Annotated in this window: 45 protein-coding genes, 3 tRNA genes, 2 rRNA genes and 1 pseudogene (2 of these 51 cut by a window edge); 27 read left to right on the top strand and 24 right to left on the bottom strand. The window is 57.1% G+C overall.

Annotation, left to right across the window (positions count from 1 at the left end):
* The 8 genes and pseudogenes from EHN06_RS07885 to EHN06_RS07850 form a co-directional block, all read right to left on the bottom strand.
* A 23S ribosomal RNA gene (locus EHN06_RS07885) occupies positions 1–1,796 on the bottom strand; it reaches 1,097 nt to the left of the window's first position.
* A 317-nt stretch (positions 1,797–2,113) separates the two neighbouring features.
* A tRNA-Ala gene (locus EHN06_RS07880) sits at positions 2,114–2,189 on the bottom strand.
* Between the two features lie 272 nt (positions 2,190–2,461).
* Positions 2,462–2,538 (bottom strand) — tRNA-Ile (locus tag EHN06_RS07875).
* 89 nt (positions 2,539–2,627) lie between these two features.
* Positions 2,628–4,167, bottom strand: a 16S ribosomal RNA gene (locus tag EHN06_RS07870).
* Together the 16S and 23S rRNA genes with 2 tRNA genes alongside form the textbook arrangement of a ribosomal RNA operon.
* 473 nt (positions 4,168–4,640) lie before the next feature.
* Complete coding sequence (purT, locus tag EHN06_RS07865) at positions 4,641–5,831, bottom strand: formate-dependent phosphoribosylglycinamide formyltransferase (RefSeq protein WP_127331756.1); 1,191 nt, start codon at positions 5,829–5,831, stop codon at positions 4,641–4,643.
* A gap of 27 nt (positions 5,832–5,858) precedes the next feature.
* Positions 5,859–6,041: a DUF1289 domain-containing protein gene (locus EHN06_RS07860; protein ID WP_127331754.1), complete on the bottom strand. Its 183-nt coding sequence runs from the start codon at positions 6,039–6,041 to the stop codon at positions 5,859–5,861.
* Positions 6,038–6,570, bottom strand: a pseudogene (locus tag EHN06_RS07855) (gamma carbonic anhydrase family protein). The gene EHN06_RS07860 and the pseudogene EHN06_RS07855 overlap by 4 nt, the downstream one beginning before the upstream one ends.
* A gap of 1 nt (position 6,571) precedes the next feature.
* Positions 6,572–7,177: an NUDIX hydrolase gene (locus EHN06_RS07850; protein WP_127331752.1), complete on the bottom strand. Its 606-nt coding sequence runs from the start codon at positions 7,175–7,177 to the stop codon at positions 6,572–6,574.
* Positions 7,178–7,276: 99 nt separating this feature from the next.
* Between EHN06_RS07850 and EHN06_RS07845 the strand changes: the two genes are divergently transcribed.
* Positions 7,277–7,825 (top strand): NUDIX hydrolase, encoded by a 549-nt coding sequence (locus tag EHN06_RS07845; protein WP_127331750.1) that lies wholly within the window; start codon positions 7,277–7,279, stop codon positions 7,823–7,825.
* 6 nt (positions 7,826–7,831) lie between these two features.
* Here EHN06_RS07845 and EHN06_RS07840 read toward each other — a convergent pair whose 3' ends face one another.
* Positions 7,832–8,143 carry a YqfO family protein gene (locus EHN06_RS07840; RefSeq protein ID WP_127331748.1) on the bottom strand — a complete coding sequence of 104 codons (312 nt, stop codon included), beginning with the start codon at positions 8,141–8,143 and terminating at the stop codon, positions 7,832–7,834.
* 437 nt (positions 8,144–8,580) lie between these two features.
* On the bottom strand, positions 8,581–12,486 hold the full coding sequence (purL, locus tag EHN06_RS07835) for a phosphoribosylformylglycinamidine synthase (protein ID WP_127331746.1): 3,906 nt from the start codon (positions 12,484–12,486) through the stop codon (positions 8,581–8,583).
* 351 nt (positions 12,487–12,837) lie between these two features.
* Here purL and mltF point away from each other — a divergent pair, with 351 nt between their 5' ends.
* Positions 12,838–14,337 carry a membrane-bound lytic murein transglycosylase MltF gene (mltF, locus tag EHN06_RS07830; protein WP_416332552.1) on the top strand — a complete coding sequence of 500 codons (1,500 nt, stop codon included), beginning with the start codon at positions 12,838–12,840 and terminating at the stop codon, positions 14,335–14,337.
* A gap of 15 nt (positions 14,338–14,352) precedes the next feature.
* On the opposite strand, the gene EHN06_RS07825 is transcribed toward mltF, so the two are convergent.
* Complete coding sequence (locus tag EHN06_RS07825) at positions 14,353–14,832, bottom strand: regulatory protein RecX (protein WP_127331742.1); 480 nt, start codon at positions 14,830–14,832, stop codon at positions 14,353–14,355.
* Between the two features lie 205 nt (positions 14,833–15,037).
* Between EHN06_RS07825 and EHN06_RS07820 the strand changes: the two genes are divergently transcribed.
* On the top strand, positions 15,038–17,509 hold the full coding sequence (locus EHN06_RS07820; protein WP_127331740.1) for a DUF349 domain-containing protein: 2,472 nt from the start codon (positions 15,038–15,040) through the stop codon (positions 17,507–17,509).
* A 39-nt stretch (positions 17,510–17,548) separates the two neighbouring features.
* Here the strand turns inward: EHN06_RS07820 and EHN06_RS07815 are convergent, their stop codons facing one another.
* Entirely contained in the window at positions 17,549–17,812 is a 264-nt protein-coding gene (locus tag EHN06_RS07815; protein WP_127331738.1) for a late competence development ComFB family protein, read from the bottom strand.
* A 187-nt stretch (positions 17,813–17,999) separates the two neighbouring features.
* On the opposite strand from EHN06_RS07815, the gene EHN06_RS07810 reads away from it, so the two are divergent.
* The 4 genes from EHN06_RS07810 (at position 18,000) to EHN06_RS07795 (ending at position 24,557) form a co-directional block, all read left to right on the top strand.
* Positions 18,000–19,208 carry an acetyl-CoA C-acetyltransferase gene (locus EHN06_RS07810; protein WP_127331736.1) on the top strand — a complete coding sequence of 403 codons (1,209 nt, stop codon included), beginning with the start codon at positions 18,000–18,002 and terminating at the stop codon, positions 19,206–19,208.
* 33 nt (positions 19,209–19,241) lie between these two features.
* Positions 19,242–21,392: a 3-hydroxyacyl-CoA dehydrogenase NAD-binding domain-containing protein gene (locus EHN06_RS07805; RefSeq protein ID WP_127331734.1), complete on the top strand. Its 2,151-nt coding sequence runs from the start codon at positions 19,242–19,244 to the stop codon at positions 21,390–21,392.
* Positions 21,393–21,651: 259 nt separating this feature from the next.
* Positions 21,652–23,808, top strand: coding sequence for a carboxy terminal-processing peptidase (locus EHN06_RS07800; RefSeq protein ID WP_127331732.1), 2,157 nt, complete (start codon positions 21,652–21,654; stop codon positions 23,806–23,808).
* 35 nt (positions 23,809–23,843) lie between these two features.
* Positions 23,844–24,557, top strand: a complete 714-nt coding sequence (locus EHN06_RS07795; protein ID WP_127331730.1) for a helix-turn-helix domain-containing protein — start codon at positions 23,844–23,846, stop codon at positions 24,555–24,557.
* Here EHN06_RS07795 and mtnA read toward each other — a convergent pair.
* Positions 24,546–25,610 (bottom strand): S-methyl-5-thioribose-1-phosphate isomerase, encoded by a 1,065-nt coding sequence (mtnA, locus tag EHN06_RS07790; protein ID WP_127331728.1) that lies wholly within the window; start codon positions 25,608–25,610, stop codon positions 24,546–24,548. The genes EHN06_RS07795 and mtnA overlap by 12 nt on opposite strands.
* Positions 25,611–25,793: 183 nt before the next feature.
* Between mtnA and EHN06_RS07785 the strand changes: the two genes are divergently transcribed.
* The 8 genes from EHN06_RS07785 to rdgC all read left to right on the top strand — a co-directional run bounded on the left by EHN06_RS07785 (position 25,794) and on the right by rdgC (position 31,623).
* Positions 25,794–27,125, top strand: coding sequence for a TRZ/ATZ family hydrolase (locus EHN06_RS07785; RefSeq protein WP_127331726.1), 1,332 nt, complete (start codon positions 25,794–25,796; stop codon positions 27,123–27,125).
* 53 nt (positions 27,126–27,178) lie between these two features.
* Complete coding sequence (ubiG, locus tag EHN06_RS07780) at positions 27,179–27,907, top strand: bifunctional 2-polyprenyl-6-hydroxyphenol methylase/3-demethylubiquinol 3-O-methyltransferase UbiG (RefSeq protein WP_127331724.1); 729 nt, start codon at positions 27,179–27,181, stop codon at positions 27,905–27,907.
* Complete coding sequence (locus tag EHN06_RS07775; RefSeq protein WP_127331722.1) at positions 27,904–28,563, top strand: HAD family hydrolase; 660 nt, start codon at positions 27,904–27,906, stop codon at positions 28,561–28,563. The genes ubiG and EHN06_RS07775 overlap by 4 nt, the downstream gene beginning before the upstream one ends.
* Before the next feature lie 48 nt (positions 28,564–28,611).
* A complete protein-coding gene (locus EHN06_RS07770; protein WP_127331720.1) occupies positions 28,612–29,361 on the top strand; it encodes a YciK family oxidoreductase in 750 nt (249 codons plus the stop codon).
* The gene (locus EHN06_RS07765) at positions 29,361–29,594 is read left to right on the top strand and encodes a glutaredoxin family protein (protein WP_127331718.1); all 234 of its coding nucleotides are present in this window, start codon (positions 29,361–29,363) and stop codon (positions 29,592–29,594) included. The genes EHN06_RS07770 and EHN06_RS07765 overlap by 1 nt, the downstream gene beginning before the upstream one ends.
* A gap of 12 nt (positions 29,595–29,606) precedes the next feature.
* Positions 29,607–30,377, top strand: a complete 771-nt coding sequence (gene yaaA, locus EHN06_RS07760; RefSeq protein WP_127331716.1) for a peroxide stress protein YaaA — start codon at positions 29,607–29,609, stop codon at positions 30,375–30,377.
* Between the two features lie 26 nt (positions 30,378–30,403).
* The gene (locus tag EHN06_RS07755) at positions 30,404–30,604 is read left to right on the top strand and encodes a DUF2788 domain-containing protein (RefSeq protein ID WP_127331714.1); all 201 of its coding nucleotides are present in this window, start codon (positions 30,404–30,406) and stop codon (positions 30,602–30,604) included.
* Between the two features lie 89 nt (positions 30,605–30,693).
* Positions 30,694–31,623, top strand: coding sequence for a recombination-associated protein RdgC (gene rdgC / locus EHN06_RS07750; protein ID WP_127331712.1), 930 nt, complete (start codon positions 30,694–30,696; stop codon positions 31,621–31,623).
* Between the two features lie 22 nt (positions 31,624–31,645).
* Here rdgC and EHN06_RS07745 read toward each other — a convergent pair whose 3' ends face one another.
* The gene (locus tag EHN06_RS07745; protein ID WP_127331710.1) at positions 31,646–34,390 is read right to left on the bottom strand and encodes a GNAT family N-acetyltransferase; all 2,745 of its coding nucleotides are present in this window, start codon (positions 34,388–34,390) and stop codon (positions 31,646–31,648) included.
* A 203-nt stretch (positions 34,391–34,593) separates the two neighbouring features.
* Here EHN06_RS07745 and EHN06_RS07740 point away from each other — a divergent pair, with 203 nt between their 5' ends.
* Complete coding sequence (locus tag EHN06_RS07740; protein ID WP_127331708.1) at positions 34,594–35,520, top strand: histone deacetylase family protein; 927 nt, start codon at positions 34,594–34,596, stop codon at positions 35,518–35,520.
* Here the strand turns inward: EHN06_RS07740 and EHN06_RS07735 are convergent.
* Positions 35,517–36,434, bottom strand: a complete 918-nt coding sequence (locus tag EHN06_RS07735) for a flagellar protein MotY (RefSeq protein WP_127331706.1) — start codon at positions 36,432–36,434, stop codon at positions 35,517–35,519. The genes EHN06_RS07740 and EHN06_RS07735 overlap by 4 nt on opposite strands.
* Before the next feature lie 159 nt (positions 36,435–36,593).
* On the opposite strand from EHN06_RS07735, the gene pyrC reads away from it, so the two are divergent.
* Together pyrC and rnt are read left to right on the top strand one after the other, a co-directional pair.
* Entirely contained in the window at positions 36,594–37,631 is a 1,038-nt protein-coding gene (pyrC, locus tag EHN06_RS07730) for a dihydroorotase (RefSeq protein ID WP_127331704.1), read from the top strand.
* A gap of 61 nt (positions 37,632–37,692) precedes the next feature.
* Entirely contained in the window at positions 37,693–38,349 is a 657-nt protein-coding gene (gene rnt, locus EHN06_RS07725) for a ribonuclease T (RefSeq protein ID WP_127331702.1), read from the top strand.
* 125 nt (positions 38,350–38,474) lie between these two features.
* Here rnt and EHN06_RS07720 read toward each other — a convergent pair whose 3' ends face one another.
* The gene (locus EHN06_RS07720; protein ID WP_127331700.1) at positions 38,475–40,460 is read right to left on the bottom strand and encodes an SDR family oxidoreductase; all 1,986 of its coding nucleotides are present in this window, start codon (positions 40,458–40,460) and stop codon (positions 38,475–38,477) included.
* Between the two features lie 314 nt (positions 40,461–40,774).
* On the opposite strand from EHN06_RS07720, the gene EHN06_RS07715 reads away from it, so the two are divergent.
* From EHN06_RS07715 to EHN06_RS07705, 3 genes are all read left to right on the top strand, one after another.
* Positions 40,775–42,100, top strand: a complete 1,326-nt coding sequence (locus EHN06_RS07715; RefSeq protein WP_127331698.1) for an IS1182 family transposase — start codon at positions 40,775–40,777, stop codon at positions 42,098–42,100.
* Between the two features lie 326 nt (positions 42,101–42,426).
* On the top strand, positions 42,427–42,726 hold the full coding sequence (locus EHN06_RS07710) for a hypothetical protein (RefSeq protein WP_127331696.1): 300 nt from the start codon (positions 42,427–42,429) through the stop codon (positions 42,724–42,726).
* Positions 42,727–42,746: 20 nt separating this feature from the next.
* A complete protein-coding gene (locus tag EHN06_RS07705; RefSeq protein ID WP_127331694.1) occupies positions 42,747–45,599 on the top strand; it encodes an insulinase family protein in 2,853 nt (950 codons plus the stop codon).
* Positions 45,600–45,611: 12 nt separating this feature from the next.
* Here EHN06_RS07705 and EHN06_RS07700 read toward each other — a convergent pair whose 3' ends face one another.
* Positions 45,612–46,250, bottom strand: a complete 639-nt coding sequence (locus EHN06_RS07700; RefSeq protein WP_127331683.1) for a TIGR04282 family arsenosugar biosynthesis glycosyltransferase — start codon at positions 46,248–46,250, stop codon at positions 45,612–45,614.
* The gene (locus EHN06_RS07695; protein WP_127331681.1) at positions 46,234–46,977 is read right to left on the bottom strand and encodes a TIGR04283 family arsenosugar biosynthesis glycosyltransferase; all 744 of its coding nucleotides are present in this window, start codon (positions 46,975–46,977) and stop codon (positions 46,234–46,236) included. Before EHN06_RS07695 ends, EHN06_RS07700 begins: the two co-directional genes overlap by 17 nt.
* Before the next feature lie 96 nt (positions 46,978–47,073).
* On the opposite strand from EHN06_RS07695, the gene EHN06_RS07690 reads away from it, so the two are divergent.
* The 4 genes from EHN06_RS07690 to EHN06_RS07675 all read left to right on the top strand — a co-directional run bounded on the left by EHN06_RS07690 (position 47,074) and on the right by EHN06_RS07675 (position 49,237).
* Positions 47,074–47,721, top strand: coding sequence for an MBL fold metallo-hydrolase (locus tag EHN06_RS07690; protein WP_127331679.1), 648 nt, complete (start codon positions 47,074–47,076; stop codon positions 47,719–47,721).
* A 62-nt stretch (positions 47,722–47,783) separates the two neighbouring features.
* Positions 47,784–47,860, top strand: a tRNA-Arg gene (locus EHN06_RS07685).
* 200 nt (positions 47,861–48,060) lie between these two features.
* The gene (locus tag EHN06_RS07680) at positions 48,061–48,495 is read left to right on the top strand and encodes a DoxX family protein (RefSeq protein WP_323053022.1); all 435 of its coding nucleotides are present in this window, start codon (positions 48,061–48,063) and stop codon (positions 48,493–48,495) included.
* 157 nt (positions 48,496–48,652) lie between these two features.
* The gene (locus tag EHN06_RS07675; RefSeq protein WP_127331677.1) at positions 48,653–49,237 is read left to right on the top strand and encodes an antibiotic biosynthesis monooxygenase; all 585 of its coding nucleotides are present in this window, start codon (positions 48,653–48,655) and stop codon (positions 49,235–49,237) included.
* A 66-nt stretch (positions 49,238–49,303) separates the two neighbouring features.
* Here the strand turns inward: EHN06_RS07675 and EHN06_RS07670 are convergent, their stop codons facing one another.
* The 3 genes from EHN06_RS07670 to EHN06_RS07660 are packed head-to-tail and all read right to left on the bottom strand — an operon-like array spanning position 49,304 to position 51,964.
* Entirely contained in the window at positions 49,304–50,572 is a 1,269-nt protein-coding gene (locus EHN06_RS07670; RefSeq protein ID WP_127331675.1) for an MFS transporter, read from the bottom strand.
* A gap of 54 nt (positions 50,573–50,626) precedes the next feature.
* On the bottom strand, positions 50,627–51,217 hold the full coding sequence (locus EHN06_RS07665) for a 2-hydroxychromene-2-carboxylate isomerase (protein WP_127331673.1): 591 nt from the start codon (positions 51,215–51,217) through the stop codon (positions 50,627–50,629).
* A 12-nt stretch (positions 51,218–51,229) separates the two neighbouring features.
* On the bottom strand, positions 51,230–51,964 hold the full coding sequence (locus EHN06_RS07660; RefSeq protein ID WP_127331671.1) for an SDR family oxidoreductase: 735 nt from the start codon (positions 51,962–51,964) through the stop codon (positions 51,230–51,232).
* Positions 51,965–52,067: 103 nt separating this feature from the next.
* On the opposite strand from EHN06_RS07660, the gene EHN06_RS07655 reads away from it, so the two are divergent.
* A complete protein-coding gene (locus EHN06_RS07655) occupies positions 52,068–52,571 on the top strand; it encodes a winged helix-turn-helix transcriptional regulator (RefSeq protein ID WP_127331669.1) in 504 nt (167 codons plus the stop codon).
* 36 nt (positions 52,572–52,607) lie between these two features.
* On the opposite strand, the gene EHN06_RS07650 is transcribed toward EHN06_RS07655, so the two are convergent.
* The 3 genes from EHN06_RS07650 to EHN06_RS07640 all read right to left on the bottom strand — a co-directional run bounded on the left by EHN06_RS07650 (position 52,608) and on the right by EHN06_RS07640 (position 56,840).
* Positions 52,608–53,762, bottom strand: a complete 1,155-nt coding sequence (locus EHN06_RS07650) for a TAXI family TRAP transporter solute-binding subunit (protein ID WP_127331667.1) — start codon at positions 53,760–53,762, stop codon at positions 52,608–52,610.
* A 118-nt stretch (positions 53,763–53,880) separates the two neighbouring features.
* Complete coding sequence (locus EHN06_RS07645; RefSeq protein ID WP_127331665.1) at positions 53,881–55,074, bottom strand: CaiB/BaiF CoA transferase family protein; 1,194 nt, start codon at positions 55,072–55,074, stop codon at positions 53,881–53,883.
* Positions 55,071–56,840, bottom strand: a complete 1,770-nt coding sequence (locus EHN06_RS07640) for an acyl-CoA dehydrogenase family protein (RefSeq protein ID WP_127331663.1) — start codon at positions 56,838–56,840, stop codon at positions 55,071–55,073. The genes EHN06_RS07645 and EHN06_RS07640 overlap by 4 nt, the downstream gene beginning before the upstream one ends.
* Before the next feature lie 130 nt (positions 56,841–56,970).
* Here EHN06_RS07640 and EHN06_RS07635 point away from each other — a divergent pair, with 130 nt between their 5' ends.
* Positions 56,971–57,671: the 5' portion of a LysR family transcriptional regulator gene (locus EHN06_RS07635; protein ID WP_127331661.1), read on the top strand. 187 nt of this gene lie beyond the right edge of the window; 701 of the gene's 888 nt are visible here — the first part of the coding sequence; the start codon lies at positions 56,971–56,973; its stop codon lies beyond the right edge, outside the window.

Raw genomic sequence — 57,671 nt, 5'->3', positions numbered from 1 at the left:
TTCGTGTTAGCACAGTGCTGTGTTTTTAATAAACAGTCGCAGGGGCCTGGTATCTTCGACCGGCTTCCGCTCCACCCGCAGGGGCTTCACGTACACACCGGCGTGCCTTCTCCCGAAGTTACGGCACCATTTTGCCTAGTTCCTTTACCCGAGTTCTCTCAAGCGCCTTGGTATTCTCTACCTGACCACCTGTGTCGGTTTGGGGTACGGTCTCGAATCACCTGAAGCTTAGAAGATTTTCCTGGAAGCAGGGCATCAATGACTTCCCGCCCAATGGGCAGTCGTCGTCGCGTCTCAGGATTGAGGACCCGGATTTGCCTAAGTCCTCTCCCTACTCGCTTAAACCGGGACAACCGTCGCCCGGCTCACCTAGCCTTCTCCGTCTCTCCATCGCAGTGATCCAAGGTACGGGAATATTAACCCGTTTCCCATCGACTACACCTTTCGGTCTCGCCTTAGGGGCCGACTCACCCTGCGCCGATTAGCGTTGCGCAGGAACCCTTGGTCTTCCGGCGTGGGGGTTTTTCACCCCCATTGTCGTTACTCATGTCAGCATTCGCACTTCTGATACCTCCAGCATGCTTCTCAACACACCTTCGCAGGCTTACAGAACGCTCCCCTACCCCGCATACAAAGTATGCAGCCGCAGCTTCGGTGACCAGTTTGAGCCCCGTTACATCTTCCGCGCAGGCCGACTCGACTAGTGAGCTATTACGCTTTCTTTAAAGGATGGCTGCTTCTAAGCCAACCTCCTAGCTGTCTGAGCCTTCCCACATCGTTTCCCACTTAACTGGTACTTGGGGACCTTAGCTGGCGGTCTGGGTTGTTTCCCTCTTCACGACGGACGTTAGCACCCGCCGTGTGTCTCCCGGATAGTACTCACAGGTATTCGGAGTTTGCATCGGGTTGGTAAGTCGGGATGACCCCCTAGCCGAAACAGTGCTCTACCCCCTGTGGTATTCGTCCGAGGCGCTACCTAAATAGCTTTCGGGGAGAACCAGCTATCTCCGGGCTTGATTAGCCTTTCACTCCGATCCACAAGTCATCCCCTGGCTTTTCAACGACAGTGGGTTCGGTCCTCCAGTTGATGTTACTCAACCTTCAACCTGCTCATGGATAGATCGCCCGGTTTCGGGTCTATGCCCAGCGACTAAATCGCCCTATTCAGACTCGGTTTCCCTACGGCTCCCCTATACGGTTAACCTCGCCACTGAACATAAGTCGCTGACCCATTATACAAAAGGTACGCCGTCACGGAACAAGTCCGCTCCGACTGCTTGTACGCATACGGTTTCAGGATCTATTTCACTCCCCTCACAGGGGTTCTTTTCGCCTTTCCCTCACGGTACTGGTTCACTATCGGTCAGTCAGGAGTATTTAGCCTTGGAGGATGGTCCCCCCATGTTCAGACAGGATATCACGTGTCCCGTCCTACTCGATTTCACTGGACTCAGGTTTCGGATACGGGGCTATCACCCACTATGGCGGCACTTTCCAGAGCCTTCTCCTACCAGTTGTCCAGCTTAAGGGCTGGTCCCCGTTCGCTCGCCGCTACTGAGGGAATCTCGGTTGATTTCTTTTCCTTCGGGTACTTAGATGTTTCAGTTCCCCGAGTTCGCCCCTTACACCTATGGATTCAGTGCAAGGTACCGACCCGAAAGTCGGTGGGTTTCCCCATTCAGAGATGTCCGGATCACAGCTCGTTTGCCAGCTCCCCGAACCTTATCGCAGGCTTCCACGTCTTTCATCGCCTCTGACTGCCAAGGCATCCACCGTATGCGCTTAGTTGCTTGACTATATAACCCCAAGACAACTGATCACGAATCCACACCCTTCACCAGGTAACCCTGATGCGGACGCTTATTCGAGACAGCCGACTGAAGTCATACAACAACCACTTCAACGACAACACCGGATAACGCTTGAAATCGCTATCACATTGAACATTGTTCCTCGGAGATAATGAGAAACAATATTCGTGTTCTATCTCGTCCAATTTGTTAAAGAGCAAATCTGACCCAGTGATCAGAAAGAAGAACTTCGCTTAACAACCTCTGTCATTAAAACGAAACGCTTGTTTCTGCACACTGCTAACCGGAGTTAGTCAGTAATATGGTGGAGCTATGCGGGATCGAACCGCAGACCTCCTGCGTGCAAGGCAGGCGCTCTCCCAGCTGAGCTATAGCCCCGTCTGCTTGTCCAGCTTTCGTCACTCGTCGTTGCAGCATTCGTTCGCTTCAGTCATGACCCATCGAGGGTCACTCCTTCTCTCACTCACGCTGCGCCTAGATTGACAAAACCTGTCCGGCGCATCCGCGTCCGTCACCACCTTTGCGGTTTACCCACTCGGCGCACCTCTTTACAGCGAGGCATGCTCCGAAAATTGGGTTAGCCTAGGCATCGAAAGGTGTAGCGTGCGACCAGCACGTGAGCCTTTCGATAACGACGGATAACGCAATTTTGGTGGGTCTGGGTGGACTTGAACCACCGACCTCACCCTTATCAGGGGTGCGCTCTAACCACCTGAGCTACAGACCCAAAGGTACGGGCCTGCAAGACCCTTTTGCTCTCTTTATTAGCCAACCAAGTAATTCGTGTGGACTCTGACCGAAGCGTTCGGCTTCGTTTAAGGAGGTGATCCAGCCGCAGGTTCCCCTACGGCTACCTTGTTACGACTTCACCCCAGTCATGAACCACACCGTGGTGATCGTCCTCCCGAAGGTTAGACTAACCACTTCTGGTGCAATCCACTCCCATGGTGTGACGGGCGGTGTGTACAAGGCCCGGGAACGTATTCACCGTGACATTCTGATTCACGATTACTAGCGATTCCGACTTCACGGAGTCGAGTTGCAGACTCCGATCCGGACTACGACGCGTTTTGTGAGATTGGCTCCCCCTCGCGGGTTTGCAGCCCTCTGTGCGCGCCATTGTAGCACGTGTGTAGCCCTGGCCGTAAGGGCCATGATGACCTGACGTCATCCCCACCTTCCTCCGGTTTGTCACCGGCAGTCTCCCTAGAGTTCTCAGCCGAACTGCTAGCAACTAGGGATAGGGGTTGCGCTCGTTACGGGACTTAACCCAACATCTCACGACACGAGCTGACGACGGCCATGCAGCACCTGTGTCAGAGTTCCCGAAGGCACCAATCCATCTCTGGAAAGTTCTCTGCATGTCAAGGCCAGGTAAGGTTCTTCGCGTTGCGTCGAATTAAACCACATGCTCCACCGCTTGTGCGGGCCCCCGTCAATTCATTTGAGTTTTAACCTTGCGGCCGTACTCCCCAGGCGGTCAACTTAGTGCGTTAGCTGCGCCACTAAGACTTCAAGAGTCCCAACGGCTAGTTGACATCGTTTACGGCGTGGACTACCAGGGTATCTAATCCTGTTTGCTCCCCACGCTTTCGCACCTCAGTGTCAGTGTTGGTCCAGGTAGCCGCCTTCGCCACTGGTGTTCCTTCCTATATCTACGCATTTCACCGCTACACAGGAAATTCCACTACCCTCTACCACACTCTAGCCTGACAGTTCGAAATGCCGTTCCCAGGTTAAGCCCGGGGCTTTCACATCTCGCTTATCAAACCACCTACGCGCGCTTTACGCCCAGTAATTCCGATTAACGCTTGCACCCTCCGTATTACCGCGGCTGCTGGCACGGAGTTAGCCGGTGCTTCTTCTGTGAGTAACGTCAATCTGCAAGGGTATTAACCTTACAGCCTTCCTCCTCACTGAAAGTGCTTTACAACCCGAAAGCCTTCTTCACACACGCGGCATGGCTGGATCAGGGTTGCCCCCATTGTCCAATATTCCCCACTGCTGCCTCCCGTAGGAGTTCGGGCCGTGTCTCAGTCCCGATGTGGCTGATCATCCTCTCAGACCAGCTACGGATCGTCGCCTTGGTAGGCCTTTACCCCACCAACTAGCTAATCCGACTTAGGCACATCCAATAGCGCAAGGTCCGAAGAGCCCCTGCTTTCCCCCGAAGGGCGTACGCGGTATTAATCCGGGTTTCCCCGGGCTATCCCCCACTACTGGGCAGTTTCCTAAGCATTACTCACCCGTCCGCCGCTCGTCAGCGGGGAGCAAGCTCCCCCTGTTACCGCTCGACTTGCATGTGTTAAGCCTGCCGCCAGCGTTCAATCTGAGCCATGATCAAACTCTTCAGTTTAAATCATACAAGAATCCGAAGATTCTCTATTCTTGCTCAAGACAAAACTCAATTTCGACGAGTCACTGTCCTGATATTTCGTATCCGAAATACCTCGGCCAGCGCCCACACGAATTACTTGGTTAACTTTTTAAAGAGCGTTGAGCGTCTGCTCAATCAAGGTGGCGTATTCTACATCGCTTCGCCGCCTTGTCAACCGTTTATTTTTCGCTGCTTCCCGTCTCCGGAAACCGCCGAAAAACTCACCGGCTTACTGCTTGTTTCGAGGGGCGCATTCTACAGTGAACCGCCACCTTGTCAACCGCTTTCTGAAGAAATTTGAAACTCGTTTTCTTCAACACTTTCAAACAGTTGCCTTTCGATTCCGGAGCCGCCTCAGTGGACTGCCCCTCGAAAGAGATGCGCATTCTACAGACCTGCGCGGAGGTGTCAACGGTTCATTCAAATCTTTTTTCAGAAGCCGTCACTAGCCATCAAATATCCACTTTAACGGCTGCCGCAGAACGGGTTGCCTTTACCCTGGCTTCTTCAACGGATTCCGCCTTTGCCAGGGCCACCCCCATTCGGCGCCGCCCCTTCAGCTCTGGCTTACCAAACAGCCTTAGTTGAGTATCAGGGTGAACCAACGCATTTTCAAGTCCGGAATAGGACACCTCGGAAGAATCCCCTTCCGGCAGAATCACCGCCGAGGCAGAGGGACCCTGCTGACGAATCACAGGTACCGGCAACCCGAGAATTGCACGGGCATGAAGTGCAAACTCAGACAAATCCTGGGAAACCAATGTCACCAGACCGGTGTCGTGAGGGCGGGGTGATACTTCGGAAAACCATACATCGTCACCCTTTATGAAAAGTTCGACCCCGTATACACCATAGCCACCCAGATTCCCCACGACGGCTTCCGCTATCTCCTTTGAACGGGTCAAGGCCTTTTCACTCATGGGCTGCGGCTGCCAGGATTCCCGGTAATCACCGTCTTCCTGGCGGTGGCCTATGGGATCACAAAAGGAGATACCATCCCGGTGTTTAACCGTTAGCAATGTGATTTCGTAATCAAAATCCACAAAGCCCTCAACAATCACTCGCCCCTTGCCGGCTCTACCGCCGGTTTGCGCATACTCCCAGGCAGCCTCAATATCACTTTCCGTTTTGACCGTACTTTGACCCTTACCAGAGGAGCTCATCACCGGTTTCACCACCAGAGGCAAACCGATCTCCCGCACCGCTGCCAGATAATCTTCCCGGGTCTCCGCAAACCAGTACGGAGAAGTAGGTAGCCCCAATTCTTCGGCAACGAGCCGTCGGATTCCCTCTCGGTTCATGGTGAGATTGACAGCCCGGGCTGTTGGAATAACCCGATACCCCTCTTTTTCCAACTCGACCAACTCCGGCGTTGCGATCGCCTCAATCTCCGGAACAATCAGATTGGGGCGCTCCTGTTCAATGATCGCGCGAAGCGCCGTACCATCCAGCATATCCACGACATGACTGCGGTGGGCAACCTGCATCGCCGGCGCGTTGGCGTATCGATCAACGGCGATCACCTCGACACCGAGCCGCTGGAGCTCAATGACGACTTCCTTACCCAACTCCCCAGAGCCACAGAACAGGACTTTAAAGGCATTTGATTTCAGGGGCGTACCAAGGCGTACGGTTTCAGACATCGTTCAGGGTTCCTGTAGCTTCAAGGTTTACAGCGCAACTTTCTCTTCACGCCTGGCAACTTTCTTTAGAACATCACGGCGTTCATCATTGGTCATCCGGGTCCAGCGCATGATCTCGTCACCGGTGCGGTGACATCCGATGCAGACATCATTGGCATCAAGAGCGCAGACACTGACGCAAGGGGATCGCACCTTATCAGCGACTTTCATTGTTCAGGCTCATACGGTGCCAGTTGACCAAGATAGCGCTCGGCATTCTCGACATAATGAAGAGCGCTGAGCTCCAGCATTTTCTTCTGGTTCTCATTCAGTTCACGCTTGATCTTGCCGGGCGAGCCTACAACCATAGAGCCATCCGGAATTTCCATGCCCTCGGGTATCAGCGTATTGGCCCCTATCAGGCAGTGCTTGCCAATCTTTGCACCGTTAAGAACCACGGCATTGATACCAATCAGCGAATAATCACCAATGTCACAACCGTGAAGCATTGCCTTGTGGCCAACTGTAACGCCTCTTCCCAGCGTCAGGGGGATCCCCGGATCGGTATGGAGCACCGAGCCGTCCTGCACATTGGACTCGGGGCCAATGGTAATCAGGTCGTTATCCCCCGGATAACCACGTTGAACCAGACACTGGCCTTATCCATCAACCTGACACTGCCAATGACCGTTGCGTTGTCGGCAACATACTGCCCCTCGCCCTGCAGTTCGGGCCTGCGATCGCCCAGCGAATAAAACATATCAGCCTCCTGTGCGGGAAGTTTTGGGAACCGGCGGCTCAAGAAGATCAATACCGACGTCGTATACAGCATTGAGGAAATCGACCAGGACCACGGCCGACAACCCCCAGATCTCATAGCGCTCCCATCGGTAGCATGGAACATAAAAAGTATGATTCAGAAAGTCGAGTGCATCCGTACGTTCCCGCTTGTCCTCCAGGAAAAATTCCAGGGGGACACGGAAGATGCTCTCGATTTCGTGGGGATTGGCGGTTAACGGATGATCGCCAGGAATAACGCCAACGTAGGGTGTGACGAGTATGCCATAACGGGACATCACCTGACTGAGGGGCGCAACCACCCGAACCTGGTCGGGCGGCAAACCGATCTCTTCATGTGTTTCCCTGAGCGCAGTTGCTGCCAGGGAGGGATCCGTCACATCCCGCTTCCCACCGGGGAATGCCACTTGGCCACGATGGGTATTAAGGTTGGCCGATCGTAGCGTAAACACCATTTCCGGATTACGGTTATTGTCCGTGACCGGCACAAGAATTCCGGCCTCCGGGTAATCCAGCGCCAGTTGGCGAGGCGCATACCCGGCAAGTCGTTCTTTAAGGAGATCGTGCAAAACCCTGCTCCATTTACGACTGGCTATTGAATGAGACAGCGGCAGCACAGATCGTTAAACTTGCTACCAAACATTTTATATAAGTATACGGTGAAACCCATGAAATACTGCAGCACATGCGGCCATCCTGTTGAACAACGAATTCCCCAGGGCGATAACCGCCATCGCTACGTGTGCGTGAGCTGCGAAACCATACATTACCAGAATCCCCGTATCGTTGCGGGCACTGTTCCCGTTTGGGAAGGCCGCATTCTGCTTTGCCGACGCGCCATTGAACCTCGCTACGGCTACTGGACCCTGCCAGCCGGTTTCATGGAAAATGCGGAAACCACCATCGAAGCCGCTGCCCGGGAAACCCGGGAAGAAGCACTGGCAGAGGTCAACATTGACGGCCTCTACACCATCATCGATGTTCCCCACATCAATCAGGTACACATGTTCTATCGCGCGACACTGACTGATGGTACGTACGGGGCTGGCGAAGAATCCCTGGAAACCCGGTTGTTCGATCTTGATGACATCCCATGGGACGAGATTTCATTTCCAACGGTCCGGAAAACCCTGGAGCTCTACCTGGAGGATCTGAGAAATGAATCCTTCCAGGTACATGTCAGCGACATTCGCTACTCAATGAAAGCCCGCAGGTAAGCCCCGCTAGATTGCCTCCATTCGATAGACTTCGTAGGCGGGCTCTTCATAGGGGTGCGCCTTTTTGAATGCTTCCAGCGCCTTGCCGATAAGCTCATCTTTACAGACCAGCTCGACCTTATACTCATCCACAACTTCCAGCTCGCCCTGCTGACCAAGAAACGGCTGACTGCCACTCAAAGGACGGAACTGTCCCTGCCCCCGGCATTGCCAGGCACAGCAGTCGTAATCACCAATGCGACCCGCCCCGGCTTCAAATAACGCCGCTTTGGTTTTCTCCAGGTGTGTTTCCGGAACGAAATAACAAAGCTTGTACATGGCCCTCACTCCTCGAAACGAATCATCTTACCCGCCCGCGTCGGATATTTTTTGTACAGATTAAGCATTTACCCACTTACCCACAGAATCTGTGGATAACTCTGGGGAAAGATTTTGGGAACATGCTCTCATCCCCCGTGATTACTGCACTTTCGTTAAATTGGCGACAAATTCACCTAAAGAATTAAATCCATATATTTCAACTAGTTACGAATGTCGAACAAAAGTTGAACCAAAAATCATCTAATTGCTCATGGATCACACAATACGGCACCAACAGTGTGCATAAAAGTAACGAGTCAAGAGAAAAAATGCCGTTTTCGAGAGAATTTCCCCTTGAATTATGCACAGATTTGAGGCCTGCAGGCACAAAAAAACCGGCCAGAGGAGTTGCAGTTTCACAACCCTTCTGGCCGGTTCCCGTTCAAGCGAAATGATCAGCCAAACCAGCGACGCGCATTGCGGAACATCCGCATCCAAGGCCCATCCTCCTGCCACTCACCAGGACGCCAGGAATGCTGAACCGCCCGGAAGACCCGCTCCGGGTGTGGCATCATGATCGTCACCCGGCCATCACGCGTGGTTACGCCGGTAATGCCGGCCTCGGAGCCGTTGGGGTTATATGGATAACGCACAGTCGCCTGTCCACGATTATCCACATACCTCAGGGCCACCAGCTCGTTTTCCTCCAACGCTGCAGCGGAAGCTGCACCACCAAACTCGATGCGGCCCTCCCCGTGGGCAACAGCTATCGGCATCCTTGAACCCGCCATCCCATCCATAAAGGCGGACGGAGAAGCCATGACTTCAGCCATCACCAGGCGCGCTTCAAACTGCTCGGACTGATTACGCACAAAACGCGGCCAGCCCTCACTGCCTGGAATCAGTTCATGGAGATTGGACAACATCTGGCAGCCGTTACAAACACCCAGCGCCAGGGTATCCTGACGGTTGAAGAATGCCGCAAACTGATCCCTGACGCGATCACTGAACAGGATGGACTTGGCCCAGCCTTCGCCCGCTCCCAGCACGTCGCCATAAGAGAAGCCACCGCACGCCACAAGGCTGTTGAAGCTTTCCAGCGAAATACGACCGGAAAGCAGGTCACTCATATGAACATCTACCGATTCGAATCCGGCCCGGTCAAAGGCCGCCGCCATTTCAACCTGGCCATTGACGCCCTGCTCCCTGAGCACGGCGACTTTGGGCCGGGCACCGGTGCTTACAAAGGGGGCGGCTATATCCTCATTGATATCGTAACTGAGCTCGACACTGAGCCCGGGGTCTTCCCTGTCGAGCAGGTTGTCGAACTCCTCCTGGGCGCATTCGGCATTATCGCGCAGGGACTGAACGCGATAGCTTGTTTCCGCCCACAGCCGCTGCAAGTCAGTCCGCGACTCATCAACCACTGCCGTGCCCTCGAAAGTAAAGCGGACTCGGTCATCCTCTCTCAAAGAGCCAATCACCGAAGTGTGATCGCCAAGACCGGCTCCAGAGAACTGTTGCAGGACAAAGTCGGTGTCCTCTCTGCGCACCTGAATGACAGCCCCGAGTTCTTCGTTGAACAGCTCCCGGGCAAACTGGGAGGCCTCCTCTGCCAGGCCATCCAGCTTGATATCGATACCGGTGCGTCCCGCAAAGCTCATTTCCGCGAGAGTCACGAACAAACCGCCATCCGAGCGATCGTGATAGGCCAGCAGCTTATTGTCGCTGTTGAGTCCCTGAATCACCGCAAAGAAAGCCTTGATGTCTTCAGGATCGTCCAGATCCGGCGCAACGGCGCCCACCTGGCGATAGACCTGCGCCAGGGCTGAGCCACCAAGGCGATTCTGGCCCGCAGCCAGATCAATCAGGATCAGATCGGTGTCGCCAGCATCTGTGATCAGCTGCGGCGTCAACGTTTGGGCAACGTCTGTCACGGGTGCAAAACCACTGATGATAAGAGACAGCGGCGATGTCACGCTCTTCTGCTCCCCATTGTCCTCATCCCAGACGGTTTTCATGGACATGGAATCCTTACCAACCGGAATGGTAATGCCCAGTTCGGGACACAGTTCCATACCCACCGCACGAACGGTTTCGTACAGGTTCTCGTCCTCACCCGGGTGACCGGCAGCAGCCATCCAGTTTGCCGACAGGCGAATATCTGACAGATTCGCAATCCGTGCCGCCGCAAGGTTTGTGATCACCTCACCCACGGCCATCCGGCCGGAAGCCGGAGCATCAATGACCGCCACAGGGGTTCTTTCACCCATGGCCATGGCTTCACCGGTGCGGACATCGAAGGAGCTGGCAGTCACGGCCACATCACTGACCGGCACCTGCCACGGCCCCACCATCTGATCACGGGCTACCAGACCAGTAATAGTTCGATCACCGATGGTGATCAGGAAGCTCTTTGAGCCCACGGACGGCAACCGCAGCACACGCTTGATGGCATCGTTCAGGTCAATCTTTGAAGATTCGAATATTGGCTTGGTAAACGAAGACCGGGAAACACTGCGGTGCATACGGGGTGGCTTGCCGAACAGCACTTCCATGGGAAGATCCACCGGCTTGTCGTCGAAATAGGAATCACCCAGTTCCAGATGGTGTGCTTCCGTAGCTTCACCGATAACCGCGTAGGGGCAACGTTCGCGACGGCACAACGCGTCAAACTGCTCAAGGTTCTCGGCAGCAACCGCCAAGACATAACGTTCCTGGGATTCGTTACACCAGATCTCGAGCGGGGACATGCCCGGCTCATCGCTGGGAATATCCCGCAACTCAAACTTGCCGCCACGGCCGCCATCTTTCACCAGCTCCGGCATGGCATTGGACAGGCCCCCGGCACCAACATCGTGGATGAAGGCAATGGGGTTTTTCTCACCCATTTGCCAGCAGCGGTCAATCACTTCCTGGCAACGGCGCTCCATTTCAGGGTTGTCACGCTGAACCGAGGCGAAATCCAGGTTTTCGCTGCTGGTACCGGAGTCCATGGAGGAGGCGGCCCCGCCGCCGAGGCCGATCAACATCGACGGACCACCGAGAACAATCAGCTTGGCTCCGACCGGGATATGCCCCTTCTCCACATGTTCACCACGAATGTTGCCAAGGCCGCCGGCAATCATGATCGGCTTGTGGTAACCACGGACTTCCTCGCCGGCCGCTCCCGGCACTTGCTCTTCAAAGGTGCGGAAATAGCCAGCCAGGTTAGGACGGCCGAACTCATTGTTAAACGCGGCGCCACCAATGGGCCCTTCGATCATGATATCCAGTGGCGAGGCAATACGATCCGGCTTGCCGTAACCGATTTCCCAAGGCTGTGGATCGCCAGGGATATTCAGGTTTGAGACCGTGAAACCGGTCAGCCCGGCCTTCGGTTTCGAACCTCGCCCGGTTGCACCTTCGTCCCGGATTTCGCCACCGGATCCAGTTGCAGCACCGGCAGCAGGCGCAATGGCCGTGGGGTGGTTGTGGGTTTCCACCTTCATCAGAATGTGGATGTCTTCCTCGTTGTACCCGTAAACACCGGTTTCCGGGTCCGGGAAGAAGCGGCCACCACGGCTGCCACGGATGACCGACGCATTATCCTTATAGGCAGACAGCACACCTTCACTGTTCATCTCATAGGTGTTGCGAATCATCGCGAACAGGGACTTTTCCTGCCCTTCCCCGTCAATATCCCAGGAAGCGTTGAAGATCTTGTGACGACAGTGTTCGGAATTCGCCTGAGCGAACATCATGAGCTCTACGTCGGTGGGATCACGCTCCAGTTCTGTGAACGATTTCACCAGGTAATCGATCTCATCGTCAGCCAGCGCCAGGCCCAGGGACTGGTTCGCTTCCACCAAGGCATCGCGACCACCGGCCAGCACCGGAATACGATTCAACAGGCGAGGCTCCTCTTGACTGAACAGCAGCTCCGCCCCGCCCATCTCATGGAATACCTTTTGGGTCATCCGATCATGCAGGAGGGCGGCAATTTTCTCGCGCTGTTCCAGGTTCAGCTTGCGATTGGCCCGAACATAATAGGCAATGCCCCGCTCGATGCGCCGAATCTGGCGCAAGCCACAGTTTCGCGCAATATCCGTGGCCTTGCTCGACCAGGGGGATAAGGTACCGGGGCGTGGAACCACCAGAAACAGAACCCCTTCCGGCTCTTCCACCGGGACACTGGGGCCGTAGGTCAGTAATCGATCCAGAATCGCCTGTTCGGATTCGGAAAGCTCAAGCTCCAGATCGGTAAAGTGCATGAACTCGGCATAGACGTGCTCAACTTCGGGCACCACGTCCCGGAGGCGAGCGTGCAATTTGCTGGAGCGGAAAGGCGAAAGCGCTGGAGCGCCGCGAAGTTCAAGCATGATAGAAACCTGTATCGCGCGAAACTGGGAAGTCAGGGCGCCTGCCAGAACTGGCAGTAGGCACCCGGCCATCTGAAAGGCCGCCATGATACTTGAAAGCGTGGCAGGGATACAGCGCCACACGTGTAATTACGGCCATGTACAATTGACATTGTTTTGCATAAAAATTGGTCACGTTTATTGACCAGCCCAACTGGACCGGGGATCATGGTTCTGTGGCAACGGACGCCACCATCAAGTATGAACCCGGATCGATCCGCACTGATCAATGATCAGCCAAACGCGGGTTCGTCGTACACTCAGGGTCCTGCAGCAGTTCCAGGGGAGACCAGGGATTTGTCAAAACTCAGACTGTATTTCACCAGCCACGCTTTACACTGGCTGCTACCTTCTATCTTTGTGATCATTTCAAGCGGGTGCTCCAGGCCAACCACACTGCAGGAGATCCGCTCGGAAGGTGTACTACATATTATTACCCGCACCGCCCCTTCTATCTATTTCGAGGGCCGGGACGGCATCACCGGCTATGACTATGAGCTCGCCAAACGGTTTGCGGAAGAGCTTGGTGTCGAGCTGAGAGTTCGTGTGGTCGAGAACAATACAGAAATTCTCTCAGTACTCGATCGCAACTTTGCCCATATCGGGCTGGCAGGCCTGTCAAATCGCCCCGAACTGGCCGACAAATACCATGCGCTCCCAACAGGCATTCAGGCAGAGTCCGTCGTAGTCTACCATCGTGGCACCGAACGCCCGGAAACCGTGGAAGACCTTACCGGTACCACACTGCACCTGGTGGCCGACAGCAATCATGAACACCATTTGAAGACACTCCGGGCAGAGTATCCCGACCTGCAGTGGCAGGTTCACACCGCGCTGGACGCGGCCGGCATCCTGGCACGGGTGGAATCCGGTGAGTTTTCCACAGCCGTCGTGTCTTCAAACGAACTGGACCTCAACCACGTTTACTTCCCGCAAGTGAAAGAATCATTTTCTCTGGGGGAACCCGAGGAGTTGGCCTGGCTATTCCCCGCAGAACAGGACGATTCACTGACCTCGGCTGCCCGGGAATTCCTTGAGCAACTTCGGGATAACGGCACACTCGCCCAGCTCGCGGAACGGTTTTATGGCCATCTTGATCGCCTCAATTACGTAGGTGCCCGCACCTTCGTCCATCACGTCAATAATCGCCTGCCCAAATATGAGGATCTGTTCCGCAGTTACGCGGCTGATTATGGTATCGATTGGCGGTTACTGGCAGCTATCGGCTACCAGGAGTCCCACTGGAGGCCGAACGCAGTTTCCCCTACCGGAGTTCGGGGACTGATGATGCTGACCCGGAGCACCGCAGGTCAGATAGGCATCAACAACCGCCTGGATCCGGAGGAAAGTATCCAGGGCGGTGCAAAGTACCTCACCCTCGTACACCGCCAGATCCCTGAACGTATTCCCGAGCCGGATCGGACGTGGTTTGCATTGGCTTCCTATAATGTCGGATTTGGTCATCTGGAGGATGCCAGGAGGTTGACCGAGGACGCCGGGAGGAACCCGGACCGCTGGATGGACGTCAAGGAATTCCTGCCACTGCTGGCCCAGAAGGAATGGTACTCCAAGACCCGATACGGATACGCCCGTGGGCACGAGCCGGTGATCTATGTGCAGAATATCCGTCGATATTACGATGTCCTGGCCTGGATGACCGAGCCTGAAGAGGATCGCTCCGCACCGAAAGAACCCTGGTTCGTGGAACTGGAGGGTGCCGAAGGCGGTGAGAATGAAACAGGGCCAACTTCCGATGGCGACATGCGTGCGATGTTGCCGCGGGAATTGGGCATGATCCCTCCCACTCTGTAATATCCTGTTCCCATGCTACCCGTTGTCGGGCTCCACATGCTCGAGCGCAGCTTCAACATGGCCAGCAGCAAATCCACGGCGTGTCAGGAATCGCGCCTGCCTCACTTTCTCTTCCCAGTCTTCACGGATATCCATGCCCCCAAAACGCTTTACACGTAACCGGATGGCCATCTCCGACCAGTCACCGTCATCCATTTCACCGACGCAGGCCGGGGTGCGATGGACGCCCCGTTGCTGGAGTTCCGCGAGAATGCGCAACGGACCGTAACCGAGATCCATGCGCTGACGGGCATAGATATCGGCAAAGCGGTCGTCATCCAGCCACCCTTCCGCTTCATAGTCATCCAGTACCCGGTCGATGATCCCTTTTTCAATCTTCCGCTGCCGCAGCTTCAGGCTGAGTTCCACCCTGCTATGCTCTCGTCGGGCCAACAGGCGCAACGCAGCCGAACGGGCTTTGTATTCCTGATCATCCGGATTTTCCTGTTTTGCCATTCTGACCCTTCCCGCAAACACGAACAAAACGCTAGACTAGTGCCCCTCTGGCTAACCAGGCGGGGCACTGCCCCCCTGTACCAAAGCGGCTGCGATATCCCGCAGCCCGCTGACTTCTCCGGCCCCTGTTTTGGGACGCCGATGGTCGGTGCCGGCACACTGTGCCCCACACCGGGAACTGGTTTCAATATTCAAGGATACCCTGATGGCTGCATTCATCCAGAAACTGTTCAAGAACCGTAAATCCACCGGCAAGTCGGGAGCGACACCGGGTACGGCAAAACCCGCACTCTCCCCGCAAGTGGACGCTCCGGACGTGGACCCCAGAAAAGAACAGCGCGCGGAACAGCAGCAGCAACTGGCCAATGCCCCTACCGGTGAACAACTGGAAAAACTGGCCATCGGTGGATTAACCGCGGATATCCGGAGCGAAGCGGCCCGACAGCTCACAGACAAAGCCCGCTTGCAACGGGTTCAGAAAGAAGCCAAAGGCCGTGACAAAACAGTGTATCAACTTGTCCGCCAGACCTTGCAGGACATCCGCAGCAAGGAGGAGCAGCAGCAAAAAACCCGGGAACGAATCGGGACTCTGGTAGCCCAGGCTCGGGACCAGGCTCGCAGCGAGGACACCAAGCTGTATGAAGCGCGCCTGGACACCCTGCTGAAACAATGGTCAGAGGTTGAAAAGGAGGCCTCGACAGAGCAAACCACGGACTTCCTGGAGGCGGTACGCCGTTGTCGGGAAAGGGTTGAGCAACTGAAATCCGAAGCCGAACAGGCGATCCGGCAGCAGGAACAGCAGAAGCAACGGGCGGAAACCCTTGAGCTGCTGCAAACGACGCTGGATGAGCTCCGCCAACACTCACCGGATCAGATCCCCTCGCTGGCCTCGCTGGATGCGCTACAGAAGACCCAGGAAAACCGCTGGCTGGAAGCCACTCGGGAGACAGCGGTTGAAAAGCACGAACAGAAAGCCTACGAGAACCGGATGCAGCCGCTCCGTCATTACATAGCAGCGCTGAAACGACTGGCCCAGCATAAGGATGAACTGTCCACCATGGCAGAGGCCCAGCCTGGGGATGAAAGCGTGCAAAACAGTGCCCGGGAACTGATCAAGGCTGTTGAATGGCCGGAAGAGTTCAGCCGGCCTGCGCAACTGGAGGCTGCCTACAAGATCGCAGGTGCCGCAAGGGCGAACACGCCCCCGAAGCGTGACAACCAGGAACAGAAACAACAGGTTGAGACCCTCAAGACCACCCTTCAAAAACTGGATGCGGCGCTGGAAGCAAAGCAACTCAAGGAGTCCAGGCAGCTGTTCAAACACGCCCAGCATCAACTCAAGGAACTGGACCACCGGCACGGCAAACCTTTCCAGTCGCGTATGCAGTTACTGGGCGGCCAACTCAGGGAACTGACGGATTGGCAGGGTTTTGCAACGGAACCCAAACAGATCGCCCTGTGTGAACAGATGGAATATCTGGCGAACCAGCCGATGGAGCCGGAAGCCAAGGCTGAGCGCATCCATGAACTCCAGAATGAATGGCGAGAACTGGGCGGATCGTCTGACCGGGCACTGTGGAGCCGTTTCAAGGCTGCCTCGGACAAGGCTTACGAACCGTGCAAGGCCTATTTCTCCGCAAAATCCGGCCTCAAGCAGGCCAATCTGGAGAAACGGAAGGCAATCTGTGAGGAACTGGAAACCTTTCTCAACAACGCAGACTGGTCCACTATCGACTGGAAATCGGCCGAACGTATTCACCAAACCGCACGTCAGGAATGGAAAGCAGCCTGGCCCATTGAGTTTCGCGATAATCGCCCGGTACAGAAACGGTTTGACAGCTTGCTGAAAAAGCTGGAATCCCCGCTGGATGCCGAACGTCAGAAGAACGAAGCACTGAAGCAGGACATCGTCGAACGTGCCAACGCCCTGATCAGCCATGAGCCGTTAACAGAAGCGATGGACCGGGCCAAGGCACTGCAAACCGAATGGAAACAGATCGGCATTACAAGACACCGGGAAGACCGCAAACTATGGCAGGCTTTCCGCAAAGCCTGCGACGAAATCTTTGCGCGTCGCGATGCCCGGAAATCGGAACAACAGGAAGCTACCCGGGAGGCAGACAAACGAGCGGAAACCGTACTCGCGCCATGCCAGGCTGTGAACAACGATGAGCCTGATGCCAGCGTCATTGAGAATGCTCTGGCTGACCTCAAAACCATTGCGTCGGAGCCTGTTTCCCCGCAGGTTCGGGAGCGCATAACACATGAAAAACGCAGATTAAGCGAGAGGCTGGAATCCCTGAAAATCAGGGACAAAGTGCAATCCTGGCAAACGCACATCCAGGCCCGGCTGGACGGAAACCTGGACACCGCTGGCATTCCGGCGTCATGGTCCTCGCTGACCAGCGAGTTGGAGGCCATGGACGCCAGGGAACTGGTCATTCGCGCCGAGATCCTGACCGGCTCACCCTCCCCGGATTCGGAACAGGGACGGCGAATGGAGATTCAGGTTCAACGTCTGGCTGATGGTATGGGGAACTCAGGCGGTACGGATACTGACAAGAACCGTCAACTGGAATTGCTGGTGGCAAACTGGTGCTTACAGCAGCCGCAGGAAGCGCTGGACAGCCAATTGGCTGCCCGCCTCAACCAGGCGATTTCTGCAATGCTCCGTTGAGGGCTGTCTGCTAAAGGCCCTTGGTTCCGCTGATGGCCTTTAGTTCCGCTGATGGCTCTCCACGAAATCCCTGGCCTCCTTAACGGCGGCCAGGGATTTTTGTTTCATGCCTTTCAGTTCGTCATCGCCCAGATAAAACATCATATCGATGGAATGGCGGTAATAGCGTGTTGGCAACCGGTTGAGCGCTACGCACATCACATCGGTCAGAAAGTCGGTGGTGTCGGAGTCCAGCCGGGTGGCATCAATCGCATCCACTACCAGCCGTTCGTAGAAATTATCGATTCCGTCTCTCAGGGACATCCTCACCCTCCCGTTTACCTAGGCCTGTGTTTAAACCATAGATGCCACTTGCTAGCTTGTCATGGACATCATGAGCAGTTTCGCCAATGCGATTGGCAGCCGGCGTCATTACCCGCGGCACCTGCAACCCGCTATGGTTAGTACATCGGACCATCGTCCCGAAACAATAACCACCAGAGGAATAGCAATGACCACCGAAGCGTATATCTTCGATGCAGTACGCACCCCCCGGGGGCGCGGCAAGAAAGACGGCTCCCTGCACAGCGTCAAACCCATCACGCTGCTGACGACCGTCCTCAACGCCCTGCAGGAGAGAAACAGCCTGGATACCTCCCAGGTAGACGATATCGTGATGGGGTGTGTCACCGCCGTTGGCGACCAGGGCGCGGACATTGCCAAGACAGCGGCTCTGGCAGCCGACTGGGATGAAAAAGTGGCCGGCGTTACCCTTAACCGTTTTTGCGCTTCCGGCCTGGAAGCCGTCAACCTGGCAGCCATGAAAGTGCGTTCTGGCTGGGAAGATATGGTCGTCGCCGGCGGCGTTGAGGCAATGTCCCGCGTGCCCATGGGCTCTGATGGCGGCGCCTGGGCAACAGACCCGGCCACCAACCTGCACACCGGCTTCATGCCCCAGGGCATTGGCGCCGATCTGATCGCAACCATCGAAGGTTTCAGTCGTGAAGACGTCGACGGGTTCGCAGTGAAATCTCAACAAAAAGCGGCCAACGCCTGGGAAAAAGGCCATTTTGTCAAATCCATCGTTCCCGTTACTGATCAGAACGGCGTGGTCATTCTGGACCGCGATGAACAGGTTCGCGCCAACACCACGGTGGAATCACTCGCAGGGCTCAAACCCTCGTTCCAGATGATGGGCGAAATGGGCTTCGATGGTGTTGCGCGGGAAAAATATCACTACGTGGAGAAGATCAACCACGTACACCATGCCGGTAACTCCTCCGGCATTGTCGACGGCGCTACCGCCATGCTGATTGGCAGCGAAGCCAAGGGCAAGGCTCTGGGTCTCACACCTCGGGCACGCATTGTGGCAACGGCAGTCACCAGCACCGATCCCACCATCATGCTCACCGGCCCTGCCCCCGCCACCCGCAAAGCACTGGAAAAGGCCGGCATGACGGTTGACCAGATCGACCTGTTTGAAGTGAACGAAGCATTTGCCTCTGTGGTCATGCGCTTCCAGAAGGAACTCTCAGTTCCGGATGAAAAAGTGAACGTCAACGGCGGCGCCATCGCCATGGGCCACCCGCTGGGTGCCACCGGCGCCATGATTCTGGGCACCCTGCTCGATGAACTGGAACGCCGTGAACTGCGCTTCGGTCTCGCCACCCTGTGCGTGGGCGGCGGTATGGGCATTGCCACCATCATCGAACGCCTCTGAGCCCGACACTTTTTCTGACAGGAGAACCGAATTATGAGTGCCATCCATTACGACCTGGGTTCAGACCAGATTCTGACCCTGACCATTGATATGCCGGGCCAGTCCGCCAACACCATGAATGCGGACTTCCGCCAGGGGCTGACCGAGACCGTCGCAAAGGTCAAAGAAGACCTCGACAACATTCGCGGTGTTATCGTGACATCCGCCAAGAAAACCTTCTTCGCCGGCGGTGACCTGAAAGAGCTGCACAAAGTCACCCGCGACGATGCCCAGGCCTTCGAAGACATGGTCAACGGCCTGAAAGCGGAAATGCGGGCACTGGAAACCTGTGGCAAGCCGGTTGTTGCTGCCATTAACGGCTCTGCGCTTGGTGGCGGTCTGGAGATTGCCCTGGCCTGCCATCACCGCATTGTCCTGGACAATGACAGTATCCAACTGGGCCTTCCCGAAGTGACCCTGGGCCTGCTGCCCGGCGGTGGCGGCACCCAACGCCTCCCCCGGATGATTGGTCTGGAAGCTGCGTTTCCGTTCCTGATGGAAGGCAAGAAGGTCAAACCCAAGGCGGCCCTGAAGGCCGGTATTGTCGACGAACTGGCTTCTTCCACTGACGACATGATGACCAAGGCCCGCGCCTTCATCGAAGCTAATCCCAAATGCCAGCAACCGTGGGACCAAAAGGGCTTCAAGCTGCCCGGCGGTGCGCCCCACCATCCGGCCATGGCGCAGAAACTGGCCATCGCCCCGGCCATGCTCAAGCAGAAGACCAAGGGCTGCTACCCAGCACCGGAGCGCATCCTCTCCGCCGCCGTGGAAGGCGCCCAGGTGGACTTCGATAACGGCAGTCTGATTGAAACCCGATACTTTGCCGAACTGGTCATTGGGCAGGTGGCAAAGAACATGACCGGCACTTTCTGGTTCCAGCTGAATGCCATCAACGCCGGCGGCAGCCGTCCCGAGGGCGTTGAAAAGGAAACGTTCAAAAAGGTGGGTGTTCTGGGTGCAGGAATGATGGGCGCCGGCATTGCCTATTCCACCGCAACCCGCGGCATTGAGGTTGTCCTCAAGGACGTATCGGTGGATAACGCCGAAAAAGGCAAAAACTACTCCGAAAAGCTACTCGCCAAGAAGGTCGGCCGGGGCCGCATGACCGAAGAGCAGAAAGCCGAAATCCTGGGCCGTATCAAGGCCACGGATTCCGCCGACGACCTGGAGGGTTGCGACCTGGTGATCGAAGCCGTCTTTGAAGACAGTGACCTGAAAGCCAAAGTCACCCAGGAAGCCGAGCCCAGACTGATCAACAACGGCATTTTCGCATCCAACACATCGACCATCCCGATTACCCAGTTGGCCGAAGCCTCCGCAAAGCCGGACAACTTTATTGGCCTGCACTTCTTCTCGCCGGTGGATAAGATGCAACTGGTGGAGATCATCGTAGGGGCCAAGACCTCCGATGAGACGCTGGCAAGAGCATTCGACTACGTCCAGCAGATCGGCAAGATCCCGATTGTGGTCAACGACAGCCGCGGCTTCTTCACTTCCCGGGTATTCGGCACCTTCGTGAACGAAGGCATTTCCATGCTGGGTGAGGGGGTACATCCTTCCAGCATCGAAAATGCGGGTGTTCTCGCCGGTATGCCCGTCGGACCACTGGCGATCTCCGATGAAGTCAGCTTGACCCTGATGCAGCATATCCGCGCACAGAGCAAGAAAGACACCGAGGCCGCCGGTGGCACCTGGCACCCCCACCCGGCGGAGGCCGTGATCGATCAGATGGTGGATACCCACAATCGTAAGGGTAAAGCCGCTGGCGCAGGGTTTTATGAGTACCCCACCAACGGCAAGAAATACCTTTGGCCGGAACTGGAAAACCTGTTCGTAGACACCGAGAAGGCCAGTGCTGTGAAGCTCCAGGACCTGAAGGATCGCATTCTGTTCATTCAGGCCATTGAGACGGTCCGCTGCCTGGAAGAAGGAGTGCTCAAAACCGTGGAAGATGCCAACATCGGCAGCATCTTCGGCATTGGTTACGCGCCCTGGACCGGTGGCGCCATTCAGTTCATCAACCAGTATGGCGTGAGGGCCTTCGCGGAACGGGCCAAAGAACTCACGGATCAGTACGGTGACCGCTTTGCCCCTCCGGCACTGCTGCTGGAAAAAGCCGAAACCAACACTCTGTTCTCGTAACCAGCGCACGGCGGGGGCTGCAAGGCCCCCGCCACACTCTGCTCTCTCCTGATCTGACTACAAACCTGCCCACATCATGGACAGATTGTCACGAACCGATACGTCGGGGCTATGGCAACCGCCTGTACGCTTGCCTACAATAAATTTATTAGCCAAATCCGGCGATACCGGTCAGGCGTATCTGTTCCATGGGGACCTACCCACGCAACTTACCCGCCAGGCAACTCTGTATTGCCATGCACCGTCAGGTAAAACGTTTATGAGCATCGCGCAACGATTGATCACCAGAAACCTGCAAGCCCGGCCGATGGCCAAAGGCATCGCCCTCGCCCTGATGCTGGCCATGCCATTCTCAGTCTCTGGCGCTATCGATCGGGACGCACAGTACGAGCCTGTCACACCCACGGTAGAACAGGCGCGCGCCAATATACTGATCGCCCGCCAGCTTCAGTTCACCCATTTCCGGAATCTCGGCATCGATGACTCGCTCTCTGGTGACGTTTTCGATGCCTATCTGGACTACCTGGACGGCCAACGGATATACCTCACCCAGGAAGACATCCGGAAATTCTCGACTATCCGCATGGGGCTCGGGTCTGCCCTGAAGACGGGGCAACTCCAACCCGGTTTTGACATTTACAATCTGGTCCAGCAACGGATGATTGAACGTCTCAACTTCGCCCTGTCGCTCATTGACCAGGGCATCGATAACCTGAACTTCGATACCGAGGAAACCATTCGCCTGGACCGCTCCGAGGCAGAGTGGGAACCCAACAAAGCGGCGCTGGACGAGCTCTGGGTGAAACGGGTCAAGAACGCTGTGCTGGCGCAGCGGCTGAACGGCTCCGACGACGAAGCCATCGAAGAGAGCTTGCGTCAACGCTACGAAGGCCAGCTCAAGCGCGCCTACCAGGCCCGCAGTGAGGACGCGTTCCAGGCCTATATGAATGCCTTTGCCGGCATGTGGGACCCCCACACCTCATACTTCTCGCCGCGCACCTCCGAGAACTTCAATATCAATATGAGCCTGTCCCTGGAGGGCATTGGCGCGGTTCTACAGGCCGATAATGAATACACCAAGGTGGTCAGGCTGGTTCCGGGCGGCCCCGCAGCCAAACAGGGGCAGTTACAACCGGCAGACCGTATTGTGTCGGTAACCCAGGAAGATGAAGAAAAGCCGGTCAACGTCATTGGCTGGCGCCTGGATGAAGTGGTCGATCTGATACGCGGTCCCCGGGAATCCACCGTGACTCTCGAAGTCATTCCCGCCAACGCCGCTGACGAAACCGTTACCAAGACCATTGCCATCCAGCGCGACAAGGTCAAACTGGAGGAGCAAAGCGCCAGCAAGGACATCATCGAGCTCGAGCGTGGCGGTCAGAAATACCAGATTGGCGTCATCAACATCCCGACTTTCTATGCCGACTTCCAGGCCATGCAAGCAGGCGATCCCAATTACAAGAGCACCACCCGCGATGTCCGCAAGCTGATTGAAGAGTTGAAGGCGGACGGTGTAGACGGGGTGGTGATGGACCTGCGTAACAATGGCGGCGGCGCGTTGCACGAAGCCAACGACCTGGTGGGCCTGTTTATTGACCAGGGCCCCACGGTGCAGATCCGCAACGCCAACAACGACGTTCAGGTTCTGACCGACCAGGATCCGTCAGTTGCCTATGACGGACCACTGGTGGTACTGGTAAACCGTATGAGTGCGTCTGCCTCCGAAATTTTCGCTGGCGCCATTCAGGATTACGGTCGTGGCCTGGTGGTGGGTTCCCAGACCTTCGGTAAGGGCACCGTACAGGCGGTACGTCCGCTGAACCATGGCCAGTTGAAAATCACCCAGTCCAAGTTCTACCGGGTATCTGGCGGCTCCACCCAACACAAGGGCGTCATTCCCGACATCGAGATTCCTTCCCGCGTCGACAAGACCCGCATCGGAGAGGACGCACTGGACCATGCCCTGCCCTGGGATCAGATTGAAGCGGTGCCCCATGCCCGTTATTTCGACTTCAGCGGCGTTATCGACGAACTGCGCCAGCGCCATGAAGAACGGTTCGAAACCAATCCGGAATTCCGCTTGCTGCAGCAGGAAATCGATTTCCTGAAGGAACAGCGGCAGTTGGAATCGGTCAGCCTCAACCACGATCAGCGCAAAGAGCACCAGTCCCAGATCGAACGCACCCGCCTGACCATCGCCAACGCACGCCGCGAGCTCCGTGGTGAAGAGCCGTTCGACACACTGGAAGAACTGGATGACTGGCAGGATATCCAGGCGGCGGATCTCAACAACACCGACGAGGAACTCGACTTCATCATCCGCGAGGGTGGCCATATCATGGCCGATATGCTTGAGCTGGATCAGCGCATGGCGTCCATCCTGAATCCCAGGCAAATCACTGCTCAGGCGCGCTGAAACCAACGCCTGGTGCCGGACTAACAAGGCTGCCAATGACCGCCAAAGACGACGACCGCAAGAAAGCGCAGATACTCCAGGGCATGTTGATGGACGCCATGCATGCCATGAAGTCCCTGGAAGAAGTGGAAGATCTTGAGCAGGGAGCCGACCCGCGTGACCAGAAATCCCTGGTAAACCGCATTACCGGCATGACCGGCTCCGCCCTGCGGTTCGCGGCCCGCTCAACCGACACCTCCCTGCGGGTCGGCCGGGCGTTGATTAATTCCCAGGATCAGTTGCGGATGATGCTGACAGCGGGCCAATCCCTCAGGGACATCCGCGAAGTCGCCGGGCTGACGTTATCCGAAATGAGCGAGGCACTGAACCTCAAGGACAAATCTGTTCTGGAGGCGGTGGAAAACGGCACCGCGACACTGTCATTCGAACTTATTCTCCGGCTTGCCGCGCTGATCGCCCGCAACGACCCGATCCCCTTTATCCTGCGCACCACCCGCAACTACAACCCGGAAGTCTGGCAGATTCTCAATGACTGGGGCATCGGCCGGCTACCCTTACAGTTTGAGCGGGAACGGGAATTCATCAACATCTTCCGTCGTCATGACGACGCCCGAAACCTCTCGGACGAAGGTTTCCAGAAGGTCCTCGAATTCACCCGGCAAAGCTTTGAAATGTCCCTGCACTTCGTTGAGGAACAGGAACAGACGGTGGCTGAACTACGGGAGAAATACGAAGGTTCAGCCGAATAGCGCCCTCATCCCAGTAATATTGGGGTTATGGACAACCCCTTTCTCAGTCACGATGGCATCGATCAGGCTGGCCGGAGTCACATCAAAGACCGGATTGAACACACTCACACCCTCCGGTGCGATCGCAACACCCCTGACCTGTCTCACCTCACTGCCCTCACGCTCTTCAATAGGGATATCCTGTCCCGACGCCAGGGCCATATCAACAGTACTCGAAGGCGCCACCACCATGAAACCAACCTTGTGATGGCGTGCCAGCACCGCCAGGCTGTAGGTACCGATCTTGTTGGCGACGTCACCATTGGCCGTGATCCGGTCGGCGCCCACCACAACCCATTTGACATCGCCCCTGGCGAGAATCGCAGCGGCCGCGCCATCGGCATTCAGAGTGACGGGAATCCCCTCCCGAGCCAGTTCCCACGCGGTCAGACGGCTCCCCTGAAGCCAGGGGCGGGTTTCATCAGCGTACACCCGCTTCAACAGTTTTTCTTCATGAAGGCGGCGAATAACGCCCAGCGCTGTGCCGTAGCCTCCGGTTGCCAGAGCCCCGGTGTTGCAATGGGTCAGCACTGAAAATGGCGTTTCCGGAGCCATAAACTCCAGGGCATGGTCTGCCATGGCCAGGTTGGCCGCCAGGTCATCCTCATGGATACGCACCGCCATGGCCGACAGACGCTTGACCGCCTCCTCCAGGGAGTGGCAGCCATGGAACTCCCGTTCCATGATTTGCAAGGCCCAGAACAGATTGACCGCAGTCGGGCGTGATGCCGCCAACTCACGAATGGCCTGTTTTATTTCGGCCTGCCAGTCGCCACCACCCGCGTGACGGGCCGCCAGTGCCACGCCGTAAGCGGCACTGATACCAATGGCCGGTGCCCCGCGTACCACCATATCGCGAATACATTGGGCTACACCGGCGGCACCTTCCAGCGTAATCCAGTGCTCCTCCGTCGGCAGTAGCCGCTGGTCCAGCAGCTCCAGGCTGCTTTCGCGCCAACGCATGGCGACAGTACCCATTGCGCGATTTGCGGACGGATTGGATGACTTCGGCATTAGTGAACTCCGACAGATTAAAACCATGAGTTAAGCCGACCAGTATACCTGCCTTGAAGCGAGATTCTCAGCCCTGAATCCAGGGTAGTTCTCCGGGCGGCGGCTGGTTATACTTTCCGGCTACATTCTCCGGGATCTGTCCATGGTGACAGAAGCCCGTACCGCACCCAAAAGGCAGGGTACATGACGGCAGATACCATTGTTGCAGCCGATATTCGCATCAACACCCGCTGGCTCGTTCCGGTGGAACCCGCTAACACCGTACTGCACAACCAGGCAGTGATCATCCAGGGGGACCGGATTGCAGCAGTGGTATCCCGGGAAGAAGCCGACGCCCGCTTCCGTGTCCGCGAAACCATAGATCTGGACCACCATGTGGTATTGCCGGGCCTGATCAATATGCATGGGCACGCGGCCATGTCACTGTTCCGGGGAATGGCGGACGACCTGCCACTGATGACCTGGCTGCACGATCACATATGGCCCGCCGAGGGTGCGTTTATCGATGAGGCGTTCATTGCCGATGGCACTCAGCTAGCCATGGCCGAAATGCTGCGCACCGGCACCACCACGTTCTCGGACATGTATTTCTTTCCGGAGGTCGTCGCCCAGATGGCCCACGATGCCGGGATGCGCGCACAGGTCTGCTTTCCGCTGCTGGACTTCCCCACGCCCTGGGGCTCCGGTCCTGATGAGTATCTGAGCAAAGGGGCCGACTTTATCAGGGAATGGCAAGGGACTGATTACATCATGCCGGCCATCGGCCCCCACTCGCCGTATACAGTATCCGATGATCCGATGACACGAGCGGTTGCACTGTCAGCCGACACCGGTGCGCCCATCCATATTCACCTGCATGAAACGGCGTTCGAGGTCGCAGAGGCACTGGAAAAATCCGGCCAGCGCCCCACCGCCAGACTCGCCGAACTGGGTGTTCTCGGTGCCCGCACCCAATGTGTACACATGACCCAGGTTGACGATTCAGATGTCACCTTGCTGCAGCAATCCGGCGCCCATGTTATCCACTGCCCGGAATCCAATCTCAAGCTCGCCAGCGGGCTGTGCCCGGTGCAGAAGCTGTCAGACGCCGGTATTAACGTGGCCATTGGTACCGATGGCGCTGCCAGCAACAACGACCTGGACCTGTTTGGAGAAATCAGCACCGCCGCCATGGTCGCCAAAGTGGTGGCCGGGGATGCCGCCGCGCTGTCCGCCCATCAGGCCATTGCCATGGCCACCATACGGGGTGCCCGGGCACTGGGTCGCGAACATGAACTTGGCTCGCTTGAAGCCGGTAAACTCGCGGATATCATCGCTGTCGATTTGAGCGACCCCTTCCTGCAGCCGGTTTATGACCCGGCGTCACATCTGGTATACAGCAACCACGGCCGTCAGGTCAGCCACAGCTGGATCAATGGCGTGCCGCAGGTCCAGGATGGCCGGTTGACCCGAATTGACGTGCCGGACCTGATGCTCAGGGTACAATCCTGGTCTGACCGGATTCGCAACCAATGAGGCCGGCACTTCCCGAAGCCGCCACCCCTTTTTACATTCAGGCAGAACCAACTATGAGCAATCAGAATGTAGACCATAACGAAATCGCCAAGTTCGAGGCCCTTGCCAGCCGTTGGTGGGATCCGACCAGCGAGTTTCGACCACTGCATGACATCAATCCCCTGCGCCTGAACTACATCGACGAACGTGCGCCGCTGGCCGGTAAAAAGGTTCTGGATGTGGGCTGTGGCGGTGGCCTGCTGTCAGAGGGCATGGCCCGCCGCGGCGCGCACGTCACCGGAATCGATATGGGTGAAGCGCCGTTGTCGGTGGCCAGGCTGCATGGCCTGGAGAGCGGCATCAAGGTGGATTACCGCCAGACCACCGTGGAAACCCTGGCGGCCAACCCAGAGCACGCCGGGCAGTACGATGTGGTGACCTGCCTGGAAATGCTGGAGCACGTACCCGACCCGTCGTCCGTCATCAAGGCCTGTGCTGCCATGCTCAAGCCCGGCGGCCACCTGTTTGTCTCCACCATCAACCGCAACCCCAAGTCCTTCCTGTTTGCGATTGTTGGCGCGGAATACGTGTTGGGCTTGCTGCCGAAGGGCACCCATGAATGGCGCAAGTTCATCCGTCCGTCGGAAATGTCGGATCACCTCCGTCATGCCGGGCTCGAAGTACGGGAACTGACCGGGATGACGTACAACCCGGTTACCAAGGTTTACCGCCTAGGCCGGGATGTGGACGTTAACTACATGATGCACGCCCTGGATACCCGGGAAGGTGACCTGCAACCGTGATCCAACAACCTTCGACCGTGTTGTTCGACCTGGACGGCACGCTGATAGACACCGCGCCGGATTTCATCCGCTGTCTGAACCTGTTGCGGGTCCGTCACGGTCTGGAACCGCTGCCACCGGAAACCATCCGTCGCTCTGTTTCCAACGGCGCACGTGCGATGATCCGCGTCGGTTTCGGGCTGGAACCGGAGCACCCGGACTACCTGGAGAAGCACACTGCCTTTCTGGACCTGTACGAGGAAGGTGTTGCCATTGAAACCCGGTTGTTCGAGGGCGTGGATGCCATTCTTCGCAACCTGGAGTCCCGGGCCATTCCCTGGGGTATTGTCACCAACAAGCCGGTACGATTCGCCGAGCCCCTGGTGGCAGCGCTCGGCCTGGCACAGCGCTGCGCCGTGGTGATTTGTCCGGATCACGTCACCCACCGTAAACCTCACCCGGAAGCCCTGCACCTGGCCTGCCAACGAATCGGTGCAGAACCGACTCGTGGCATCTACGTAGGCGACCATGAAAGGGATATTGAAGCCGGACGAAATGCCGGCATGACCACCATCGCCGTACGTTATGGTTACATAGAAGAGCCCGAAACCGTTGACCTGTGGCAAGCAGACCTGGTGGCCGACACCGTCCAGGACCTGGCAAAACTGTTACAATAATCCCACTCAAACATTGGACCCATCGGTTTCCCAAATCGGAGACAGGTTATGCAAGATTATCAGGCACCGGCAGATCTGCTGAAAGACCGTATCGTCATGGTGACGGGCGCCGGCAGTGGCATTGGCCGTACCGCTGCAAAGACATACGCAGCCCATGGCGCCACTGTGATACTGCTCGGTCGTACCGTGTCTAAACTGGAATCCGTGTACGATGAAATTGAGGCTGCCGGCCATCCCAAGCCGGCCATTGCGCCTCTAAACCTGGAGGGCGCGGCCGTCAAGGAATACGAAGAACTGGCCATGACCATCGAAGACAACTTCGGTCGCCTTGATGGTCTGTTACACAATGCCGGCATACTCGGTACCCGCAGCCCGGTGGAGATGTACGATCCGGAAACCTGGAATCAGGTCATGCACGTCAACGCCACCGCCCCCTTCCTGCTGACGCGCGCCGTTATTCCACTGCTGCGCAAGTCTACCGATGCGTCGGTTATCTTTACGTCGTCGGGTGTGGGACGCAGGGCCAAAGCCTACTGGGGCGCTTACGCGGTCTCGAAGTTCGCAGTGGAAGGGTTAAGCCAGCTACTGTCTGAGGAATTGGACGACGAGCGCCACAATGTGCGCGTCAACAGCCTGAACCCGGGAGCCACCCGCACCAACATGCGCGCCCACGCATATCCGGCGGAAGATCCCCGGCAGAACCCGGCACCGGAAGAGCTGATGCCGACCTACCTGTACCTGATGGGTAAGGACAGCGCAGGCGTCAATGGCCAACAACTGGACGCCCAGCCGAAATAATGGAATTGCTGTTTTATACTACGTCCCAGTGCCATCTGTGTGAACTGGCCGAAGCCCTGCTCGTAAACACGCCCATGCCGGCTCCCATCCCTGTGGATGTGGTGGACATTGCCCAGTCCGAGGCCCTGGTGGAGCGCTACGGCACCCGTATCCCGGTGTTGCGACGCAACGACACCGGCGCCGAGTTGGACTGGCCATTTACCCGGGACCAGTTACTGACGTTTCTGCAATGAGGACAGCCTGATATGTTGATGGTTATTTCCCCGGCCAAAACCCTGGATTACGAAAGCCCGCTGGCAACCAAGACCTTCAGTCAGCCGGACTTCCTGGATGACGCCTGCGAACTGGTCGACCAGCTCAAGACCCTGGAACCCCATCAGGTCAGCAACCTGATGAACATCAGCGACAAACTGGGGCAGCTGAATGCCGAGCGGTTCCAGCAGTGGCACACGCCATTCACGCCGGAGAATGCCCGCCAGGCCATCCTGGCCTTCAAGGGCGATGTTTACACCGGTCTGAATGCTGAAAGCTTCAGTGAAAAAGAGTTCGAGTTTGCCCAGAAACACCTGCGCATGCTCTCCGGTCTCTACGGTGTACTGAAGCCCCTGGACCTGATGCAGCCCTACCGGCTGGAAATGGGCACCCGATTCGAAAACACCCGGGGCAAGGATCTCTACGCGTTCTGGGGTGACCGAATCACTGCCGAACTGAACCGGTTGCTGGCAGAGGATGACGGTGTGCTGGTGAACCTGGCCTCCAACGAATATTTCAAGAGCGTTCGCAAGAAGGATCTGAAAGGCCGCCTGATCACGCCACAATTCAAGGACTGGAAGAACGGCCAGTACAAGATGATCAGCTTCTACGCCAAGAAGGCCCGGGGGTTGATGTGTCGCTATGCCATTCAGAATGGCATTACCCAGGCGGACGACCTGAAAGGCTTTAACCTTGAGGGTTACTACTTCTGCGAAGAACAGTCAGATCAGAACAACTGGCTGTTCCTGCGGGATGAGCAGTAACCCTGTCATTATTTCCGGAGTATTGAATGAACGAAGCAGTCTTTTCCCAGATTGCCATGCTGGTGCTGCTCACCGGCCTGATTGTCTGGATGGGTTTTATCGTCTGGGATCTCGCCAAGAAGTCCCAGGCCGGCCGGTTTGGCACCATCGCTCTGTTTACTGTTCTGGGCGCGGGGGTCGTCGGCTTTATTGTGAAAACTGTCATGGTAGAAGTCATGCAGCTGTGATGTGACGCCGGCGCTGCCACTTTACGGCCACTGACCGGTGGCCGTATCATCCCTTCCCCATTTTGAAACTCTGACAAGGACCGACCCTGATGTGGTTTCGTAATGCCCGTGTTTTTCGTTTTACCAAGCCTTTCGATATTACCGCTGAAGCTCTGGAAGAAAAGCTGCAGGCGGATGGATTCAAGCCTTGCGGTCCTCAGGAAACCACGCGCCAGGGGTGGGTTCCGCCTCTGGGCAAACACAGCGACATGCTGGTGCACAGCACCAATGGCTATCATCTGGTCGCATTGCGCAAGGAAGAGAAAATCCTGCCCGGCCCCGTTATAAAAGAGCTGGTCGAGGAGCGTGCCGAAGCCATTGAAGCCGAGCAGGGGCGGAAGGTGCGCCGCAAGGAAAAAGACGAGATCAAGGAACAGGTGATGCTGGAAATGCTGCCCCAGGCCTTTTCCAAGAACCGCCGCTGCTTCGCCTATCTGGCACCGAAAGACGGCGTTCTCGTTGTCGACGCCGGTTCCGCCAAGCAGGCTGAGGACCTGGCGTCATTCCTGCGCAAAAGCCTTGGCTCCCTGCCCGTCCGGCCGCCGGCCGTGGAGCAGGCACCGGCCTTCACCTTCACCGGCTGGCTGAACGAAACCGTTGACCTGCCCGCCACCGTGACTCTGGGCAGCGAATGTGAACTCAAGGATCCCTCCGAAGATGGTGGGGTTGTGCGCTGCAAGGGGCTCGATCTCCAGGCAGACGAGATTCGCAACCACCTCGAGACAGGCATGCAGGTGACCAAACTGGCGGTCACCTGGGACGACAGCCTGTCGTTCGTATTGGATGAAGAACTGGGCATCCGCCGGCTCAAATTCGGCGATACTCTGCAGGAGAAGCTGGACGATGTGGATGCGGACGACGCCGCCGCCCGGTTTGATGCGGCCTTTGCGCTGATGACCCTGGAACTGGCCAGGCTGATCCCGGGATTGCTGGAGGCGCTGGGCGGCGAGGACCGCTCAGCGATTGTCGAAGAGGCCTGAAGCCAGACGGGACACTAGGCTGTCAGTGGGAGCTGTTGAGCAGACGCTCCCGCTGCCAGTCCTTGTCCGGTTCGTTCAACACCAACCGCAAATCCATCACTTCCTCTTCCATGTTGTACTGGATCTCGAAACCGAGATGCTCCGCCAACTGCAACATGGGCCGGTTATCCGGCAATACATTACCGACCATTTCCACGGTTCCCCGTGACCGGCAGTAATCAATCATCTTCTGCATCAACGCGACACCAAGTCCCTCACCCTTCATGTTGTCATGCACCATGACGGCGAATTCACAACGGAGATTATCGGCATCCGTCCAGACACGAACGGTGCCCAGGGTCTCCTCGCCTTCAGCGTCTTCCCTGGGGGCGTTGGCGATAAACACCATTTCCCGATCATAATCGATCTGCACCATCTGGGCGACGTCCTCGCGGGAGAAATGCTTGCGGTACTGGAAGAACCGGTAGCGAATGGACTCCGGTGACTGCAGTTCGTGAAAGGCCCGGTGCGCCGGTTCGTCTTCCGCCAGTACCGGCCGGATAATCACCCGGCGACCGGACTTGGGCAGCACGATCCATTCTTCCAGCTCCCGGGGATAAGGCTGGATGATGGGCCGCCCGGGTTTGTCGTCCAGGTCGATGGCAATGTTCACTGCCACGGCTCCCTGTTCGTTAAAGAGCAGTGGTGAGATTTCCAGGCCACGGATTTCAGGAATATCGATGACAATCTGTGACAGGGTCACCAGGGTTTCCGAAACCGCCCGGATGTCCTCCTCGGGCTTCAGGCTATGTTCCTTCAGCAGTTTATACATATAAGTGCGACGCAGCAGCTCGCGGGCCAGCACCATGTTCAGCGGCGGCAGCGCAATCTGGCGGTCGGTCATGACATTGATCTGGGCACCGGCGGCACCACACACCACCAGCGGCCCGAACACCGAATCCCGGGTAATACCGACGCTGAATTCAATCCCTCCCACATGCTGGTAGGATCGCTGGACTGCAAAACCGAGGAACCCGCTATCCGGAAAATGCTGCTGATATTCATCCATCAATACCCGGCAGGAATCAATGATCGCGGCTTCACTGTTGAGCTTCTGAATGGTCCCCTTGAACCGGCGCTGCCCGGTACTCAGCTCCAGAAACGGGTAACACGCCTGTTGATGGATGAGAGTGATATCCACCGGGCGGCGCTCCACCGCGAACGCCTCCAGCACTTCTTCCACGTCGTCGCAGTAGATGGTGTCGATGGTGTTGATACCGTAATCCCGAATAACCTCCCGCGCTTCGCGGTTTGACAGGTGCATGCGCCCGGAGCGCATCGCCCCCATCACCACACGACGGGTCTGGGTCCGGTCGTCAAAATGATCGGTGAATGATTCCGGTGTCTCCGTAAGCAGACGCTGCACCCGTTGGTGACGCACATGCTGCATGAAGGCCATCACCGCTTTTTCCGGATTGAAAAATGACGGTAGCCCGGCGCGGTAGAATTCGTCACGGGCATCCATCACCGTGCTCTGCCCCAACCAGCAGGTAAACACGTTCAACCGGCTGCCCTTGGTGGCCTGTATTACCGCATCGGCAATCTGCAAGCTGTCTTCCGTCAGGCTTGGGGCATACATCACCAGCACATTGGCCACCTCGGGATCCTTGGCGAGGATCTTGATGGCTTTGGCGTACAGTTCCGGTGACGCATCGTAGTTGAGGTCAATGGGATTCTTGCGGGTCCAGTACGGGGGCAGATTCTCTGCCAGCGCCTCAATAGTGTGATCCGACAGGCTGGCCAGCTCCCCCCCCAGGTCGATCAGCCGGTCAACGGCCAGAACCCCGGGGCCCACGCCATTGGCCATGATTGCCAGGGATTCCCGGCGCAAGGGACGCATCCGAGTCAGTGTTTCGAGGGCATCGAACATCTGGCCGAGGCCATCAACCCGGAGCACACCGGCACGCTGCAGCATGGCATCGTAGATGGGGTCACTACGTTTGACACCCGCCGGCAACTGATGGGGAAACCACTCCGATTCCGGCGTGCGTCCGCTCTTGACCGCAATGACCGGCTTGGTACGGGAAGCAACCCGTACGGCCGACATAAAGCGCCGTGGGTTGGGAATATTCTCAATGTGCAGCAGGATGGCGCGGGTCTGACTGTCCTGGGCAAGGTAGTCGATCAGATCATCGTGATCGATGTCCATGCCGTCACCAAGGGTCAGGAAGTAGGAAAAACCCACACCCCGGGCAAACGCCCAGTCGATAATGGAGCTGGCCACGGTACCGGACTGGCCGACAAAAGCGACCTTGCCCGGAATGGCCCCCATATGGGCATAGGTTGCGTTCAGGCTCCTGGCCGGCACCATCAGCCCGATGGTATTGGGGCCCAGCACCCGGATTCCGGTCTCCCGGGCAGCGTCCCGCACCGAGTACATCAGCGGCTGTCCGGTTTTACTGTGGGTACGGGACATCCCCCCGGTCATGACAATAGCGGTACGTACCCCGGCTTCCCCAAGCCTGCGGACCATCTTGGGGACCGTATCCGGGGGTGTACAGATAATGGCCAGGTCCGGGCTGAACTCCATTTTCGAGACCTTCCGGATACACGGCACGCCGTGCACGTTGTCATAATCGTTCTGGTTGATGACCAGGAGTTTCCCCGGATAGCCGCCTCCCAGAATATTACGCAACACCATGCCGCCAAGGTTGTCCGCCCGCTCGGAAGCACCGATCACCACAATAGACGATGGATTAAAGAGACTTTCCAGATAGCGGGTGCTCAAGCGCAAGCTCCTTGCCGTTTCCAATCGTTGATAAGGCTATCCTTATCTTAGGCGGTTGTTTCCCTATGTAAAACGTCGATTACCCCTATAAGACCAAAGAAACACGGCAACCACGTAGCATCCCTGATAATATTGGCGAAAAGACAAGCAAAAACCACGCATGCAGAATACACGCAAGCAGAATAAGAGTAGTCAGGACCCGTATGACCACAGCTTTCTTCTATCATGATGACTGTCTGAAGCACAACATGGGCCCGGAGCACCCGGAGTCACCGGAACGGCTCTCTGCCATCATCAGTTACCTGGCCGATTCCGGCGTCGGTGATGTGCTGGACTGGGTACGTCCTGATGAAGTCACACGGGATCAGTTGCTGACGGTGCATCCGGAGAAATACCTCCACCAGCTGGACCTGATGCAACCGACCCGCGGACGCGTCTTCACCGATCCCGATACCGCCATGATGCCCGACACCTTGCGCGCCGCCCGGCTGGCAGCCGGTGCCAATGTTCAGGCTGTCGATATGGTAATGAGCAGCCAGGTCACCAATGCCTTTGTCTGCGCGCGGCCACCCGGGCATCACGCCGAACGCAGTAAATCCATGGGCTTCTGCTTCTACAACAACATTGCCCTGGCGGCGATGCGGGCACTGAACTTCCATCAGCTGGAACGGGTCGCCATCATCGATTTCGATGTACACCAGGGAAACGGCACCGCTGATATCATTGGTGGTGACGAACGCATACTGATGTGCTCCAGTTTCCAGCACCCGTTTTACCCCCACTCCCACGTGCACCGTCAGCCCGAAAATATCGTCAACATCCCGATTGAATCCAACTGTTCGGCACTGGATTACCGTAAGGCTGTGGAGGCCGGCTGGCTGAAAAAACTGCAGGATTTCAGGCCCCAGGTAATCCTGGTATCGGCGGGCTTTGACGGCCACCGGCTTGATCCGATGGCGGAGCTGAATCTGGAGGTAGAAGATTATCGCTGGCTGACAGAAATGATCACCAGCGTGGCCAGTGACCACGCCAATGACCGGGTCATATCAACGCTGGAAGGGGGGTACCATCTGAGAGCGCTGGCAGAAAGCGTCAACGCCCACCTGGAAGTATTAAGCTCCGTCCGTTAACCGGAGTATCCGGCCTCATACCCGTTGGCCTGCTGGAGTTCAGGCCGTTCACCCTGGCGTTGCAGGCGGATGGTGGTACGCCGATTGTCAGCCGGTCGACGGGAAACGGGGTACTGGTCGGCATGGGCGCGCACGGTGATCAGATCCTCAGGCACCCCCTTCTCCATCAGATAATCCGCGACGGCATTGGCTCGCTCCTCAGACAGCGCCCGGTTATCAATGCGGCTGCCGCTGCTGTCAGTATGGCCATCCACAAAAATACGCTCCACCGTGGAATCCGCCTGCACATAGGTCACAATATTGTCCAGCAACTGCCGGTCACCCGCTGAGAGGCTGGTACTGCCTGCACGAAAAGGAATCCGCGAGCGTTTGATCTGGTCGTAGTTAACCGGCAACAGGTTGGTGGTGCAGGCACGATAGCTTTCATACTGGCCAGCGAAATTGATGTTGGAGACACGCACCCGGACCGGACTGCCGTCATACCAGGATGCCCGCGTGACGGTCGGAGTCATGCCATCCAGCAAGCCCCTGGCGATCACCATCGCCTGACGGGCACTGAGAGCAACGGGCCGACGGCCCTCACCTACATTAACGGCTCCCACCCTGCGCGGAGCAGCTCCGGGGCGCCAAGCCGGCGCTTCCACCACCAGGCTACCCCTCCCCGGCCGCATCAGGGTGGTATCCGACTCCAGGTAAAATGACAACTGCTCACCGGCCTTGTGGCGGAAAACGGCCCGGCCGTATCCGGGAACTTCATGCACCATGGCACACTCAAAGACTGACTCGGAGACATACCACTGGCTGTTTTCTATACCGGCACCAAAACTGGACGACAGGGCAGTACCGCTTGCTCCCAGCAACACCAGGGAAGCGAGCGTGGCTGTACGAGGAAACAAGGTTGAAAGTCTGACCATGGCATCTTTCCGTCAGTATCTGGGTTGCTCCCTGTTTAACGGCGGATCGAATCGTTTCTTTAGCCCCCTGCCGGAAACAATTGCAAACGGCATCTGGTATAATCCCGCCAAAATTTACGCCGGCATCCGCCCGGCCCTACAAATAGCTGGAAACACCGCATGACCGAACAACTGACCATCACCCGCCCCGATGACTGGCACCTGCACGTAAGAGACGGCGCCGTTCTGAACGATGTGGTGCCGGCCACCGCCCGGTGTTTTGGCCGCGCGATCATCATGCCCAACCTGGTGCCACCGGTAACGACCGCCAGTGACGCCATGGCTTATCGACAGCGCATCCTGAATGCCGCCGGTGACCTCCCGTTCGAGCCGTTGATGACCCTTTACCTGACCGAATCCACCACCGCAGAGGACATCCGCGAGGCAAAATTCGCCGGCGTGGTCGCGGCCAAACTGTACCCGGCCGGTGCCACCACCAACTCTGCATCTGGCGTAAAGGATATCCGCAACATCTATACGGTACTGGAAGCCATGGCCGATTGCGGCATGCTGTTGCTGGTCCACGGCGAAGTGACCGATGCGGATATTGATATTTTTGATCGGGAAAAAGTGTTCCTGGAACGTGTGCTGGCACCGACCCTCGACGCATTTCCAAATCTGAAAGTCGTGCTGGAACACATTACCACCGCCGATTCCGCCGAGTTTGTCCGCCAGCACAAAGGCGACAACCTGGCTGCGACCCTGACGCCGCAGCACCTGATGTACAACCGCAACCACATGCTGGTGGGCGGTATTCGCCCTCACCTGTACTGCCTGCCGATTCTGAAGCGAAACCGGCACCAACAGGCCTTGCGGGATGCTGTGGCCAGTGGCGACAAACGCTTCTTCCTGGGTACGGATTCCGCGCCCCACGGCAAGGACAAGAAAGAAGCGTCCTGTGGCTGTGCCGGCTGCTACTCGGCCTACGGCGCGATTGCCCTGTACGCCGAGATTTTTGAGGAGCTGGGCATCCTCGACAAGCTGGAAGCCTTCGCCAGCTTCAATGGCGCGGATTTTTATGGCCTGCCACGGAATACCGACACCATTACACTGGTCAGGCAGAACTGGACCATGCCTGAGGAACTTCCACTGGCAGATGGCACCATCGTCCCGCTTCGCGCCGGAGAAACACTGACGTGGCGATTGACGGGCGCCTGAACACGCCCCCCCTTTTTCATTACCTTTAACACCGTACCCCGGCCAAACCCTAGGAGTTTGAGTGACTGACGAAAACAAAGAACCGCATCCGATGGCCCGACGTTTCCGGGGATTTCTCCCGGTTGTTGTGGATGTCGAGACCGGCGGCTTCAATCCCGAAAAAGACGCCCTTCTGGAGGTGGCTGCGGTCCTGCTGACGATGGACGAAGATGGCTGGCTGAGACGTATGGAAACCCACGTCCAGCAGATTGATCCTTTTGAAGGCGCCAACCTGGAACAGTCCGCGCTCGATTTCACCGGTATTGACCCCTGGAATCCGGAGCGTGAAGCCGTGCCCGAGCGGGAAGGCCTGAGTGAGATTTTCAGCCCGATCCGCAAGGCGGTCAAAGCCCACGACTGCAAACGGGCGGTATTGGTGGGCCATAACGCCACGTTCGATCACAACTTCCTGTTCGCGGCCGCCCTGCGTTCAGACATCAAGCGCAACCCTTTCCATCCGTTCTCGACGTTTGATACCGCCACACTGGCCGGACTGGCCTATGGCCATACCGTGCTGGCACAGGCATGCAAACTGGCCGGCATTCCTTTCAGCAACAAGGAAGCCCACTCGGCAGCCTATGATGCGGAAAAGACAGCGGATCTGTTCTGCGGCATCGTCAATCGCTGGAAGGAACTGGGGGGATTTCCTCCACCTCTGATCAGTGAGATGGAAGAATAAAAGGATGGTCCGGGGCAGGCCTGGGCGTCGGCTTTCGCTGCGCTCAAGCCGACCTACGGTATATCCCGGCATACGCCATACTGTAGGTCGGCAAGAGCGTCGCGAATTCCGACAAAGTCCCCAGCTTACCAGTAAATCCCCCGCATGATCGCCGCAAAGGCCACCTGTTCCGAGGATACCTTGGGCTTTTCGCCCGACCGGCTACCAGCCGCTGCCGGAGAATCCGGGAACATGCGATAACCGGTGTTCATCACGATCTCGCCCATCTTCGGCGCAATTGCGTGCAACACCTGCGCAAAGATACCCAGGCGCGTGGCAATCCGCTTGGGACGATAGACGATGGCGTCCGCCACCATTTCCGCCGCCTCATCCGGAGTCAGGGTCGGCACCGAATCGTAGATCTTGGTGGGCGCAATCATCGGGGTCTTCACCAGTGGCATGTTGATGGTGGTGAAGGTGACGTTGCGATCAGACCATTCCGCGGCCGCGCACCGACTGAACGCATCCAGTGCGGACTTGGACGCCACATAGGCCGAGAAACGCGGGGCGTTGGTCAGCACACCGATAGAAGAAATGTTGACCACATGGCCACGGCGGCGCTCCAGCATGGCCGGGGCAAAGCCCATGATCAGACGCACGGAACCGAAGTAGTTCAGCTGCATGGTGCGCTCAAAATCGTGGAAGCGATCGAACGACAGCGCCAGGGACCGGCGGATAGAGCGACCGGCGTTATTAACCAGCACATCCACGTGGCCGTGGTTATCCAGAACGGTTTGCACGAAGCGGTCACAGTCTTCCATTTCGGCAAAGTCACACTGGTAAGCGTGAACATTGCCGCCGCGGGCCTCCAGGTCGGCCGCAATCTCGGCCAGCCGCTCTTTCTTGCGGGCACCGATTACCAGGATGGCACCGGCGTCGGCCAGTTTCTGGGCCGTAGCCAGACCAATGCCCGACGTGCCGCCAGTCACCACACAGACCTTGCCTTCCACCGTGCCACGCAGGGTACGGTCCTTGAACAGATCCGGATCCAGGTGACGCTCCCAATAGTCCCAGATCACCGGGGCGTAATCCGGCAGGCGCGGCACCGCAATATCGGTCCCTTTCAGGACGCGCTCGGTTTCCCGGGCATCAAACCGGGTCGGGTAGTTGATAAACGACAACACCGACGGCGGAATGCCCATATCATCCAGTACGGCACTGGTCAGACGTTTCACCGGCGGCAGATTCTTCAGACTCTGACGGATGAAGGGCGGCACAAAGCCGAACATCCGTGAGTCGATACGCATCCCCATACGTGGGGCATGGCCGGCATCGCAGAAAATATTGAGGATCTCCCCCACTTTGTAGGGATCGGAATCCACCAGATGGAAACAGTTGCCGTCCTCGCCTTCCAGGTGAGCAATGTGATCCAGCGCATTGACCACGAAATCCACCGGCACTACATTCAGGCGGCCACCTTCGATACCAATCGTTGGCACCCACTGCGGAAGCGCGTGGCGGATTTTCTGGATCATCTTGAAGAAGTAGTAAGGGCCGTCCACCTTGTCCATCTCGCCGGTTTCGGAATGGCCAATCACCATGCCCGGGCGGTAGATGCGGAACGGTACCTTGCAGCTTTCACGAACCACTTTCTCGGATTCATGCTTGGTCAGCAGGTACGGATGGTCCAGCTTTTCCGCTTCCTCGAACATGTCCTCGCGGAAGGTACCCTTGAACAAGCCGGCTGCAGCGATGGAAGACACGTGATGGAAACAACCGGCACCCATGGCCTGGGCCGCATTGACTGCACTGCGGGTACCCTCAATGTTAGTCGCCTGCTGGGCTTCTTCGTCAGCCCCCATGTCGTACACGGCTGCCAGATGGAAGAAGTGGTCAACATGACCTTTCAGGGCCTCCATGGTTTTGTCGTCAATGCCCAGGTTGGGGCTGGTCAGATCGCCAATAACCGCTTTTACCTGATTCTCGTCAGCCCCCCAGCGTTCCCTCAGGATGTCCAGCTTGCCCAGGGATTGCTCACGTACCAACACATGGACGGTGCCGCCACGCGCGAGGAGTTTTTCCACGAGAAAACGGCCGATGAATCCGGTGCCACCCGTCAGAAAGTAATTCATTGATAGTCCACCTTGCCTGTTGCTCAATTGTTGTCTGTCCCTACGCCCAAACATCTACGACTAAAGTCTTAGACTGTTTGGAAGCGCCGGCATTGTACTTAATTGCAACCCTCATGTATCGAACTTTTTTAGAGCATTTACTCTTGTAAGTCATTGTTTTGTGTAGAGTAATTACTCTAGAACTCCCGCCGGAACAGGCCGGAACACAGGAAGCACCGCTAAAATCGACACACTGAATTTGAGCCTAGGAGTCTGCGCGGCAGGAGACACCTTCTGGCATAATGCGTAAAAATTCTTCAGCACCGGAGAATCTGATGGGAACCACTTTCCGCCCGTATTCGCCTGACCAGGAACTGCTTCTTCCCCCGAGCCTGAGCGAGTGGCTGCCTGAGGGGCATCTGGCCTATTTTGTCAGTGATGTCGTCGAGGAGCTGGATTTAAGCGCGTTTTATGCCCGCTACGAAGGCAACGGCCGACGCAACTCGCCCTTCGATCCACGAATGATGCTGAAGGTTCTGATCTACGCCTACGCCACCGGCGTTTTCTCTTCACGCAAGATCGCCCGGAAGCTGGAAGAAGACGTGGCCTTCCGGGTTCTGGCGGCAGGCAACTTCCCCAGGCATCGCACGATCTGTGATTTCCGCAAACACCATTTGGTTGCCTTCAAGGCCGTGTTTATTCAGGTGGTCCGGATTGCCCGGGAAGCGGAGCTGATCACGCTGGGAACACTGGCGATTGATGGCACCAAGGTTCGGGCTAATGCCAGCAAGCACAAGGCCATGAGCTATGGCCGCATGGGCGAGGAAGACGATCGTTTATCGAAAGAGATCGATGCACTTTGTCGTCAGGCACGTCAGACAGACCAGTCGGAAGACCGACAGTTCGGCCCGGATAACCGGGGTGATGAACTGCCTGAAGAGCTTCAGTACCGGCAGGCGCGGCTGGAAAAGATTCGTGCTGCCAAAGAGAAATTGGAAGCAGACCAGAAAGAGCGGGACAAGGCCCGGGGTCGGTCCCCGGACGATGATCGGCGCTCACCTCGCGGGGGCCCGAACTTCAAGCGGGATTACGGGGTTCCGGATGACAAGGATCAGAGCAATTTTACCGATCCGCAAAGCCGGATTATGAAAACGGCGGACGGGTTCCAGCAATGCTACAACGGCCAGTTGGCCGTGGATGGTGAATTCCAGCTGATTGTCGCCAACCACCTGGGCAATAATCCCAGTGACAATGGCTGTCTGATACCACTGCTGGATCAGGCAAAAGACACTCTGGAAACCTATCCGGATCAGTGTCTGGCTGACGCGGGTTACCGTAAAGAAGAAGATCTACAGACCCTGGAAGACAAAAGCATCGACGGCTATGTCTCGCTGCGCCGGGAGGGCAAGAAGAGTTCAGAGATAGACGCGAGCCGTTATCCGGCCAGCGCCCGGATGGCCGGGAAGCTGGCCACGGCAACCGGGCGATCGGTTTACGCTCAGCGCAAGCATCTGGTTGAGGCGGTCAACGGCTGGATCAAGCATGTTCTGGGCTTCCGACAGTTCAGTCTGCGGGGCCTTCACGCCGTGCAGGGTGAATGGGATCTGGTCTGTCTGTCGCTTAATCTCAGGCGGATGAGTTCACTGATGAGGCTGAAATAGAGGGTCCGAGGGATCCTTGGGCGTACTGAGTGATCGGACTACGATAACGCATTCGCTGATAACCGTCTTGACTGACTGAATAGAGAGAATCGAGACTCTATTCGGCTGGATATTGTGGATACGTTCTCGGGCCGAACTGTGATTCGACGCGGCGGGGTCACTTGCTCAAAATACTTCTGCCGCGCAGACTCCTAGCACAAGGTTTTTGAGCTGCCCGAAAAACTGCCGGATTACCAGAAAGAAATGAAACCACCCTATAGCAATGACATAATCTGACCATATACCTACAACGTACACACCACTCACTCCACACCGGATAGCCAAGTATGAAGAAAGACGACGCCAACGCCGAACGCTACATCGCCATCGCCCGGGCCTGTCTGAAGGCCATTAACGATACCGCTGCTGAGGCCGGCTCCCGCGAGGAGAAAATCCAGGCGGTCTACCAGGCCATTGATGATGCCTTCCAGGCGGAATTTGCCGATTACCGGCAGTCCGTTGCGGTGATGGGTACCGTACTGGAGCGCATAGCCTCCGGACAGCTGGATGCTGAGACAGCGGCCTCTCTCGCCCGTAAAACCCTGGACCAGCAACCTGAGAATACCCGAAACGCACTGATCCATTGATCTCCGGAGCAAGTAACACCATGCCATCAGGTATTAGCCTCATAGCCCGCCACGGGCGCTCTCTGACCCAGTTATTGACCCTGCTGCTGTTCCTGGTCGCCAGCGCCCTCACCCAGGCCGCCATCGAACCGGTGAAAAGCCCCAATGACCGGAACAGTTATCGGTACCTGGAACTGGATAACGGCATGCAGGTGTTGCTGGTTTCCTCTCCGGATTCCGACAAGGCCGCGGCTTCCATGAACGTGGCGGTAGGCAGTGGCGATGATCCAAAGGACCGGGAAGGCCTGGCCCATTTCCTCGAACACATGCTGTTCCTGGGCACCGAGAAATACCCGGATCCCGGTGAATACCAACAGTTCATCAAGAGTCACGGCGGTAGTCACAACGCGTTCACCTCGTTCCAGGACACCAACTATTTCTTTGATATCCAGGCCGATCATCTGGATGACGCGCTGGATCGTTTTGCCCAGCAGTTTTCCGCCCCCCTGTTCACCCCCGAGCTGGTTGATCGGGAGCGGCGGGCCGTGCATTCGGAGTTCACCTCTAAGCAGAAGGACGATGGCCGCCGGATCTACTCCGTCAAGAAGGCTATCAGCAATCCGGAACACGCTTTCAGCCAGTTTGCCGTGGGCAACCTGAGCACACTCGAGAACACGGATGAACGCCCGCTAAGACCGGATTTGATCGAATTCTGGAAGAACCACTACTCGTCCAACCTGATGACCCTGGCCGTGTATGGCCCCCAATCCCTCGACGAGCTGGAGAGCATGGTCAGGGGCCGTTTCGACGCTATCGAAAACAGGAATCTGGAACCCAAGGTTCACGACGCACCGCAACTGCTCCCGGATCAACTGCCGGTCCGGGTGACCGTGGACGCCCTGAAAGATCTGCGCAGCCTGTCCCTGACATTTCCCATTCCGTCCCAACTGGAGAACTACCGCAGTAAACCCGCCAGTTACGTCGCCAACCTGCTGGGCCATGAAGGCCCTGGCAGCCTGTTTGACGTCCTGAAACAGGCCGGACTGGTGGAGAGTCTGTCAGCGGGTAGCGGTATGGATACGGGTACGGAATCCAGCCTACGGCTGTCCATGTCATTGACCCCCGAGGGGCTGGAGAACACCGATCGAATCATCCGGCTGGTGTTCGACTACATCGACACTATTCGTGACCAGGGTATCTCGAAGGCACGGTTTGAGGAGATGAAAAACCTGGCGGAGATCGATTTCCGGTTTCGTGAACGCAGCCAGCCCGTCAGCGAAGTCATGCGCCTGTCCAGCCACTTGCGGCACTACCCCCCGGCCGATGTCCTCCGGGCTCCCTGGATGATGGAAGCCTACGAGCCGGAAAAGTACCGCGACATCCTGCAGCGCCTGACACCGGACAACGTGTTGATCACCGTTGTCGCGCCGGAGCCCGACATTGAGACCCCCAGCCTGACACAGTGGTATCAGGCTGCCTGGAAACTCGAACCCGTCGACCCATCCGCCCTCGCAGCCACGCCCGACCAAACACTGGCCAGCCAGCTTCGCCTGCCGGAGCCCAACCCGTTTGTACCCGAGAACCTGGACATGGTCTCAGGCGCGGACATGGATAAGCCGGTGCAACTGGCCAACCAGGGCGGCCTGTCTGTCTGGTATGCCCGGGACACCCGCTTCGGCACACCGAAAGCCAACGTCTACGTCAGTATCCGCACCCCGCTGGCACAGGCCTCCGCCCGTGGCAGGGTATTGACGGAACTGCTGGTGGATGCGGTCAACACCAACCTCAACGCCTGGGCCTACCCGGCACAATTGGCGGGACTGGACTACAGCGTGTACGCCCACCTGCGTGGCGTCACCATCAGGGTCGGTGGTTACAGCGATAAACTGCACACCCTGATGACCCGCATCCTGACCCAGGTAGCGGACCCGCACCTGACCCGGCAGCGCTTTGATATTGCTCGTCAGAATGTCATCGAAAACCTGCAGAACAAGGCCAAGGAGCGACCTGTCCAGCAAACGTCTGAAAAAGTGCAGACCCTGCTGATCGAGGGCGCGTGGAGCACTCAAGCGCGGCTCAAAGCAGCCCGGGAGGTGACGCTGGATGAGCTCCGCAATTTCGCCGGCGAGCTGTTCGCTCAAACCGACCCGGTGATGCTGGCCCACGGCAACCTGAGTCAGGCTGCAGCCCTTAATCTTGCCCAGCAAGTCCGGGCCGTGGTGCTCAACGGGGCCGAGGTCACTGAGGTGCCACGCAGCATCGTACGCCAGTTGCCCGACGGCGAATCCGTCGTACCGCTGTCTGTGGACCACCCGGATACCGGCTATACCCTTTACCTGCAGGGAGACAATACCGGCTTCAGTGAACGCGCTGCCTTCCGGCTGCTGGGGCAGATCATCAGCAGTCCGTTCTACGAAGAGATCCGCACCACCCGGCAACTGGGCTACATTGTCTACGCCACGCCCTTTGAGATGCTTGAAACACCGGCTCTCGGCTTTGTGGTGCAGTCCCCGGAAGCGTCGGGCGAGGAGATTGACCAGGCCATTCGCGAGTTTTCCGACACATTTGAAGAACGCCTGGCGACCATCAGCGACAGTGACCTGGCTCGTGAAAAGCAGGCAGTGATCAGTCAGCTGATGGAACAGGACCGCACCCTTGGTGAAGTGTCAGAGCGTTTCTGGCGGGAGATAGACCGGGAAGCGACGAATTTTGATTCGCGGGAACAACTGGCCAGAGCAGTACAGGCCGTTAGCCGGGACCAACTGATAGAGACGTACCGCAAGGCCGTTCTCGACAGGCAGCATGCCCTCAGAGTGGTCACCGGCGCCACCAAGGCGGACACCAACACCCTGGTCCAACGCATCCTCGAGCAGGGACCGGTCCCGGGCGCCTGATCCCGGGTCTATTCAACCCGGAGACTGGTCGAGGAATCGCTGCCAGTCTTCGGGCTCATCCACGTCCCAGCGCGGCGGAAGCAAACTCACCGACAACCCCAGCCCCTCAAGCCGGGCACAGGTCTGATCAAGCACACTGCCGGTGCCCCAGTTGACGCCATCGAGCATGCCGGCCACCACCCGACGAGCACCAATCATTACATACCCACCGTCATTGGAAGGGCCCAGAACCACATCACTGGTATCCAGCTCCGCCACGGCCTGTCGAATGTAGTCCGAATCCACCGACGGGCAATCGCTACCAACCACCAACGCTTTGTCATGATCTTCGAGCACCCCGGCCAGAGCCGCCTCCATCCGCCGCCCCAGGTTTTCACCCTGCTGGACGCCCGTGGCGATCTGCGCGGAGTCCAGCTTCGACAGCACCGGGGCCGCGGCGGCCGGCGCCGTCTCCAGGGCGCGATCCCACCAGAATTGAACCGGGAATCCGCTGGCGATAAGGTTGTCCAGAACCGCCAGACTCAACCTGACGTGAGCGGCCAACGCGCCACCGGCGCCCAGTGCCGGCATCAGCCGGGTTTTCACCCGGCCCTCTTCCGGCCACTTGGAGAACTGCATAACCAATACTGACGACTCAGGGCTCTTGGGCATTACGGACATCCGAACGATAGGCGTTTGCCAGGGATTCCGGCGATTCGCCGCGCCAATAACGCCACCGCAACCGCCACATGAGGAAGATAGTACGCCAGGCTCCGCCCTGTTCCCAGCGCCGGCTATCGGTAACCACCGGGTCAGTGATACAGAACGGGCGGGACACCAGCCTCAGCCGGGAACACAACTCCACATCCTCCATTAATGGCATCTCTCGATAGCCCCTGAGCACTTCAAACACCGGGCGCCGCACAAATAACGCCTGGTCACCGGTGGCGATGCCCGTCAACCAGGACCGCCGATTCATAAACCATTCAATAACCCGGAACAGGGGGCGCTTACCGCTTAACCGGACATTAAAACGCCCCCAGGCCTTGCGGCTGGCATGGAAGCACTCCAACGCCGCCAGCGCGGATTCCGGCAAGCGTGTGTCTGCATGCAGAAACAGCAGGACATCGCCAGTGGCCACCTCCGCGCCGGCATTCATCTGACATGCACGCCCGCGGGCGGACGACAACACCCGGTCACACAAGGGCTCTGCAAGCCGCGGGGTACCGTCATCACTACCACCATCCACCACAATCACCTGATGACCGGCCTTACGAATCGGGTCTAGATAATGCAGGGTGGTCCTGATGGATTCCGCTTCCTGCCATACCGGGATAATCACGCTCAACCTCAGCGGTTCTCCCGGTTCGTCATCCCCTCGCGATGACCGCTCGCTCATCCGCTATTCACTCCTCACCTTGAAAATTCGAGCCCGGGCCCGATTACCTTTACCATAGTCATTCTAAACCAGTACAGCCGTCAGGTGAGTATCACTATGCCATTGAAATACAGAATCATTCCCGTAACCCCGTTCCAACAGAACTGTTCCCTGATCTGGTGCGAGGATTCCGGGATAGCAGCCGTTGTTGATCCGGGCGGTGATCTGGACAGAATTCGGGCTGCCATCGAGGAAGAAGGCGTAAAGGTTGAGAAGATACTACTGACCCACGCCCATATTGATCACGCCGGCGGCACCGCGGAGCTGGCAAGGTCGCTCAACATCCCCATCGAAGGGCCTCAACGGGAAGACGATTTCTGGATTCAGGGCTTGCCCATGCAGGCGCAGATGTTTGGCTTCCCGGCGCCGGAAATATTCACCCCGGACCGCTGGCTGGAGGATGGCGAGCAGGTCACCGTCGGCAACCAGACACTGGACGTGCTGCACTGTCCCGGCCACACACCGGGCCATGTGGTGTTCTACCACCGCGAATCAAAACTGGCGCTGGTGGGCGATGTACTGTTTCAGGGTTCCATCGGCCGCACCGACTTCCCGAAAGGCGACCACAACACCCTGGTGCGCTCCATCCGCGAAAAGCTGTTTCCCCTGGGGGACGACATCGCCTTCGTACCCGGCCACGGCCCCATGTCCACCTTCGGCCAAGAAAAAGCCAGCAACCCGTTCGTGTCCGATCATCGCGGTTAAATACCCGCGGGCCCTTGAGACACATCACCGGGCCCGCTATCATACCCGCCTTCTGACCATAAGCCCCCGTAGCTCATCTGGATAGAGCGTCCCCCTCCTAAGGGGAAGGTAGCAGGTTCGAGTCCTGCCGGGGGTACCAGCCATACTTTGCTCTACACTGCCCTCCTCTTTGATTCATGTCTCTTCCTTTGCCTGCATCAGATTAATTACTGGCTATACTGAATACTCTCCACAATGCTGAGAATCTATAAACCTTAATACTGGACAACTAAAAAAGGCGTGAGCAGGTTTTCAGGGATGTTTAAGGTTTCACTTTTTGTTTGACCAATGGAGGGAAAAATGAACATTTTCCAGCAAGCAAACATGGGTGTAGCCAAAGCATTAGAGGCACCGGCCTTGAGGGGCATCGTCTCCTTGGCGGCAAGATTCTTAATGGCCTATATCTTTCTGGTTTCCGGTTATGGAAAGATCACAGGATACGAAGGAACCATTGCCTACATGGAATCCATGGGTGTCCCCGGAAATTTATTGCCCCTGGTGATAATTGCTGAGCTCGGTGGCGGCCTTGCTTTACTGCTTGGCTTTCAAGCCCGTTTGGCCGCACTTGGTTTGGCGATATTTTCAGTGGCCGCAGCTTTCATCTTCCATTCCGCAGATGACATGAACCAACAGATTCATTTTATGAAGAACTTGGCAATGGCGGGCGGGCTTTTAGCATTTTTCCTACATGGAGCCGGACGTTTCAGCCTGGATGCTGAGCACACAGCAAGCTGACTTTGATTGGTTCTCCCCCACACAAAGCTGCGTTCTATGTATGGGACATACCGTTCAAAATCTCCATCTACCCTCACCTGCGAATTTGAACTAGATTCTTTAAGCGGTTCACCGCGTCTTACCCGCGGTAACACTATGCTTGGTCAGGAGATCGGTCATGAGCGATGAAGCCACAAGCGCCACCCCCAGCGTGCATTACAACTCAGGCAGATCGATCATTATCCGGCACAGCGTCCGCCCTGATCTCCGGGACCGCTACGAAACCTGGCTGCGGCAGATTATTACTGCCGCAGCTGAATTTCCGGGGCATCAGGGCGTTCATGTGGTCCGTCCCCCCGAAGGGAATGACACGTTTGAGATCGCGGTGCGGTTTTCCAGCAAGGAAGAGGCCGAAGCATGGCTGAACTCGGACATCCGCAGGGAGCTGATATCCGACATCGCTTCAACACTGGCGTCTGACGAGCAGGTTGAAATCAAAAGCGGCATCGATTTCTGGTTTACCCCACCGGCTTCGAAAGCCAAACAACCCACGCGATGGAAACAGTGGCTCATTACCACGGCTGTGATATGGCCACTGACCATGATCGTGCCTGTAGTGTATCAGCCATTGTTTGAGGGCATTCCAGAGCTTGCCGTCTGGGGCGTCCGCCACGGAATCGTCGCCGCGACCATTGTCGCGCTGGTGGTGTACCTGATTATGCCCCGCGTCGTCCGGCTCGTGGCGGGCTGGTTATTCCGTTAGAGCGGAAGAGAATCTTACACGGTTACTCCTGCAATCCCTGCGCTGCCGTCACCGGCGATCGGCTCATCAGGTCGCGGCGGCCACGCTGGCACGTTGAGACCAGGGAAATTCCTTCACCGGCAGATGAATGATGGCCGACAGCGCGCCCACGCCGACACCCACCCACCAGACCAACGTGTAATCTTTGTACACATCGTACATGGCGCCACCCAGCCACACGCCGAGGAAACCGCCCAGCTGGTGAGAGAAGAACACCAGCCCGTAAAGCGTGCCCATGTATTTCAAACCGTAGATATGGGCCACCAGGCCGGACGTCAGCGGTACCGTGGCCAGCCAGAGCGAGCCCATGGCCACGGAAAACAGCACCACCGTTTCCGGCGTAATGGGCGCCAGGATAAAGGCCGCTGAAACCAGCGTCCGCAACAGATAGATGGTGGCCAGCAGGTACTTGCGTGAATATCGGTTACCCAGCCAGCCGGCGAACAGCGTTCCGCCGATGTTGAAGAACCCGATCAGTGCAATGGAAATGGCGCCCAGCCCGGATGCCGAAGTGACACCTACGGCGTAGAGCAGGCTGTCTGGCGCGATCGGGCCACACATTTCGGTGATGAAGGCCGGAAAGTGGGCGGTGATAAAGGCCAGCTGGTAACCGCAGGAGAAGAAGCCGATAAAAATGAGCAAGAACGACGGGTCCCTGACCGCCCGCTTGATCACAGACCCCATCGGTTCTTCATTGGCTGTGGGCTTCTGTGGTTTTGTCGCCTTCATCAGCAAAAGCGCCATCATAGAGACCATCACGAAGCCCGCGAAGACCATAAATACCGACTGCCAGGGCATCTGGCTCAGCAGCGCATTGGCCACCGGCGGCCCGACAATCTGACCGGCGGAACCGGCCGCCGTTGCGATCCCCAGCGCCATGGACCGGTGCCTGTCCGGTGCGGCGCGGCCGACCACCGCCAGAATTACGCCAAAACCGGTGCCGGCAATGCCGAAGCCTACCAGCATCTCCAGCAGCTGATGCTGCCCCGGCGTAATGGCGTAGGCTGACAACACCAGGCCGATCACGTAGAAGGCGCCACCACCCAGAATCGCCTTCCGGTCCCCATAGCGTTCCGCCAGGGCGCCGAAAATCGGCTGGCCGATGCCCCAGAACAGGTTTTGGATGGCAATCGCCAGTGAAAACGACTCGCGCGGCCAGGCGAATTCATGGGCAATGGGCAACTGGAACAGCCCGAATGACGCACGAACCGCAAAACTGACCAGAATGATGATACAACCCGCAATCAGAACGGGGTTGATCAGGCGGTCATAGGAACCCGAGTAGGTTTTATCCACTGTGTTGTTCTCACTGTACTATTGAGGTCGACGCTATCGGACGCTGCAAGCCGATCAGCGCGCGTTTATGTGCTGCTCCAGTTGCGGTAACCGATCCTGCCCGAAAAACATTTCATCCCCTGCGAAGAAGGTTGGGGCCCCGAACACGCCGCGACCGATAGCCTCTTCCGTCAGACGTTTGAGTTCCGCCTTCACGGAAGCATCGTCACAGCGTGCCAGGACGTCTTCGGCATCGAAACCCGCCTGCTGCAGCACGCTGACAGCGGTCCCGGGATCATTCAGGTTCTTCTCATCCACCCACATCGCGTTGAAAACCACATCCAGATAGCGGTGGAAATCCGGCGTGTCCCGGTAGGCAACGGCGCCTCGCATGAGCACAAGCGTGTTCACCGGGAAATGGGGGTTGAAATTCAACGGCACGCCGTAAATCCGGGCGAAGCGTTCCATATCCAGGCGAGTGTACCGGGATTTCGCGGGGATCATTGCCGGGGACTGGTTCCCGGTTGCCTTGAAGACACCACCGAGCAGCATAGGCTTCCAGCGAATCTCCACCCCGGTTCGCTCAGCCAGCGCCGGTAGTTGGGTCCAGGCCAGATAACTCGCGGGGCTTCCCACGTCGAAATAGAAATCGATAGTCTCAGTCATGTTGCTCTCTCCTTAAAAGGTTTCTATCCAGGGCCGCAGATCCAGCTCGTGGGTCCAGCAGTCCCTTGGTTGTTGGTGAAGCTGCCAGTACTGCTCGGCAATGTGCTCGGGGTTGAGGATCCCGCCCTGTTCCTTCAGGGCATAACGTTCGGGAAAGTTGTCCCGGATAAAGGCGGTGTCGATTGCGCCATCGATAACAGAGTGGGCCACATGAATACCTTTGGGCCCGAGCTCTCTGGCCATGCTCTGAGCCAGCGCCCGCAGGGCGAACTTCGCACCGGAAAATGCCGAGAAGCCACTTCCACCACGGAGAGATGCTGTAGCACCCGTGAAAATAACGGTTCCACGGCCACGCGGCAACATCACCCTGGCGGCTTCCCTCCCGGCCAGAAATCCCGCAAAGGCCGCCATTTCCCAGACCTTTCTGTAGACACGCCCCGTTGTCTCGGTAATTGAAAACCGGACGTTGGCCCCGATGTTGAACACGACCACGTCAACCTCGCCTATTTCAGCTTCAATCCGGGAGAACAAGGCACACATGGCATCCTCGTCCCGGGCATCACAGCCAAGCCCGTAAGCCTTGCGCCCCATGGCTTCAATCTCTTTTACCAGTGGTTTCAGAGAATCCTCGTTACGCCTGGTGGCGACAACAATGTGCCCTTCCCTCGCAAAGCGCTTTGCGATTGCCCCGCCAGTGGCATCTCCCGCGCCGATGATTACGGCTACCTTCTGTGGTTTCTTTTTCATGAACATCCACCTTGTAAGTTCTTTTTTGGAACTAACAAATATAGTCAGTTCCTTTTAGGAACCTGTCAAGTTAAAATGGTGGTTAACGAAAAGAGGACACCTTATGCGTTGGGAAAAACTGGACCAGGAGCCCTGCTCCCTTGCCAGAACCCTGTCGGTCATTGGCGACCGGTGGACATTGATTATTCTGCGAGACTGTTTCCTTGGCGTACGGCGGTTTGAACAGTTTGAAAGTCGGCTGGGCATCACCCGGCACGTTTTAACGGACCGGCTGAAGAAACTGGTGCAGCATGGCGTCCTTTCGAAAACGCCCTACCAGCAACGTCCACTGCGCGAGGAATATCGCCTGACGGACAAGGGGCTGGACCTTCACCCCGTGATCATGGCGTTGGTCCAGTGGGGGAATACTCACATGGCGGACGAGCGCGGAGTACCGCTGCTTCACATTCATAAAACCTGCGGCCACCGCATGGCTCCGGTGACCGTATGCTCTCACTGCAAGGAAGAAGTCAGCGCACGGGATGTGCGTGTCGAGATTGCTCCGGCATGGGAGGGAACCATCGACGGCCTGATTCCGGCTCGTGGAAGCAAGAACCAGGAGACATAGGGACGGCTTCAGGCTCAACCACAGTCCTGAATCGCCTTAAAGCGCGCCCAGGACCTTCTGACGGTGCTTTTCCCAGATTTCGGCAAACTCTTCATCACTCTTGCCTTTACCCTCAGCAATCGCCTTTGGCCAAGCTTCAAGCAAAGCATTTAAACGCACGGTACGGGTATCATTCCAGGCCTGATGTTCATCAGTCCAAATACCTTTTTCTTTGAGGTAACGAATGGCGCCTTCGTGAAATGGCACATCGATGGCAGGTACGCCGGAGAGTTTCGGATCCCAGCGGTGCATTACGGCAGTGGCGTCCTTATACATTGGATAAGTCTCGTCCACGGCCTTAAGCAAGGTATACACTTCGTCGGCGTCCGCATCGGCCCGGACAACCAGCATCGGATAACGATAGGCAACCATATTGACCGGGTTGTCCTTGCTTATGCCTGCACCGGTAGTTTCTTTATACGGAGCAAGGAAGGGAGCGACGTTACCCAATTGATCCCACGCTTCCTTATCATTGGGGTCCATATCGAGCCAGCGAATGCCGCGAGGTGATTCGGCCAGTTCATAGACATGACTTGGTGTGCTGGTGGTACACGATGCATCCGCCTCGTTACGAGCCAACGAACCCATTGCGCTGGCGTAAGTGGGGAACATCACCGCGTCAACGTCATCACGGGACAAGCCCGCGAACGCCAGAAACGCATCACATTTGACGTTGACAGAAGGGTTGCCTGCCACGTACGCAAAGCGGTGCCCTTTCAGGTCAGCCAGAGTTTTGATGTTGGCATCCGCGGCGGTAAAAATGCCAAAAGAGGATGGCCGTCCCGCAAGGACGCGCAGATCCTGAGGCCCCCAACGACGTGTAGCAAAATCGTAAACACCTTCTGCAGCAAAAAAAGTTTCTGTCGCCAGAAAACCGACCGTCGCATCGCCGCTGAGCAAAGGCTGCAAACGGCCAATTGCCGACCCCGAGGGCTTGATGCGGATCCGGGTGCCGTATTTCTTGCCGAACGCATCGGCAATTGCCGAAGCTTCCGCATATCCGGCAGAGCCAACATCGTAGGAAGACCAGGTCATGGTACCCGGTAACGTGGGAGTTTCAGCGTAGACCGTTGCACTCAGACCGAGAGCCACAGAGGCAGAGAACAGAGTAGCGGTCAGCGACCGCGTAATGTTTGCGGGATTAAGCAGCATAAATGTCACCTGATATTGTTGTTTTGAATTTTCCCTGTCACGTACGCATGTATTGACAGGCCTTTCCATATAAAAATGACAGCTTTACATAAGCCAACTTATACCGGACAACAACTCATCAGCCCTGAAGATCCGGTATTACTCTCTTTGCACGCAGCTCGGCCACTCGTTCCGACGAAAGGCCCAGATCTGCCAGAATCTCAGACGTATGTTCAGCGAATCCTGGAGGTTGGCGATGATACTGGGAAGGTGTGCGGCCCAGCTTAATGGGGGAGCCTGTGCCCTTATAATCAGCGATCTCAACGACCATCTCCCGATGACTCGTGTGAGGGTGGTTCAGAATGTCCTCAGTCTCCAGCACGGGACCACACGGCACACCGGCCTGAATCAGCCTCTCCGCCAGGCTTTGTCCGTCTTCGCTGGCAAAGGCCGCCTCCAACAACTCCCGTAAGGTATCGCGATGCTCCAGACGTGCACCATTGTTGGCAAAACGGGCATCGTCCGGCAGTTCGGTACAACCAATGATTTCGCACAGTCTGGCGAACTGGGTGTTGTTGCCTACCGCCAGAAACACGGGCTGCGTGCCGGTACGGTACATTTCATAGGGCGAAATATTCGGGTGTGCGTTACCGGTTCGGCGCGGCTCTGGTCCGCCGTAGAAGACGTTGGGGAAATGGGGGTGCATCAGAGAGAGTCCGGAGTCAAACAAGGCCGCCTCCACGAACTGACCTTGCCCGCTACGGTACCGTTCGTACAAAGCCAGGACGATGCCAATAACAGCATTGAGGCCTGTCACCATGTCCACCACTGGAACTCCAACCCGCAGTGGCTCACCTTCAACTTCGCCATTCACACTCATCAGCCCCGTCATGGCCTGGATCACAGCATCATAACCGGGAAGTCCGCCCATGGGGCCGTCAGCACCAAACCCGCTGATGCGGCAGTGTATCAATCCGGGAAAGCGCTCCTTGAGCACGTCGTAACCCAACCTCCAATTTTCAAGGGTACCCGGCTTGAAATTCTCCACCAGTACATCTGCGCCTTCGAGCAAATCAAACAGCAACTCTTTACCTTCAGCGCGACGTAAATCCAGCGCCATGCCACGCTTGTTACGATTGAGCCCATGGAAATAGGACGCCGCACCGTGCTCAAAGGGAGGGCCCCAGCCTCGGGTTTCATCACCCGAAGGAGGTTCGACCTTGATGACATCGGCACCATAGTCACCCAGCACCTGAGTGCAGTACGGGCCGCCGAGGACCCGGCTAAGGTCGATCACCCGGACGCCGTCCAGGGCAGCAGCAAAACCGTTCATAACGAACCTCCTGCAGCCACACCTGCCGCGCTCAGCATGGCTTGAGCATCGACCAAGCGTGCGGCAACATCGCGGTCTAAAGGCTTCTCGGTCAATAACTCGGCCACCGCCTGAGCGTCAGGCGCCAACACCTCAAGCGGATCTTGCGGCAACAGTTTGTATTGCAAAACCAGTTTGGCTAAGGCCAGGCGCCGGAAATCACCGCTTAACTGTGCTGATTCCCAGACCAAGAACACCGCAGACGTCATGTGATAGAGGGCACTGGCAATACGCCTTACTTCTGCCTCGTCCTCTGGCGACCCGGCAACTCGCTCAGCGGCTGCTACGGCTTTTGTCAGCAACGCCGTAAAAGTTGTGAGCTCAGACTCATCCAGCCCAGCCTCGCCCAGCAGGCGCCCCAGGTAATGACTCAATGCCGGCAAAGTCTGTTCACGACGAATGGCGCGGAATACGTCGAGGGCAACGATATTGCTGGTGCCTTCCCAAATAGAGCCAAGGTGGGCATCGCGCAACACTCTGGCATCTGACCATTCCTCAATGTAGCCACAGCCACCTCGCACCTCCATGCCATCGCCAGCCACCTTTCGCGCATCCCGGGTGGTACGGAACTTGATCAATGGGGTGAGGATGCGCAGCAATTTGGCCGCCTCGTCATCGCCACCGTCGGCACGCCGTAAGCACTCAGCGGTATGGAACACCATACTGCGCCCCTGCTCGGCACTGATCAGCATCTTGAGCAACTGGCGCTGCATCAAAGGCAGGTCGATCAGCTGCCGGCCAAAAGCAACACGGTTACGGGCGAAGAACAGTGCCTCGTTGACCGAGCGTCGCATCATGCCGGCGGAGCGCACGCCATTTGACAGGCGTGACATGTTGATCATGTCAGTCATCTGCTTGAAACCGCTGCCCTGCTCACCAACGACATAGGCCACCGCACCTTCCATAACAATCTCGCCACTGGCCATGGAACGCGTACCCATTTTGTCCTTGAGGCGCAGAATACGGTATTGGTTCAGGCTGCCATCTTCGAGGTGACGCGGCAGCAAAAACAGGGTCAGCCCTCGGGTTCCACCATCACCGCCGGTCGGACGCGCCAGTACCATGGCCAGTTCGGCATCCGGGTTAGAGCAGAACCACTTGTCGCCATACAGACGCCAGGTGCCGTCCTCGCAGTGTGCCTCGGTGGTAATGGCACCCACGTCGGAACCGGCATCCTGCTCAGTCATGAACATGGCACCCTGATAATGTTTGGCTTCGTCCTGAGAGGTAAGGTTGTCGATATAGCGCGCCACCAGCTCCGGATCACCGAACTTGCGCAAAGTGCGAGTCAGTGCATCGGTCATACTGAGCGGGCAACAGAGCCCGAACTCGGCCTGTACAAATAGATAGGTCAGTGCATATTTAGCAATGGGTGGCAGCGGATCTGGCCAGCCCAATACCCCGCCGCGATGAGACATAGCGGCCAAACCGAAATGAGAATAAGCAAAGTGCTCGAGACGGCGATAAGAGGGGTGTTTCTCAATGCGTGGCGCATCAGCTCCGTTTCGGTTGCGCAAATGTAATACTGGCGGATTCTTGTCCGCTTCAAGCGCGAGAGTCTCCAGTTCGTCGCCAACCAGAGTGCCCATTTCTTCAAATGCAGGGGTCATATACTCGCGCAGTGACGGCTCCATATAAATACCAAGCATGCGAGCGAGTTCTGGGTCACAGGTGTAGGCACTGTTACCGCGGTTATCCGGAATGTTCCGGTGAATATTCTCTGTCACGTTCCTCTCCTTCCCGATAAGCTTTTAGCCATCTTAGGATGAGATTTCACGGACAGGCCAATACAACTTTGCTCTGCAATGATAGTATTTTTAGTATCGTCAACTGATAATTCAGACAGAGCATGCCGTTATGGCCCTGACATTTCGCCAACTACGTTACTTTTTGGTATTAACAGAAGAGCTTCATTTTGGTCGCGCCGCCAAGCGCCTGCATATTTCCCAACCACCGCTGAGTGCAAGCTTACGTCAGTTGGAAGAAGAGCTGGGCGTGCAACTGTTTGACCGTAACAGCAAAAGCGTAACAATGACTGCCGCCGGTGAGGTTTTTCAGCGTCAGGTACGACACCTGCTGGAGCAGTTGGACGGATCGCGGAACCTGGTGCAGCGCGTCGCGGCCGGCGCCTCGGGGATACTGCGGGTTGGCTTCACCCAGGCTATGATATTTCGCCAGTTACCCGCCGCTTTAAAGAGGCTGCAGTCCATGCACCCCGGGATCGAGCTGCAACTGCTGGAACGAAACTCCGCCGATCTGGTGGACGCGGTCGAGTCTGGGCAGCTTGACGTCGGTTTTATCCACTCCATGCCGCTTCCAGAGACCTTGTCTTCCCTGACGATCGCCAACGAACCCTTTCTGTGTTGCTTGCCGGTAAATCACCCTCTGGCTAACCGGGACACTGTGAAAATACATGATTTGATCGGTGAGCCCCTGGTAATGTTTACCCGTTCTCTCGCACCGCATTACTATGACCGATTGGTCAGCCTGTTTCACATCACCGACCTGGAGCCCAACATCAAGCACGAGGTTTCCCAATGGTTAACCATCGTGGCGCT

The sequence above is a fragment of the Marinobacter sp. NP-4(2019) genome (assembly GCF_003994855.1).
Taxonomy (GTDB): domain Bacteria; phylum Pseudomonadota; class Gammaproteobacteria; order Pseudomonadales; family Oleiphilaceae; genus Marinobacter.
Note: the sequence above shows the minus strand (reverse complement) of the source record. Positions and strands in the feature narration are given on the sequence as shown.

Coding starts and splice junctions, on each gene's coding strand:
- purT (WP_127331756.1), bottom strand. CDS start 5,831: ATGTCTGAAACCGTACGCCTTGGTACGCCCCTGAAATCAAATGCCTTT.
- EHN06_RS07860 (WP_127331754.1), bottom strand. CDS start 6,041: ATGAAAGTCGCTGATAAGGTGCGATCCCCTTGCGTCAGTGTCTGCGCT.
- EHN06_RS07845 (WP_127331750.1), top strand. CDS start 7,277: ATGAAATACTGCAGCACATGCGGCCATCCTGTTGAACAACGAATTCCC.
- EHN06_RS07840 (WP_127331748.1), bottom strand. CDS start 8,143: ATGTACAAGCTTTGTTATTTCGTTCCGGAAACACACCTGGAGAAAACC.
- purL (WP_127331746.1), bottom strand. CDS start 12,486: ATGCTTGAACTTCGCGGCGCTCCAGCGCTTTCGCCTTTCCGCTCCAGC.
- EHN06_RS07825 (WP_127331742.1), bottom strand. CDS start 14,832: ATGGCAAAACAGGAAAATCCGGATGATCAGGAATACAAAGCCCGTTCG.
- EHN06_RS07820 (WP_127331740.1), top strand. CDS start 15,038: ATGGCTGCATTCATCCAGAAACTGTTCAAGAACCGTAAATCCACCGGC.
- EHN06_RS07815 (WP_127331738.1), bottom strand. CDS start 17,812: ATGTCCCTGAGAGACGGAATCGATAATTTCTACGAACGGCTGGTAGTG.
- EHN06_RS07810 (WP_127331736.1), top strand. CDS start 18,000: ATGACCACCGAAGCGTATATCTTCGATGCAGTACGCACCCCCCGGGGG.
- EHN06_RS07805 (WP_127331734.1), top strand. CDS start 19,242: ATGAGTGCCATCCATTACGACCTGGGTTCAGACCAGATTCTGACCCTG.
- EHN06_RS07800 (WP_127331732.1), top strand. CDS start 21,652: ATGAGCATCGCGCAACGATTGATCACCAGAAACCTGCAAGCCCGGCCG.
- EHN06_RS07795 (WP_127331730.1), top strand. CDS start 23,844: ATGACCGCCAAAGACGACGACCGCAAGAAAGCGCAGATACTCCAGGGC.
- mtnA (WP_127331728.1), bottom strand. CDS start 25,610: ATGCCGAAGTCATCCAATCCGTCCGCAAATCGCGCAATGGGTACTGTC.
- EHN06_RS07785 (WP_127331726.1), top strand. CDS start 25,794: ATGACGGCAGATACCATTGTTGCAGCCGATATTCGCATCAACACCCGC.
- ubiG (WP_127331724.1), top strand. CDS start 27,179: ATGAGCAATCAGAATGTAGACCATAACGAAATCGCCAAGTTCGAGGCC.
- EHN06_RS07770 (WP_127331720.1), top strand. CDS start 28,612: ATGCAAGATTATCAGGCACCGGCAGATCTGCTGAAAGACCGTATCGTC.
- EHN06_RS07765 (WP_127331718.1), top strand. CDS start 29,361: ATGGAATTGCTGTTTTATACTACGTCCCAGTGCCATCTGTGTGAACTG.
- yaaA (WP_127331716.1), top strand. CDS start 29,607: ATGTTGATGGTTATTTCCCCGGCCAAAACCCTGGATTACGAAAGCCCG.
- EHN06_RS07755 (WP_127331714.1), top strand. CDS start 30,404: ATGAACGAAGCAGTCTTTTCCCAGATTGCCATGCTGGTGCTGCTCACC.
- rdgC (WP_127331712.1), top strand. CDS start 30,694: ATGTGGTTTCGTAATGCCCGTGTTTTTCGTTTTACCAAGCCTTTCGAT.
- EHN06_RS07740 (WP_127331708.1), top strand. CDS start 34,594: ATGACCACAGCTTTCTTCTATCATGATGACTGTCTGAAGCACAACATG.
- EHN06_RS07735 (WP_127331706.1), bottom strand. CDS start 36,434: ATGGTCAGACTTTCAACCTTGTTTCCTCGTACAGCCACGCTCGCTTCC.
- pyrC (WP_127331704.1), top strand. CDS start 36,594: ATGACCGAACAACTGACCATCACCCGCCCCGATGACTGGCACCTGCAC.
- EHN06_RS07720 (WP_127331700.1), bottom strand. CDS start 40,460: ATGAATTACTTTCTGACGGGTGGCACCGGATTCATCGGCCGTTTTCTC.
- EHN06_RS07715 (WP_127331698.1), top strand. CDS start 40,775: ATGGGAACCACTTTCCGCCCGTATTCGCCTGACCAGGAACTGCTTCTT.
- EHN06_RS07710 (WP_127331696.1), top strand. CDS start 42,427: ATGAAGAAAGACGACGCCAACGCCGAACGCTACATCGCCATCGCCCGG.
- EHN06_RS07705 (WP_127331694.1), top strand. CDS start 42,747: ATGCCATCAGGTATTAGCCTCATAGCCCGCCACGGGCGCTCTCTGACC.
- EHN06_RS07700 (WP_127331683.1), bottom strand. CDS start 46,250: ATGCCCAAGAGCCCTGAGTCGTCAGTATTGGTTATGCAGTTCTCCAAG.
- EHN06_RS07695 (WP_127331681.1), bottom strand. CDS start 46,977: ATGAGCGAGCGGTCATCGCGAGGGGATGACGAACCGGGAGAACCGCTG.
- EHN06_RS07690 (WP_127331679.1), top strand. CDS start 47,074: ATGCCATTGAAATACAGAATCATTCCCGTAACCCCGTTCCAACAGAAC.
- EHN06_RS07680 (WP_323053022.1), top strand. CDS start 48,061: ATGAACATTTTCCAGCAAGCAAACATGGGTGTAGCCAAAGCATTAGAG.
- EHN06_RS07675 (WP_127331677.1), top strand. CDS start 48,653: ATGAGCGATGAAGCCACAAGCGCCACCCCCAGCGTGCATTACAACTCA.
- EHN06_RS07665 (WP_127331673.1), bottom strand. CDS start 51,217: ATGACTGAGACTATCGATTTCTATTTCGACGTGGGAAGCCCCGCGAGT.
- EHN06_RS07660 (WP_127331671.1), bottom strand. CDS start 51,964: ATGAAAAAGAAACCACAGAAGGTAGCCGTAATCATCGGCGCGGGAGAT.
- EHN06_RS07655 (WP_127331669.1), top strand. CDS start 52,068: ATGCGTTGGGAAAAACTGGACCAGGAGCCCTGCTCCCTTGCCAGAACC.
- EHN06_RS07650 (WP_127331667.1), bottom strand. CDS start 53,762: ATGCTGCTTAATCCCGCAAACATTACGCGGTCGCTGACCGCTACTCTG.
- EHN06_RS07645 (WP_127331665.1), bottom strand. CDS start 55,074: ATGAACGGTTTTGCTGCTGCCCTGGACGGCGTCCGGGTGATCGACCTT.